This window comes from Tenacibaculum sp. UWU-22 (assembly GCF_041021355.1).
In the GTDB taxonomy this organism is placed as follows: domain Bacteria; phylum Bacteroidota; class Bacteroidia; order Flavobacteriales; family Flavobacteriaceae; genus Polaribacter.
The window spans coordinates 173,015-230,685 of the sequence record NZ_JBFNGP010000001.1 but is presented as its reverse complement, the minus strand read 5'-3'; the positions used below and the strand labels follow the sequence as shown (position 1 = coordinate 230,685).

General features: G+C 31.0%; 50 protein-coding genes, 1 other RNA gene and 1 pseudogene (2 of these 52 running past the window's edge). 27 read left to right on the top strand and 25 right to left on the bottom strand.

Features of this window, described 5'->3' with window-relative positions; genetic code table 11:
- The 3 genes in view from AB2B44_RS01035 to AB2B44_RS01025 are tightly spaced (at most 15 nt apart) and all read right to left on the bottom strand, a layout consistent with a single transcriptional unit that may run on beyond the window.
- On the bottom strand, window positions 1-873 hold the 5' portion of the coding sequence (locus AB2B44_RS01035) for an oligopeptide:H+ symporter (protein WP_369047701.1). It extends 1,347 nt beyond the left edge of the window; only the first 873 of its 2,220 coding nucleotides appear in the window; its start codon is at window positions 871-873; its stop codon lies beyond the left edge, outside the window.
- A 15-nt stretch (window positions 874-888) separates the two neighbouring features.
- Window positions 889-2,457: a peptide MFS transporter gene (locus tag AB2B44_RS01030; RefSeq protein ID WP_369047700.1), complete on the bottom strand. Its 1,569-nt coding sequence runs from the start codon at window positions 2,455-2,457 to the stop codon at window positions 889-891.
- A 10-nt stretch (window positions 2,458-2,467) separates the two neighbouring features.
- Window positions 2,468-4,672, bottom strand: coding sequence for a S9 family peptidase (locus tag AB2B44_RS01025; protein ID WP_369047699.1), 2,205 nt, complete (start codon window positions 4,670-4,672; stop codon window positions 2,468-2,470).
- Window positions 4,673-4,970: 298 nt separating this feature from the next.
- Between AB2B44_RS01025 and AB2B44_RS01020 the strand changes: the two are divergent.
- The 3 genes and pseudogenes from AB2B44_RS01020 to AB2B44_RS01010 all read left to right on the top strand — a co-directional run.
- Window positions 4,971-6,239: pseudogene (locus tag AB2B44_RS01020) on the top strand (hydroxymethylglutaryl-CoA reductase, degradative); the annotation flags it as partial.
- Between the two features lie 557 nt (window positions 6,240-6,796).
- A complete protein-coding gene (locus AB2B44_RS01015; RefSeq protein ID WP_369047698.1) occupies window positions 6,797-7,759 on the top strand; it encodes a GYDIA family GHMP kinase in 963 nt (320 codons plus the stop codon).
- Window positions 7,759-8,967, top strand: a complete 1,209-nt coding sequence (locus AB2B44_RS01010) for an NAD(P)/FAD-dependent oxidoreductase (protein WP_369047697.1) — start codon at window positions 7,759-7,761, stop codon at window positions 8,965-8,967. The genes AB2B44_RS01015 and AB2B44_RS01010 overlap by 1 nt, the downstream gene beginning before the upstream one ends.
- A 14-nt stretch (window positions 8,968-8,981) precedes the next feature.
- On the opposite strand, the gene AB2B44_RS01005 is transcribed toward AB2B44_RS01010, so the two are convergent.
- Window positions 8,982-10,019 (bottom strand): NADP(H)-dependent aldo-keto reductase, encoded by a 1,038-nt coding sequence (locus AB2B44_RS01005; RefSeq protein WP_369047696.1) that lies wholly within the window; start codon window positions 10,017-10,019, stop codon window positions 8,982-8,984.
- 19 nt (window positions 10,020-10,038) lie between these two features.
- Window positions 10,039-11,226 (bottom strand): phosphoglycerate kinase, encoded by a 1,188-nt coding sequence (pgk, locus tag AB2B44_RS01000; RefSeq protein ID WP_369047695.1) that lies wholly within the window; start codon window positions 11,224-11,226, stop codon window positions 10,039-10,041.
- A gap of 240 nt (window positions 11,227-11,466) precedes the next feature.
- Between pgk and AB2B44_RS00995 the strand changes: the two genes are divergently transcribed.
- From AB2B44_RS00995 to AB2B44_RS00970, 6 genes are all read left to right on the top strand, one after another.
- Window positions 11,467-12,615, top strand: coding sequence for an ATP-binding protein (locus tag AB2B44_RS00995; protein ID WP_369047694.1), 1,149 nt, complete (start codon window positions 11,467-11,469; stop codon window positions 12,613-12,615).
- A 142-nt stretch (window positions 12,616-12,757) separates the two neighbouring features.
- On the top strand, window positions 12,758-14,167 hold the full coding sequence (locus AB2B44_RS00990) for an ATP-binding protein (RefSeq protein ID WP_369048509.1): 1,410 nt from the start codon (window positions 12,758-12,760) through the stop codon (window positions 14,165-14,167).
- Window positions 14,168-14,205: 38 nt separating this feature from the next.
- Window positions 14,206-14,988: an enoyl-CoA hydratase/isomerase family protein gene (locus tag AB2B44_RS00985; protein ID WP_369047693.1), complete on the top strand. Its 783-nt coding sequence runs from the start codon at window positions 14,206-14,208 to the stop codon at window positions 14,986-14,988.
- A 38-nt stretch (window positions 14,989-15,026) separates the two neighbouring features.
- Entirely contained in the window at window positions 15,027-15,443 is a 417-nt protein-coding gene (locus tag AB2B44_RS00980; RefSeq protein ID WP_369047692.1) for a hypothetical protein, read from the top strand.
- A gap of 200 nt (window positions 15,444-15,643) precedes the next feature.
- Window positions 15,644-16,390 (top strand): hypothetical protein, encoded by a 747-nt coding sequence (locus tag AB2B44_RS00975; RefSeq protein WP_369047691.1) that lies wholly within the window; start codon window positions 15,644-15,646, stop codon window positions 16,388-16,390.
- 182 nt (window positions 16,391-16,572) lie between these two features.
- A complete protein-coding gene (locus AB2B44_RS00970; RefSeq protein WP_369047690.1) occupies window positions 16,573-17,271 on the top strand; it encodes an intradiol ring-cleavage dioxygenase in 699 nt (232 codons plus the stop codon).
- A 117-nt stretch (window positions 17,272-17,388) separates the two neighbouring features.
- On the opposite strand, the gene AB2B44_RS00965 is transcribed toward AB2B44_RS00970, so the two are convergent.
- The 5 genes from AB2B44_RS00965 to ruvX all read right to left on the bottom strand — a co-directional run bounded on the left by AB2B44_RS00965 (window position 17,389) and on the right by ruvX (window position 20,469).
- Complete coding sequence (locus tag AB2B44_RS00965; RefSeq protein ID WP_369047689.1) at window positions 17,389-18,120, bottom strand: SDR family NAD(P)-dependent oxidoreductase; 732 nt, start codon at window positions 18,118-18,120, stop codon at window positions 17,389-17,391.
- Between the two features lies 1 nt (window position 18,121).
- The gene (gene mazG, locus AB2B44_RS00960; protein WP_369047688.1) at window positions 18,122-18,901 is read right to left on the bottom strand and encodes a nucleoside triphosphate pyrophosphohydrolase; all 780 of its coding nucleotides are present in this window, start codon (window positions 18,899-18,901) and stop codon (window positions 18,122-18,124) included.
- Window positions 18,902-19,321 (bottom strand): DUF5606 domain-containing protein, encoded by a 420-nt coding sequence (locus AB2B44_RS00955; protein WP_369047687.1) that lies wholly within the window; start codon window positions 19,319-19,321, stop codon window positions 18,902-18,904.
- A gap of 54 nt (window positions 19,322-19,375) precedes the next feature.
- Window positions 19,376-19,963: a peptide deformylase gene (gene def, locus AB2B44_RS00950; protein ID WP_369047686.1), complete on the bottom strand. Its 588-nt coding sequence runs from the start codon at window positions 19,961-19,963 to the stop codon at window positions 19,376-19,378.
- 95 nt (window positions 19,964-20,058) lie between these two features.
- On the bottom strand, window positions 20,059-20,469 hold the full coding sequence (gene ruvX, locus AB2B44_RS00945; protein ID WP_369047685.1) for a Holliday junction resolvase RuvX: 411 nt from the start codon (window positions 20,467-20,469) through the stop codon (window positions 20,059-20,061).
- A gap of 148 nt (window positions 20,470-20,617) precedes the next feature.
- Here ruvX and AB2B44_RS00940 point away from each other — a divergent pair, with 148 nt between their 5' ends.
- The 4 genes from AB2B44_RS00940 (at window position 20,618) to AB2B44_RS00925 (ending at window position 24,496) form a co-directional block, all read left to right on the top strand.
- On the top strand, window positions 20,618-21,433 hold the full coding sequence (locus AB2B44_RS00940; protein ID WP_369047684.1) for a 2,3,4,5-tetrahydropyridine-2,6-dicarboxylate N-succinyltransferase: 816 nt from the start codon (window positions 20,618-20,620) through the stop codon (window positions 21,431-21,433).
- A 154-nt stretch (window positions 21,434-21,587) separates the two neighbouring features.
- Window positions 21,588-22,346 (top strand): glycosyltransferase family 2 protein, encoded by a 759-nt coding sequence (locus AB2B44_RS00935; protein ID WP_369047683.1) that lies wholly within the window; start codon window positions 21,588-21,590, stop codon window positions 22,344-22,346.
- Entirely contained in the window at window positions 22,330-23,445 is a 1,116-nt protein-coding gene (locus AB2B44_RS00930; protein ID WP_369047682.1) for a glycosyltransferase family 4 protein, read from the top strand. The genes AB2B44_RS00935 and AB2B44_RS00930 overlap by 17 nt, the downstream gene beginning before the upstream one ends.
- Window positions 23,429-24,496, top strand: a complete 1,068-nt coding sequence (locus AB2B44_RS00925; RefSeq protein ID WP_369047681.1) for a glycosyltransferase family 4 protein — start codon at window positions 23,429-23,431, stop codon at window positions 24,494-24,496. The genes AB2B44_RS00930 and AB2B44_RS00925 overlap by 17 nt, the downstream gene beginning before the upstream one ends.
- Window position 24,497: 1 nt before the next feature.
- Here AB2B44_RS00925 and AB2B44_RS00920 read toward each other — a convergent pair whose 3' ends face one another.
- The 3 genes from AB2B44_RS00920 to AB2B44_RS00910 are packed head-to-tail and all read right to left on the bottom strand — an operon-like array spanning window position 24,498 to window position 27,775.
- Window positions 24,498-25,739, bottom strand: a complete 1,242-nt coding sequence (locus AB2B44_RS00920; protein WP_369047679.1) for a glycosyltransferase family 4 protein — start codon at window positions 25,737-25,739, stop codon at window positions 24,498-24,500.
- 4 nt (window positions 25,740-25,743) lie between these two features.
- Entirely contained in the window at window positions 25,744-26,886 is a 1,143-nt protein-coding gene (locus AB2B44_RS00915) for a glycosyltransferase (RefSeq protein WP_369047678.1), read from the bottom strand.
- A 1-nt stretch (window position 26,887) separates the two neighbouring features.
- Entirely contained in the window at window positions 26,888-27,775 is an 888-nt protein-coding gene (locus AB2B44_RS00910; RefSeq protein ID WP_369047677.1) for a polysaccharide pyruvyl transferase family protein, read from the bottom strand.
- A gap of 75 nt (window positions 27,776-27,850) precedes the next feature.
- Between AB2B44_RS00910 and AB2B44_RS00905 the strand changes: the two genes are divergently transcribed.
- Complete coding sequence (locus AB2B44_RS00905) at window positions 27,851-28,405, top strand: L-threonylcarbamoyladenylate synthase (RefSeq protein WP_369047676.1); 555 nt, start codon at window positions 27,851-27,853, stop codon at window positions 28,403-28,405.
- Between the two features lie 3 nt (window positions 28,406-28,408).
- Entirely contained in the window at window positions 28,409-29,830 is a 1,422-nt protein-coding gene (locus tag AB2B44_RS00900; protein ID WP_369047675.1) for a CCA tRNA nucleotidyltransferase, read from the top strand.
- 37 nt (window positions 29,831-29,867) lie between these two features.
- On the opposite strand, the gene AB2B44_RS00895 is transcribed toward AB2B44_RS00900, so the two are convergent.
- From AB2B44_RS00895 to AB2B44_RS00880, 4 genes are all read right to left on the bottom strand, one after another.
- A complete protein-coding gene (locus AB2B44_RS00895; protein WP_369047674.1) occupies window positions 29,868-31,694 on the bottom strand; it encodes an ABC transporter ATP-binding protein in 1,827 nt (608 codons plus the stop codon).
- Window positions 31,694-33,409: a phospho-sugar mutase gene (locus tag AB2B44_RS00890; RefSeq protein ID WP_369047673.1), complete on the bottom strand. Its 1,716-nt coding sequence runs from the start codon at window positions 33,407-33,409 to the stop codon at window positions 31,694-31,696. Before AB2B44_RS00890 ends, AB2B44_RS00895 begins: the two co-directional genes overlap by 1 nt.
- Window positions 33,410-33,440: 31 nt before the next feature.
- Window positions 33,441-34,397 (bottom strand): glycosyltransferase family 2 protein, encoded by a 957-nt coding sequence (locus AB2B44_RS00885; RefSeq protein ID WP_369047672.1) that lies wholly within the window; start codon window positions 34,395-34,397, stop codon window positions 33,441-33,443.
- Between the two features lie 82 nt (window positions 34,398-34,479).
- Complete coding sequence (locus tag AB2B44_RS00880; protein ID WP_369047671.1) at window positions 34,480-34,995, bottom strand: DUF4199 domain-containing protein; 516 nt, start codon at window positions 34,993-34,995, stop codon at window positions 34,480-34,482.
- Between the two features lie 185 nt (window positions 34,996-35,180).
- Here AB2B44_RS00880 and ffs point away from each other — a divergent pair.
- Window positions 35,181-35,279, top strand: an RNA gene (gene ffs, locus AB2B44_RS00875) — signal recognition particle sRNA small type.
- A 14-nt stretch (window positions 35,280-35,293) separates the two neighbouring features.
- On the opposite strand, the gene AB2B44_RS00870 is transcribed toward ffs, so the two are convergent.
- On the bottom strand, window positions 35,294-36,208 hold the full coding sequence (locus tag AB2B44_RS00870) for a tyrosine recombinase (RefSeq protein WP_369047670.1): 915 nt from the start codon (window positions 36,206-36,208) through the stop codon (window positions 35,294-35,296).
- A gap of 279 nt (window positions 36,209-36,487) precedes the next feature.
- Between AB2B44_RS00870 and AB2B44_RS00865 the strand changes: the two genes are divergently transcribed.
- Together AB2B44_RS00865 and aroQ are read left to right on the top strand one after the other, a co-directional pair.
- On the top strand, window positions 36,488-36,991 hold the full coding sequence (locus AB2B44_RS00865) for a hypothetical protein (RefSeq protein ID WP_369047669.1): 504 nt from the start codon (window positions 36,488-36,490) through the stop codon (window positions 36,989-36,991).
- A gap of 44 nt (window positions 36,992-37,035) precedes the next feature.
- Window positions 37,036-37,452, top strand: a complete 417-nt coding sequence (gene aroQ / locus AB2B44_RS00860) for a type II 3-dehydroquinate dehydratase (protein ID WP_369047668.1) — start codon at window positions 37,036-37,038, stop codon at window positions 37,450-37,452.
- Here aroQ and AB2B44_RS00855 read toward each other — a convergent pair.
- Window positions 37,426-38,994: a hypothetical protein gene (locus AB2B44_RS00855; protein WP_369047667.1), complete on the bottom strand. Its 1,569-nt coding sequence runs from the start codon at window positions 38,992-38,994 to the stop codon at window positions 37,426-37,428. The genes aroQ and AB2B44_RS00855 overlap by 27 nt on opposite strands.
- A 128-nt stretch (window positions 38,995-39,122) precedes the next feature.
- Between AB2B44_RS00855 and AB2B44_RS00850 the strand changes: the two genes are divergently transcribed.
- Genes AB2B44_RS00850 through leuB form a run of 4 tightly spaced genes read left to right on the top strand, consistent with a single transcriptional unit; the run spans window position 39,123 to window position 43,442 of the window.
- The gene (locus AB2B44_RS00850) at window positions 39,123-40,298 is read left to right on the top strand and encodes a 2-isopropylmalate synthase (RefSeq protein ID WP_369047666.1); all 1,176 of its coding nucleotides are present in this window, start codon (window positions 39,123-39,125) and stop codon (window positions 40,296-40,298) included.
- The gene (gene leuC, locus AB2B44_RS00845) at window positions 40,298-41,677 is read left to right on the top strand and encodes a 3-isopropylmalate dehydratase large subunit (protein WP_369047665.1); all 1,380 of its coding nucleotides are present in this window, start codon (window positions 40,298-40,300) and stop codon (window positions 41,675-41,677) included. Before AB2B44_RS00850 ends, leuC begins: the two co-directional genes overlap by 1 nt.
- A 2-nt stretch (window positions 41,678-41,679) precedes the next feature.
- Entirely contained in the window at window positions 41,680-42,261 is a 582-nt protein-coding gene (gene leuD / locus AB2B44_RS00840) for a 3-isopropylmalate dehydratase small subunit (RefSeq protein ID WP_369047664.1), read from the top strand.
- A gap of 59 nt (window positions 42,262-42,320) precedes the next feature.
- Window positions 42,321-43,442, top strand: a complete 1,122-nt coding sequence (leuB, locus tag AB2B44_RS00835) for a 3-isopropylmalate dehydrogenase (RefSeq protein ID WP_369047663.1) — start codon at window positions 42,321-42,323, stop codon at window positions 43,440-43,442.
- A gap of 205 nt (window positions 43,443-43,647) precedes the next feature.
- Here leuB and AB2B44_RS00830 read toward each other — a convergent pair whose 3' ends face one another.
- The 4 genes from AB2B44_RS00830 to AB2B44_RS00815 form a co-directional block, all read right to left on the bottom strand.
- Window positions 43,648-44,187, bottom strand: a complete 540-nt coding sequence (locus AB2B44_RS00830; protein WP_369047662.1) for a DUF2202 domain-containing protein — start codon at window positions 44,185-44,187, stop codon at window positions 43,648-43,650.
- A gap of 81 nt (window positions 44,188-44,268) precedes the next feature.
- Complete coding sequence (trxA, locus tag AB2B44_RS00825) at window positions 44,269-44,565, bottom strand: thioredoxin (protein ID WP_369047661.1); 297 nt, start codon at window positions 44,563-44,565, stop codon at window positions 44,269-44,271.
- A 4-nt stretch (window positions 44,566-44,569) separates the two neighbouring features.
- Window positions 44,570-45,553, bottom strand: a complete 984-nt coding sequence (locus AB2B44_RS00820; RefSeq protein WP_369047660.1) for a DUF3365 domain-containing protein — start codon at window positions 45,551-45,553, stop codon at window positions 44,570-44,572.
- Between the two features lie 65 nt (window positions 45,554-45,618).
- Window positions 45,619-46,251, bottom strand: a complete 633-nt coding sequence (locus tag AB2B44_RS00815; RefSeq protein ID WP_369047659.1) for a Crp/Fnr family transcriptional regulator — start codon at window positions 46,249-46,251, stop codon at window positions 45,619-45,621.
- Between the two features lie 144 nt (window positions 46,252-46,395).
- On the opposite strand from AB2B44_RS00815, the gene AB2B44_RS00810 reads away from it, so the two are divergent.
- From AB2B44_RS00810 to AB2B44_RS00790, 5 genes are all read left to right on the top strand, one after another.
- Complete coding sequence (locus AB2B44_RS00810; protein ID WP_369047658.1) at window positions 46,396-46,815, top strand: CBS domain-containing protein; 420 nt, start codon at window positions 46,396-46,398, stop codon at window positions 46,813-46,815.
- 706 nt (window positions 46,816-47,521) lie between these two features.
- Window positions 47,522-52,033, top strand: a complete 4,512-nt coding sequence (gene gltB, locus AB2B44_RS00805) for a glutamate synthase large subunit (RefSeq protein WP_369047657.1) — start codon at window positions 47,522-47,524, stop codon at window positions 52,031-52,033.
- 9 nt (window positions 52,034-52,042) lie between these two features.
- A complete protein-coding gene (locus tag AB2B44_RS00800) occupies window positions 52,043-53,500 on the top strand; it encodes a glutamate synthase subunit beta (protein WP_369047656.1) in 1,458 nt (485 codons plus the stop codon).
- A gap of 579 nt (window positions 53,501-54,079) precedes the next feature.
- On the top strand, window positions 54,080-54,436 hold the full coding sequence (locus AB2B44_RS00795; RefSeq protein WP_369048508.1) for a polymorphic toxin type 23 domain-containing protein: 357 nt from the start codon (window positions 54,080-54,082) through the stop codon (window positions 54,434-54,436).
- 53 nt (window positions 54,437-54,489) lie between these two features.
- Window positions 54,490-54,972: a hypothetical protein gene (locus AB2B44_RS00790; protein WP_369047655.1), complete on the top strand. Its 483-nt coding sequence runs from the start codon at window positions 54,490-54,492 to the stop codon at window positions 54,970-54,972.
- Between the two features lie 644 nt (window positions 54,973-55,616).
- Here AB2B44_RS00790 and murB read toward each other — a convergent pair.
- Together murB and AB2B44_RS00780 are read right to left on the bottom strand one after the other, a co-directional pair.
- Window positions 55,617-56,624 carry a UDP-N-acetylmuramate dehydrogenase gene (gene murB, locus AB2B44_RS00785; protein ID WP_369047654.1) on the bottom strand — a complete coding sequence of 336 codons (1,008 nt, stop codon included), beginning with the start codon at window positions 56,622-56,624 and terminating at the stop codon, window positions 55,617-55,619.
- Window positions 56,625-56,635: 11 nt separating this feature from the next.
- On the bottom strand, window positions 56,636-57,671 hold the 3' portion of the coding sequence (locus tag AB2B44_RS00780) for a pyridoxal phosphate-dependent aminotransferase (RefSeq protein WP_369047653.1). Its footprint extends 161 nt past the window's final position; the window shows 1,036 of its 1,197 coding nt (coding positions 162-1,197); its start codon lies beyond the right edge, outside the window; the stop codon is at window positions 56,636-56,638.

The window sequence follows — 57,671 nt, the reverse complement described above, 5'->3', positions numbered from 1 at the left end:
TACTAAAGCAGTTAGTATAACAATCGTGTTTCCGTCCCAACTACCAATATTAAAACTAAATAGACTTTTTTCGCCTTCGGTAATTTTAGAAATAGGATCGTTAAACACCCATAGTAACCCAAGAATTGAAGAAATAATTACAAGTACTTTTTGTATAGGTGTATACGGATTGTAACCTTCTATGGTTTCTTTGTTTTTAGGTTCTTTACCTAATTCAACTAAGTCGATATTTTTCTTTTGTGGTTTTAAGCCTACATCGCCAAAAATATTTTGTGCGAACCAAAATTGTAGCAAGCCAAATAACATAAAAATACCAGCTAAACCGAAGCCCCAAGACCAACCTACCTTTTCGCCAAGATATCCGCAAAGCATAATTCCGAAAAAGGCACCTGCATTTACCCCCATATAAAAAATGGTATATGCACCGTCTTTTTTTTCAGGCACATCATTATACATTTCAGAGATTATAGAGGTCATGTTAGGTTTAAAAAATCCGCTACCAAATACAAGTAAAGTTAATCCTAAGTAAATGAAAAATGGACTTTCTAAAGCCATTGAACCATGCCCTAAGGTCATTAATAAAGCACCGACTACTACAGCCCATCGATATCCAATAACGTTGTCGGCAAAATAACCGCCAATCATTGTAGATAAATAAACAAGAGCTGTATATGTGCCAAAAATAGCCAAGGCGTGTTCTTTTGGCCATCCCCAACCCATGTCTAAAACTGAAGCTGAGAAAAATGCTACTAATAATATACGCATACCGTAGTACGAAAAGCGTTCCCACATTTCGGTAAAAAACAAGACAAATAATCCTGCGGGATGCCCCATGACTTTAGTGTCGAAAAAATTTTGTTGTGATGTATTCATGTGTTTTGTGGTTTTTTAGTCTGCTAATTCAAAACCTTCAGCTTCTTGATCGCCTAGGTCTTTTTCGTTGTCTTCTGCACCGTGAGTTAATCTTTTAAGGGGTTTAAGTAGTGCGATTACTAAAAGTCCAAAGATAACAGTAAAAATGGTTATTCCGCTAAAAATAGTGAACTCGCCATATTTTGATGCATTTTCTCCAATTAATCCTGCTACTTTATTACCTAATCCTGTAGAGGCAAAATATAATCCCATCATTAACGAAGCATATCGTACAGGGGCTAATTTAGTTACAAACGATAACGAAACAGGAGAAGAACAAAGCTCTCCAATAGTGTGAAAAAAGTAAGCTAATACGAGCCAATACATAGAAGAAGAGCCGTTAGCTGTATAGTCTTTTGCTGCAAAAACCATAAAAACAAAACCTAGCCCCATAATAATTGTTCCAGTAGCCATTTTAAATAACGAAGAGGCTTCTTTGTTTTTAAGTTTTCTTTTTGCCCAAAAATTAGCCACCGTTACAGCAAATAATATTATAAACCCAGCATTTAAGCTTTGAAACCAAATAGTGGGTATTTCCCAACCAAATAATACTCTGTTGGTTTTGTTTTCAGCGTATAGGTTCATTAATCCGCCAGCTTGTTCAAAAGCTCCCCAAAATACAATAACAAGAAAAAATGATAGTAAAACCACTAAAAAACGATCTTTTTCTATTTGATTTCTTAAACTTTTATAAATCATCATTAACATACCAATAACTAATGATAAAAATACAAATAGTACGGCATAAGCCCAGTGGTCGATGTCGCTCATTTGAAATCCAGCGTAGTAAATAGATACAATAATGAGTGTAACCACAATAATTAATTGTTTGGGAGAGTGCATTAAATTGCTAAAAAGATGGGTTAAAGAAACTTGGTCTTTTTTTTCGTTTTCGGTAGTTTTGTTTCCTACATGAGTTAAGTATTTTTGACCGTATAGGTACACAATTAATCCTAAAAGCATTCCTATACCTGCTAGTCCAAAACCAGCATGCCAACCCCATTCTAAAACAACCAAGCCCACCAAAGTAGTTGCTAGTAATGAGCCTGTGTTAATTCCGATATAAAATATACTAAACCCTTTATCTCTTCTAATATCGTTTTTGCTATACAAGCCACCTACCATTGTAGAGATATTTGGTTTTAACATTCCAACGCCTAAGATAACTAATATTAAACCAGCGTAAAAAGCCGATACGGATTTGATGGCTAATATTCCATGCCCTAAAACCAATATGATAGCACCGATAAGTACCGATTTTTTTTGACCAAGAATTTTATCAGCAATCATTCCGCCAGGGATAGACATAACATACACCAACATGGTGTACCATCCGTATAGTTTAATAGCTTCAGAGTCGGTCCATCCTAATCCAGGACCTCGAGTATCTGTTAATTTAGCCGCCATATATAAAGACAAAAGTCCTCGCATGCCATAATACGAAAAACGTTCCCACATTTCTGTAAAAAAAAGTATATATAACCCTATTGGGTGGCCAAATAATTCTTTTTGGTTTGGTTGTTTGATGTTAGTAGATTTAGTCATAAATTTAAGTTTATTCTTTTGTTTTTTTGTGATTTTTACCTAAGTGTTTTTCAATAAATGCTGTTATTTTAGTATACAAGTTTAAACGGGTGTTTTTACCTTCGTAAATACCGTGTGTTCGATCGGGGTAAATGAAAAAGTCAAATTGTTTGTTGGCTCTGATTAAGGCATTTGCCATTTGCATAGCATTTTGTACATGTACATTATCGTCTCCAGATCCATGTATTAATAAATAATCACCCTTTAGTTTGTAGGCGTAGTTAATAGGAGAATTATCGTCATATCCACTAGGGTTTTCTTGAGGTGTTTCCATATATCGTTCGGTATAAACCGAATCGTAAAAACGCCATGAGGTAACTGGTGCCACAGCTATTGCCATACTAAAAACATCGTTTCCTTTTAAGATACAGTTCGTGCTCATAAATCCGCCAAACGACCATCCCCAAATACCAATATTATTTGCGTCAATATAAGGGCGTTTCCCTAATTGTTTGGCAACTTCAATTTGATCTTCAACTTCGTATTTTCCTAATTCTTTTTGGGTTATTTTTTTAAAATCACGCCCTTTAAATCCAGTTCCTCTACCATCTACACAGGCAACGATATACCCTTTTTGTGCTAACATGCTATACCAGTAATCGTCATTGTTAAGCCAAGTGTTTTTTACAGATTGAGAACCTGGTCCTGAGTATTGATATAATAATAATGGATATTTTTTATTTTTATCGAAATTTATAGGTTTTATCATCCACATATTTAAATCGTTTCCATTTATGTGAATGGTAGAAAACTCTTTCTGAGATATTTTATATGTAGAAACTTTTTGTTTAAGTTTAGCGTTGTCTTTAATAATTTTTACACGAGTACCATTGGCTTTGTATAAAGCATATATAGGTGGGGTTTTAACGTCTGAAAATTCATTGATAAAATAGCGCATGTTTTTACTAAATGAAGCGGTATTAGTACCATAGTCGCGACTAATTGTTTTTTTACCTGTTCCGTCTAACTTAATACGATACACATTTCTATTAATAGAGCCTCCTTCTGTAGACTGGTAATAAATGGTGTTTAACGCTTTATTAAACCCGTAATAATTGGTTACTTCCCAAGAACCTTTAGTAACTTGGTTTATTAGTTTTCCATCTGCGTTATAATGATAAATGTGGTTAAAGCCATCTTGTTCGCTAGTCCAAATAAAACTGTTGTCTTCTAAAAAAGTTAAATTGTCTTGTACATTTACATAAGCTTTGTCTTTTTCATTTAAAATAACTTTAGCTTTTCCATTAGTAGCATTAACAAAATATAATTTTAAATCGTTTTGATGGCGATTTAAAGTTGTTACTGATAAAGTGTTAGGCATATTTGTCCATTGTATTCTCGGAATATATTCGTACGAATCAACGGCTAGTTTTTTTGTAGTATTGCTAGTTAAATTATATAAGTGTAATGATACAATTGAATTTTTTTCTCCTGCCTTAGGATATTTAAATACTTGTTGGCTTGGATATAACTGGTTACCGTATATATCCATTGAAAAGGTAGGTACATCAGTTTCATTAAAACGTAAAAAAGCAATGTAATTGCTATTGTTACTCCATTCAAAGGCTTTTACAAAGCTAAACTCTTCTTCGTACACCCAATCGGTGGTTCCGTTAATAATGGCGTTTATTTTTCCGTCAAAAGTTACTTGTGTAATTTTTTTAGTTTCTAAGTTTTTTACAAACAGATTATTATTTTTAGCATACGCTATTTTTTTATTGTCAGGTGAAAAAGAGGGTTGCTGAATGTCTTTATCGATTAACGTGAGTTTTTTTGAAGCAATATCATAACAGTAGTAAGTGCCTTTAAATGAATGGCGATAAATTTTTTTAAAGTTGGTGCCTAAGATTAACTTTGTTTCGTTATTGTTAAAAGAGTAAGAAGAGAAGTAGTGTAAACTGTCAAGATTTTGACCATCTACAATAGTAGCCACTTTTTCTAAGGTTTCGTAGCTGTATTTATCTACGCTAGTCGATTTAGTAATTTCATTATAATTTAATAATGAATAAAAATCACCATTCATAGGGTTTAAGGCAGTCATGCCTTCTGGGTAAAAGCTACCGTTCCAAATTTTTTCTAAAGTAATTTCTTTGGTTCCTGAGGAGGTTGGAGGGGTGTTTTTTTCTTTAAATGAAAGTAAAAAAGTAAAAAATGCTAAAAAAAACAGTTTTTTCACATAAATAAATTTGAGTTAAACATCTAAATTATAGCGCGTTGAAATCTTAATTAAAATAGCCAAGCCAACTATAATTTTATTTATTTTTTAATGAGTCAATCAAGTAGATTTACTACACTTAGTTGTAGAAATTCATTAAAAAAGCTAACTTTATTAAAAACAGTATTGTTTTTTTTAAAGTTTGCCAAGTTTACGGAAAAAAACATTAAATACATCCTATTTTAACACAAATCTATAATAATTAACAACAATTTGTAGTAATAAATTATCTTTGTTGAGTATAAAAAATGATTGACTAATGTCGAAAATTATTTCAGGGTTTTCTAAACTTACTAAAGAAGAAAAGATAAATTGGCTTTCGCGTTATTATTTTAATAATGAACCACAAATTATAAAAACCTTAAAGCAATATTGGAACGTTGATGAGAAATTACAACAATTACATGATGATTTTATAGAAAACACCATTTCTAATTTTTACATGCCCTATGGTATTGCGCCAAATTTTGTAATCAATGGTCGCGATTATGTAATACCTATGGTGGTTGAAGAAAGTTCGGTAGTAGCAGCAGCGGCTTTGGTAGCCAAGTTTTGGAGTACACGGGGTGGGTTTAAAACAGAGGTGCTGGGTACAACAAAAGTTGGTCAAGTGCATTTTATGTACCACGGAGATAAAACAGCATTACAAAATTATTTTAACACTAATAAAACTGAATTGTTTGCCGCAACAGCTTCTATTACTAAAAATATGGAAAAACGTGGTGGTGGAATTTTAGATATTAAATTGGTTGATAAGACAGATAAACTTGAAAATTATTATCAGTTACATGTAACTTTTGAAACTAAAGATAGCATGGGAGCTAATTTTATTAACTCGTGTTTAGAAGCCATAGCCAATCAATTTAAAAATGATACCATACAAATTGTGATGAGTATTTTATCTAACTACGTTCCTGATTGTTTGGTAAGGGCAGAGGTAAGTTGTGCGGTTAAAGAATTAGGAGGAAAAAATCCTGAACAATTTGCAGAAAAATTTAAACAAGCAGTAAAAATTGCTGAAGTAGAACCTTACCGAGCGGTAACTCATAATAAAGGAATTATGAATGGTATAGATGCTGTGGTATTAGCAACAGGTAATGATTTTAGAGCTATAGAAGCAGCTATACATGCTTATGCCGCTAAAGATGGTCAATATAAGAGTGTAACCCACTGCGAAATTAAAGATGGTATTTTTAAATTTTGGATAGAAATTCCGTTAGCTGTTGGTACTGTAGGTGGTTTAACCGCATTACATCCAATGGCAAAGTTGTCACTAGATATGTTAGGGCACCCAACAGCTAGAACACTAATGCAAATTATGGCTGCTGCTGGGTTAGCTCAAAATTTTGCAGCCTTAAGAGCTTTAACAACCAAAGGAATTCAGCATGGTCATATGAAAATGCATTTAATGAATATTTTAAACCAACACAAAGCTACCGATAAAGAAAAAGAAGAAGTAATAGCTTATTTTAAAGACAGAACACTCTCGCATAGTGCTGTTGTAGAAAAATTAAACACACTACGAAAGCCAGCAATTAATTGGGTTAATTTTTTAGATGAAAAAGAAGTTCGTACTAAATTAGTAGCTTTAACAAAAAAAACAAAACCATTGTTTGGTAAAATGAATGCGCAACAAATGATTGAGCATTTGAGTAAAGTTACTCAAATAGCTAACGGAAATTGGCAAGTAGATGTGTTTGTTTCAGAAGAAAAAGAAGCCCGTAGAAAACCATTTTTAAATAGTGAAAATGAATTGCAAATTGGGTTTAAAGCCCCGTTTTTATCAGAACAGCCAGAGCCTTTACTTTTTAATTCGTTAAGTGAAGCAATAGATGACTTAATACAGCAGGTAAATTTATTTAAAAATATATTTGAAAAAAATCCGAATAGAACGGTGGTTCATCCATTTTTTGGAGAATTAGATTATACTTACTGGAAAAAATTTCAAGTAAAACATTTTACGCATCATTTTAAACAGTTTGGAATTTTATAGTAGTGGTTTAATCTTGAGCGGTAGATGAGAACGATTACTTTTTAATAAATAGTTTCAAATAAATTTACTTGTGAGTAACTTACATATTACAAATGGTGGAAAAATATTATAGTAACGGAAAATTATTACTTACAGCAGAATATGTTGTTCTTGACGGAGCAAAATCATTAGCTATACCTACTAAATTTGGGCAAGATTTAATAGTTGAGCCAATTAAAGAGCCTCAACTAGTTTGGAATAGTTATACAAATACAGGTGAATGTTGGTTTCAGGCAATATTTGATTTACCTAAGCTACGTTTAATTTCTACAACGTATAATTCAGACAAAGAAGGAAGTGCCGAATTTATTGCAGAAACGTTATACAATATTTTACAAGAGGCTCAAAAATTAAATCCATCATTTTTAAGTGCAAAGCATGGTTTTGTGGTAAAAACGAATTTAACTTTTCCTCAAAAATGGGGGTTGGGAAGTTCGTCAACCTTAATCAATAATATAGCTATGTGGGCAGAGGTAAATCCGTTTACATTGCTTTGGCATACCTTTTCAGGAAGTGGTTACGATATTGCCTGTGCACAACACAATACACCAATTACTTATCAAATAGTAGATAAATATAGTCAAAGTAAACCTTTAGTTGTAGAAGAGGTTAAGTGGTCTCAAAATTTTGAAGATGAGTTGTTTTTTATATACTTAAATCAAAAGCAAAATAGTAGAGAAGGTATTAAAAGATATAAAGAATATAAAGAAAAAATACCTCTTAGCGAGGTGCAAACAAAGATTAATCAGATTTCTACGTTATCCGAACAGTTTATCAAAACCAATACCATTAATGATTTAGATAAAATTATTGTTGAACACGAACAAATTATCAGTTCTATTATTAAAATAAACCCTATAAAAAGCCTATTGTTTAAAGATTATTTCGGACAAGTAAAAAGTTTAGGGGCTTGGGGAGGCGATTTTGTTTTAGCTACAGGAAATGAAGATACGCCAGCATATTTTAAACAAAAAGGATTTGACACGATACTACCCTATAAAAAAATGATTTTATAATGAAAAAAGTGGTGGTTATTGGTGGTGGTGCCGCAGGTTTTTTTACAGCAATTAACGCAAAAGAACTGAATCGAGATTTAGATATTACGATTCTTGAAAAGGGAAGCGAGGTATTGCAAAAAGTGAAAATTTCTGGAGGTGGACGTTGTAATGTTACTCATGCTTGTTTTGATCCAAAAGAGCTTACAACATTTTATCCAAGAGGTCAAAAAGAATTATTGGGGCCATTTCATCAATTTATGACAGGTGATACTTTTGAATGGTTTGAAAATCATGGTGTTTTACTAAAAATTGAAGATGATAACCGAGTTTTTCCAGCCGAAAACACTTCGAAAGCCATTGTAGATTGTTTTTTAAAGGCTGTTGATAATCTTAATATTTCGGTGTTAAAAAACCACGGTGTAAATTCTATTTATCAACACGATAATAAATGGATTGTAAACACAAAAAATAAACAGTTTGAAGCTGATTTTGTGGTGTTAGCGGTAGGAAGTAGCAAGCAAGTATGGAAATTGAGTGAAGCCCTTGGTCATACGGTTGTTAAACCTGTGCCTTCATTATTTACGTTTAATATAAATGATAAGCGGATTGTTGATTTAGGTGGAATATCTGTGCCAAAAGCAATACTAAAAATTGAAGGAACAAATCTTGAACATACAGGTGCGTTATTAATTACCCATTGGGGATTAAGTGGTCCTGCGGTTTTAAAATTATCAGCTTTTGGAGCAAGAATTTTAGCTGATAAAAACTATCAATATACTGTTCGAGTAAATTGGTTAAATCAAGATGCTAAAGAGGTTTTTGAAATATTACAAGAATTAAAAAAGCAGAATGCAAAAAAACAGCTGTATTTAAAATCGCCTTTTAACGATGTTCCTCGTAGGTTATGGGAGCGTTTGGTAATAGCAGCTGAAATAAAAAGCAATCAAAATTGGGCAGATGTTAGTAATAAGCAATTGCAAAATTTAACGAACCAATTAACCCAGAGTTTATTTAATGCTAATGGGCGTACTACTTTTAAAGAAGAGTTTGTAACTGCTGGCGGTATTGATTTAAAAGAAATTAACTTTAAACGTTTTGAAAGTAAACTACATAAAAACCTGTTTTTTGTGGGAGAGGTGTTAAATATTGATGCTGTTACGGGAGGCTTCAACTTTCAAAACGCATGGACAGGCGGTTTTATTTGCGCCAAAGCAATAGCTTTATAAAAGCGTTATAATTTTTAAGGTGCTGGATTAGGAATTATTTTATGCACTTCTTCAATTTCGTTAAGTATTTCATTGGTTAATTCAATGTTTATCGAATTTATATTTTCTTTAAGTTGCTCCATATTAGTGGCGCCAATAATATTACTTGTAACAAAGGGTAATTGATTAACATAGGCTAAAGCCATTTGAGGAAGTGAAATGCCATGTTTTTTAGCTATTTTTTGATAGGCAATAACGGCTTTTTCAGATTCTTTGCTAGAATACCTGTTTAACCTTGGAAATTTAATAATACGTGAATTTTCGGGTTTTTTACCTCCGATGTATTTACCTGATAAAACGCCAAAAGCTAAAGGCGAGTATGCTAATAAACCTATATTTTCTCTTAAAGATACTTCTGACATTCCATATTCGTAAGAACGGTGAATAATAGAGTATGAGTTTTGTATTGTTACAGGTTTAGGTAAATTGTAAATTTCAGCGGTTTTAATGTACAGCATTGTACCCCATGGGGTTTCGTTAGATAGCCCTATATGTTTTATTTTTCCTTGTTTTATAAAATCGTTAAGGCTTTCTAAAATTTCTAGATGGTTTTCAGCTTCTTTATGAGTTGTTTTGTAGGGGTAATCACGAACACCAAAGCAATTTACACCACGTAAAGGCCAATGCAATTGATACAAATCAATATAATCAGTTTGTAATCGCTGTAGGCTATTTTCTATTGCTTCTATAATCGCCCGCTTGCTAAATCCGTCATTTCTAATGTGTGCAGTATAAGCACCACCACCCGCTATTTTACTAGCAAGTACTACTTTATTTCTGTTTCCAGTTTTTTTTAACCAATTTCCGATAATTCGTTCTGTTTCGCCATAAGTTTCTGCTGATGCAGGAACTGGATACATTTCTGCGGTGTCAAAAAAATTGACACCTTGCTCAAGAGCATAATCCATTTGTTCATGAGCTTCGGTCTCCGTATTTTGTTTTCCCCAGGTCATTGTACCTAAGCAAATTTTAGAGACTTTTATATCGGTGTTTGGTAAAGTAGTGTACTTCATGAGGTATTTAAAAAATTGCTTAATTATTAATGGCTTCGATACCGGGTAAGGTTTTTCCTTCTAACATTTCTAACATAGCTCCTCCTCCAGTAGAAACATAGCTCACTTTATCAGCAAATCCAAACTGTTTTACTGCGGCAACAGAATCGCCACCACCTACTAAAGAAAAAGCACCATTTTTGGTTGCTTCAGCAATTGCATTTCCTAAATTAATTGTGCCTGTAGCAAAATTTTCCATTTCAAAAACACCTAAAGGGCCATTCCATAAAATAGTATTAGAATTGGCAATAACATCAGCAAAATTTTCTGAAGTTTTAGGTCCACAATCTAAGCCCATCCATCCATCAGGTATTTCATTAACGGGTACTATTTGTGTTTTAGCATCGTTTGAAAAAGAATCGGCAATAAGAGTATCAACAGGTAAATGAATGGTTGTGTTTTTTTCTTTGGCTTGTTGTAATATATGTAAAGCTAAATCTAATTTGTCATTTTCTACCAATGAATCACCAATACTACCCCCTAAGGCTTTTATAAAGGTAAAAGTCATTCCTCCTCCTATAATAATGTGATCTACTTTTTCAATTATATTTTCAAGAACACCAATTTTAGACGATACTTTTGCGCCACCTAAAACAGCTGTTAAGGGTTTTTTAGGGTTGTTTAAAACCTTGTCAATACTTTCTATTTCTTTAGCGAGTAAATTTCCAAAGCATTTTTTATCTTTAAAAAATTGAGCAATCACCGCTGTAGAAGCGTGTGCTCTATGGGCACTACCAAAGGCATCGTTTACGTAGATATCACCCCATTGAGCAAGTTCTTTAGCAAAAGCCACATCTCCCTTTTTTTCTTCGGGATGAAATCGTAAATTTTCTAGTAATAAAATTTCACCATTTTGTAAATTATTAACTGCATCGGCAACCTTAGCGCCTACACAATCGTCAACAAAATTTACATTACAACCAATAACTTTTGTTACTTCATCTACAATATGACGTAAAGAGTATTTGTCTTCTACACCATTTGGACGCCCTAAATGTGACATAAGTACACAACTACCTTCATCTTCTAAAACTTTAATAATAGTAGATTTTGCAGCTTCAATTCTAGTGTTATCAGTAACTTGAAAATCGCTATTTAAAGGAACGTTAAAATCTACTCGGATAAGTGCTTTTTTGTCTTTGAAGTTAAAATCGTTGATTGTTTTCATTTGAATAAATTTAAATTAAATAGCTTATTTTAATAGGTTAATATATTTTGTATTGTCAAAATCGCTTATGTCAGTTTAATTTTTTTTGAACCATTAAAGGTTGCTTTTAGTTATCTAATTTAAGTGAAATTAGACTTTTAATCTGTTGCGAAACACAAATGTAAGCAATTACGTATTTTTAAGGGTAACTAAATTTTAAAACTTGAGATAACGTTTTCGTAATTTGGGTTATATTTGTGTATGCTTTTTAATCAAATAATAGGTCAAGAACACCTTAAAAATCATTTAAAAGTTTCTGTTGAAAAAGGTAGAATACCTCATGCACAGCTATTTGTTGCAGAACAAGGTAGGGGTGCTTTACCTATGGCTATTGCATATGCTCAGTTTTTGTTGTGTAATTTTTCTGAAAATGTTGAAAGATGTAATTTGCAATGCAATAAATTACAACATCCCGATTTACATTTTGCCTTTCCAGTTACAACAAATGAGTCGGTTAAAAAACATGCGGTAAGTAATTTGTTTTTAGAAGATTGGCGAAAGTTTATAAGCGAAAAACCTTATGGAGGTTTGTTTGATTGGTTACAGTATATAGGGGTAGAAAACAAACAAGCATTAATAGGGGTTGACGAGGCTGAAGATATTGTAAATAAATTAAAATTAAAATCGTATGAAGGAGGATTTAAAGTAATGATTATTTGGATGGCAGAAAAAATGAATACAACTGCTGCAAATAAGCTGTTAAAACTAATTGAAGAACCTCCTGCTAAAACCGTTTTTTTATTGGTAGTAGAAGATGAATCGCAATTAATTAACACCATTAAATCGCGATGTCAAGCATTGCATTTTCCGCCTTTAAGTGAGCAAGATATTACCACAGCATTAATAAAAAACGAACATTGTACTGAAAGTGATGCTATAAAGTGTGCGCATCAAGCAGCAGGTAACTATAATAAAGCATTGCATTTATTACATAATAGTACCAACGATTTGCAGTTTGAACAATGGTTTATAACATGGATACGTTCAGCTTTTCGTGCAAAAGGCAATGCAACAGTTGTTGAAGACTTAATCATGTGGTCTAACGAAATTTCGGCTTCTGGACGTGAAACTCAAAAACAATTTTTACTGTACTGCTTACATTTTTTTAGACAAGCTTTACTGCTTAATTATCAGGCAGACGAATTAGTGTTTTTAGAAACTCAAACACCAAAATTCGATATAAAAAACTTTGCGCCTTTTGTGCATGGCAATAATATTTTATCGATAGAAAAAGAATTAAATAATGCCTTGTATCACATAGAAAGAAATGGAAATGCTAAAATTATTTTGTTAGATTTATCAATGAAATTAACTCGATTTTTACACGTTAAAGAAAGTTTACTTGATTAATTTTATATAAAAAAGTAAATTTAGATTATCGGTTAACAATAAATAAAAAAAAGTATATGTTTAATACCCAAAATAAGGATAGTAAAAAAACAAGGTGATAAAATTTAAAAACATATCGTTACGAATACGAATATTTATTGCCATGATATTATTGGTATTACTAGCATCGGTACTTATTGCAATAGTAACCATATATCAATACGATGAGCAAACAAAAGATTACAATATAAAACGTTTTGGACGTAAAGAAGAAGCCACGAAACAAGACATAGAAATTGAATTAAAACGTAAAACTACCTATCCAGTAAATACTGAAAACCTATCAAAAATTTTTCAAGATAGAATCTATGAAATTTCAGCAGTACATAAGTTAACCATTACAATGTACGATATGAATGGAAATTTATTAAAGTCGTCTAAGCCGATAGCTTTTGAAAAAGTTGACAAAACACCGCTTTCGGAACAAACCGTTAATGAATTAGCGAACAGCTCAAATCATGAGATTTTAAAGGCAAACATTGTGGGTAATATTACCTACCAATCTTCGTACAGTTATATAAACGATCCTAAATTTAAACGTATTGGAATTTTAGAGTTACAGATTGCTCAAGACAATAGAGAGCAGAAAACTGAGTTTCGAGAGTTTATGTTGCGTCTTATATTAGTTTATTTGTTAATGCTTGTTTTAGCTATTGTGTTGGCTTATTTTTTATCGAGTTATATAACACGTTCAATACAAACGATATCAGAAAAAATTAAAGAAACCAGTTTAAATAAACGCAACGAAAAAATTACGTTAGAGTCTGCAAGTACTGAAATTAACAATTTGGTAGCTGCCTATAATAATATGATTGATCAATTAGAAGATAGTGCAGTAAAATTAGCTCAAAGCGAACGGGAACAGGCGTGGAAAGAAATGGCAAAACAGGTTGCTCATGAAATAAAAAACCCGTTAACCCCTATGCGTTTATCGGTACAAAGTTTTATGCGTAAATTCGATGCTCAAGACCCTGATATTAAGGAAAAAGTGGCAGAATATAGTCAAACACTAATTCAGCAGATAGATGTAATGAGTTCTATAGCGTCTGCTTTTTCAGATTTTGCTAAAATGCCTACTCAACGTCGTGAAAATTTAGATGTGGTTGATGTGGTTAAACATGCTCTAGATATTTTTAATAAAGAATATGTGCATTTTTTTCCTCAAGAAAAAAGTATCGCTGCTAATTTAGACAAAACACAATTGGTTAGAATTGTAACGAACTTAGTAAAAAATGCTTCTCAAGCAGTAGAAGAAGAAAAACACCCTAGAATAGAAGTGAAAGTTTCTTCTGAAGATCGTAACGTAAAAATTACTGTTTCTGATAATGGTAAAGGAATTTCAGAAGCAAACAAAAAACTTATTTTTGAACCTAAATTTACAACAAAATCAAGTGGTATGGGGCTTGGTTTATCGATTATTAAAAATATAATTAAAGCCTATAAAGGTGATATTTCGTTTATTTCTAAAGAAAGTATTGGCACTGTTTTTACCGTAATTTTACCAAAAGAATAAGCATTTACATTTTAGAGGTGGATTAAAAAATAATAAAAATGAATTTCGAAAATATTTTAGTAGAAAAAAATAAAGGCGTAGCAATAATAACCATTAATCGACCTAAAAAACTCAATGCGTTAAATCGTGATACCATACAAGAGTTACACAATGCATTTAACGATTTAAATAATGATGATTTAGTAAAAATAATTTTGGTAATAGGTAACGGTGATAAAGCTTTTGTTGCAGGAGCTGATATTACTGAATTTGCGAACTTTTCTGCTGAAAAAGGTGAAATGTTGGCTCGTAAAGGGCAAGAAATATTATTTAATTTTATAGAAAACTTAACTACTCCAGTAATTGCTTTAATAAATGGTTTTGCTTTAGGAGGTGGGCTAGAGTTAGCCATGGCATGCCATTTTAGAATAGCTTCTGATAATGCAAAAATGGGATTGCCCGAAGTATCTCTAGGGCTTATTCCTGGTTATGGAGGCACACAACGCTTAGCGCAGTTAGTAGGTAAAGGAAAAGCAATGGAATTGATTATGACTGCAGGAATGATTACTGCTCAAGAAGCAAAAGAAAATCAACTAGTAAACCATGTAGTGCCTCAAGAAGAATTACGGTCTTTTGCTGAAAAAATTACTGAAAAAATTATGCGAAATTCTCCTATTGCTATAGGTAAAGCTATTAAAGCTGTAAATGCTAATTTTAAAGAAGGAGTTAATGGGTATGAGGTTGAAATTACCGAATTTGGTAACTGCTTTAATACTTACGACTTTCAAGAAGGCACAAAAGCTTTTTTAGAAAAACGGAAAGCAAACTTTAAAGGTAAATAGATTGTTGTGTGTGGTTTATCAAAAACGAACTAAAATTAATGAATGAAATAGATTTGCCATATCATTTAATAATTTCGAGTCTGATTTCAATTCTGATTTTAGGAATAATAATTCTGAAAAGAGAAAAAATATTTGTACGGGGAAAATGGAAATGGTTTTGGATAAGCACAACAATATTTTTTGGAATTTATTTTCTCATTGTTGGAGGGGCAACTTACTCTGATATTTCATCGGAATTAGCTCTACAAAAATTTGACCTGAATAGAGATGGTTTTTTTAGTGGAGATGAAATTACACCAGAGCAAAATAAAGCGATGAGAAAAGTAATTTCCGATACAGGACGAAATTTTTCAATTATTACAGGGGTAATTTTTTCTGTAACTATAGCATTGATTGTTTTTATTATGGGTAAAATAAGTGAATGCATAGACAAACGATACACAACAAAGAGCTAAACCAAATTAAAATAGAAACATAGAGTGTTTTTTTTGTGTTTTTTAGGTTTTAACAAAAAAAGACTGTAATAAGACTATAGCTCCTGCGGTTCATTCCTTATTGAAATTCAATGCTTATTTAGTATATTTACTTTTTAAAGGCAGAACTACGTTTAGCGTTTTGGTTTGCTGAAGCAAGTAATATAAAAATATTGCAGTAATTGATTTTACATAAAATTATTATGGCAGAACAAGATGTAATCAATCGCATAAAAAATATTTTGAAACACTCAAGAAATAATAAAAATAGCTTTTGGAAAAAAGTTAGAGAAATTATTTTAGAAATTCTAATTATTGTTTTTGCGGTGTCTATTTCAATTTGGTTTCAAAATTTGAATATCAAAAAAGTAAACAAACGTACTGAAAAAGAATTTTTTAAAGATTTAATAGTTGATTTAAAAAAAGATGTTGTTGAATGGAAAAAAGAGAAAGATTTTTATATCAATCAAATTGCCATACTTGACTATCAGATATGTCTTGGAGAACAAAAGAATAATTGTAATGCTGTTAAAAAAGAGTTTGATAGTTATAGTTTAATCATTCCAAAATATACCCCAGTTCATAATAGTTACTTCGATGCAGCAAAATCATCAGGAATATTTTCGATAATATCTAACAAAGAACTATTAATAGAAATTGTAAACTATTATCAAGAAGCCATTCCGTTTATTAAATCACAAAAAGCTGTTTTTAACGAAGAAAACAACCGACTTTTAATTGCTTTTAAAGAAAATGCAACATTTTTGCCTGATGGAACTTACGACTTTAAGATTATGATGAAAAAACCAGCAATTCTTTTTCAAGTAAAAATGATGAAGAACTCGATTTATATTGTAGAACATTACAATGACATCATTGCTAAAACAGAAAAACTGATAGCAAAAATTGAGAATGAAAAACATATATAATTAATAATCAAATAGTTGGTTTATGCTTGTATGAGGTTTAAAAATTACCGCTTTTCTTTTTAGTTTTTTTAACTAAATTAATCGCTTTCAAGCCGCAACAAATTGTAGTCAAATACGTTTTTAAATAATAACAACACACTGAAGTTAGCGAGAGAGTATTAACAATTTAATTTTACAATTTTATGGACAGAAAAAATTTTTTAAAAAAAGGAATTATTGGTTTTGGCTCTATAGTGGCTTTGCCTACTGTAATTACGTCTTGTTCAAACGATGAAGACAGTAGCTCAACTACAGAAACAACAGTGGGAGATTGTGATTTATCTCCAAGTGAAACTGCTGGGCCTTTTCCAATTAAAACCCCTGCTCAATTAGTGCAAGAAAATATTGTTGGAGACAGAACGGGAGTTGCATTATTAATTACGCTTACAATTCAAGACCAAAGTGATGATTGTAATCCGCTTTCAGGCGTATTGGTTGATTTATGGCATTGTGATGCTGAAGGAAATTATTCGCAATATGGCGGAACCCAAATGCAACAAACCGATTATACGGATAAAGATTTTTTACGAGGGCGACAAACCACAGATTCAAACGGTCAGGTATCTTTTATAAGTATTTTTCCGGGCTGGTATGGCGGGAGAGCACCGCATATTCACATTGAGGTATTAGATTCAAATGAGAACTCAATACGTGTAACACAAATTGCTTTTCCAAAAGATGTTTGTGATACAGTTTATGCAACATCAGGATATAATGGTGAAGCAGATACCTTAAATAGTAACGATAATGTTTTTTCAGATAGTGTTGAGGGTAATATGCTCGATTCTTTAAAGGGAAATACAACAGACGGATATACTTTGTTAAAAACAATAGTGGTATAAAATAAGGTGTATAACACAACTATGAGTAGTTCTTGTTTAAATAGCTATCTGTAAAAAATCGCACTAATTTTTTAGTTTCGCGTGTGTTTGTAATTTGCTTTCGAAACTGCTCATAGTTTAATCCGTTATATTGCGAATATCTATAATATCGCCATTGTTTACTAGATTGTTTTTATCAATCTTAAACAGGGTATTAGCAACATGTGTAGGTGTAAATAATTGGTTGTTAAGTTTTAAATTAACAAATCGCGCTTTGTTTTTAAAGTCTTTTTTATTTGTTTGTCTAATTTGTTCTTGCATTTCGGTATCAACAACTCCTGGGTAAATGGCGGCGCATATTACACCATTTTTTAGTTGATTTTGTTCGCTAGCAATTGTTTGTGTTATCATGTTTAAAGCCGCTTTAGAAGCACAATAAACACTCCATCCTTGGTAAGGTTTTATGGCAGCTCCAGAAGAAATATTGATAAGCTTTTTTGTACACTTAAAATGTGAGGTTAGTTTAATAAATAAACTTGATAAAATAAGTGGAATAGTAGTGTTTAGGTTAATGGTTTTAGCAATATCTTCGGGTTGTATATTTTCTAAATTTGATATGGTGCCTAATCTGCCTGCATTGTTTATGAGCGTGATTGAATGAATGTTTTTATTTTCAAAACGCTTAAAAAGCGAAATAAAACTTTTTTCAGCAGCTTCTAAATTACCTAAGTCAACCTTGATTTGTGTGCAGTTTTTTAAATCAGTAGTGCTTCTAGCTAAAGAGAAAACCGTATATTTTTCTGCTATATATTTTTTTGCAATTGCTTTACCAATTCCTTTACTTCCACCAGTAACAATTGCAATATCCATATTAAAAATATTTTTTTGCTTGATTCCAATAAACGTCCATTTCAGCGAGTGTCATGTCGGCTAAAGACTTTCCTGCTTTATGAGCTTCTTTTTCTAAATATTGAAACCTGTTAATAAACTTTTTATTGGTTTTTTCTAAGGCATTTTCTGGGTTTACACCTATAAATCGAGCATAGTTTATCATAGAAAATAAAACGTCTCCAAATTCTTTTTCAATATTTTCAGTATCGTTTTTTTCTATTTCTTGATTTAACTCGGCAAGTTCTTCTTGTACTTTTTCCCAAACTTGATTAGGTTTTTCCCAATCAAATCCAACACCAGCAACTTTATCTTGAATTCGATTTGCTTTTACCAATGCAGGTAAACTTTTAGGCACCCCTTCTAAAACCGATTTTTTACCTTCTTTTAGTTTAAGTTTTTCCCAATTTTGTTTTACCTGTTCTTCACTAGTAACTTTAACATCGCCATATATATGAGGGTGTCGATCTATTAATTTATCACAAATACTGTTGGTAACACTAGCAATATCAAAGTTGTTTTTTTCGCTACCTATTTTTGCGTAAAAAACAATGTGCAATAGTAAATCACCTAATTCTTTTTTTACCTCGTCTAAATTATTTTCTAGAATAGCATCGGCAAGTTCGTAGGTTTCTTCTATGGTTAAATGTCGTAAACTCTCTAAGGTTTGTTTTTTATCCCACGGACACTTAGCTCGAAGTTCATCCATGATGTCTAACAGCCTGTTAAATGCTTCTAATTGTTGTTTTCGAGAGCTTAACATTTATTCTTCTTCTTCAGTTGAAACTTCTAGCGTTAAGGTAGAAAAATCAAAATCAGCATTCACTAAAATATTATACCACTGAATTATTTTTTTTATGTTAGAAGGGTATACGCGTTCTTGGTCGTAATTTGGAAGTACTTCTAAAAAATAATTTGTTACGTTTTTATTACTTTCTTTATGTGAAATGGCTTTTTTGCCTTGCTCTTTATCGGCAATATTTTTAAAAATTGTAGCTAACGGAATTTCTTCATCGTAAGTATAAATAGCGATGTTTTCTAATAAGCTAACGTTATGTGTAGCTGTTATTGGAAATCGTTTGCCTTCAATAAGCGATTTAACAATTACACTGTTTTTTGTTTGTGATAAAATTTCGAACAATCCAGGTTTGCCACTAATGGTAATAATTTTAGTAAAGGTCATATTTAAATTTAGCTTTTTGTTAGGGTTTAAGTATTTATAACATAGTTTATTATGTTATCTTTTTTTTGAATTAGGAAAGCGCATTTTATAGTCTACACTGATATCTCCTTTTGATATTCTATCTAACTTTTTTTTAAGCAATCGTTTTTTTAGAGACGAAATTTTATCGGTAAACAAAATTCCTTCAATATGATCGTATTCGTGTTGAAAAACACGTGCTGCTAATCCGTTTAAGGTTTCTTTGTGAGGAGTAAAATTTTCGTCTAAATATTCTATGGTTATTTTTTCAGGGCGCATAACATCTTCGCGAATATTAGGTATACTAAGGCATCCTTCATTAAAAGCCCATTGGTCACCTTCTTCTTCTATTATTTTAGCATTGATAAATACTTTATTAAAATTTTTTAAAATTGTTTTTTCGGTAGTATTTAATTCATCATCTTCTGCAAACGGAGAGGTGTCTATAACAAATAAGCGAATATCTTTTCCTATTTGTGGGGCAGCCAAACCAACACCAGAGGCATTGTACATAGTTTCTCTCATGTTGGCAATCAACTCTTTTAAATTAGGGTATTCTTTGCTAATTTCTTTTCCTACTTTACGTAAAACAGGATCACCGTATGCAATAATAGGTAAAATCATTTTTTATTTTTTATATGATGTGCAAACTTACATATAGAATTGTGAATTACGAATTTGAATTACCATTTTTTAACAAAAAAATATAAAAATTTATGCTATTTGTTGTATAAGTACGATTGCAAAATAATAGTAGCACTAATTTCATCTACTAGTGCTTTATTTCTCCGCTGCTTTCTTTTTAATCCGCTATCAATCATGGTTTGAAAAGCAATTTTTGAGGTAAATCGTTCATCAACTCTTTCTATAGGGATAGAAGGGATTTCTTTTGTTAGTTTTTTTAAAAAATTAACAATAAGAGGTTCGCTTTGGCTATGGGTATTGTCCATACGTTTAGGTTTGCCTATTATTATTAAAGAAACCTGCTCTTTAACAAGGTATTCTTTTAAAAAAGGAATTAGGCTTTGGGTGTCTACCGTTGTTAAACCAGAAGCTATAATTTGCAGCTCATCGGTAACGGCTATACCTGTTCTTTTTTCTCCAAAATCTAAAGCTATAATTCTACTCAAATTAAAAATTTATTGCAAAAGTAAAGTAAATAAAATTAACGATAAAGAGGTGTTTTTAACAACAAAAATAGATTTGTTTAAAATGTGTATTTTCGCATAAAAATATAGGCTGCACCTTGTATCTTTGCAGCAAAATTAAATTTTACGAATGACAACATTACAAACTAATATAGAAAAAGCGTGGGATAATCGAGAGTTGTTAAAAGACGAAGCTACGATTAAAGCCATAAAAGAAGTAATCAATTTATTAGATTCTGGTAAGTTAAGGGTTGCAGAACCTACAGCTAACGGATGGCAAGTAAATGAATGGGTTAAAAAAGCAGTGGTATTGTATTTTCCTATTCAAAAAATGGAAACATTAGAAGCTGGTATTTTTGAGTATCACGATAAAATTCCGTTAAAAAGAAACTTTAAAGAAAAAGGTATTCGAGTAGTGCCTAATGCCGTTGCTCGTTATGGAGCCTATATTTCTGAAGGTACTATTTTAATGCCTAGTTATGTAAATATAGGTGCTTATGTAGATGAGGGTACTATGGTAGATACTTGGGCTACAGTAGGTTCTTGTGCGCAAATAGGTAAAAATGTACACCTTTCAGGAGGAGTAGGTATAGGCGGGGTTTTAGAACCTTTACAAGCAGCCCCTGTTATTATTGAAGATGGTGCGTTTATTGGTTCTCGTTGTATTGTTGTAGAAGGGGTGCGTGTTGAAAAAGAAGCTGTGCTTGGTGCTAATGTGGTATTAACAATGAGTACTAAAATTATTGATGTTACAGGTGATACGCCTATAGAAATGAAAGGAAGAGTACCAGCACGTTCGGTAGTAATTCCTGGCAGTTATACTAAAAAATTTGCCGCAGGAGAATATCAAGTTCCATGTGCTTTAATTATTGGAAAACGTAAAGAAAGTACCGATAAAAAAACGTCGCTAAACGATGCTTTACGCGAATATGATGTAGCGGTATAGTATTGAGAGATTAAAAAATGATTTTGAAAACAAATACCAAGGTAATCACTTTTTTATTTGTTTTTTCTATTGTTAGGTCAATTATATATCTTTACAAAACTTTATCAAGGCTAAATAATCTTGTTAAATTATAAAGTAATATAAAAAACACTAATTGGCTCAACTAACAGTAATAATAACTACTTTAAATGAAGAATCCAATATTCAAAGAGTGTTGGATTCTGTTTTTTTTGCAGATGAAATTATAGTTGTTGATTCGTTTAGTACCGATAAGACAGTTGATATTATAAAAAAAAATAAAGTACGATTATTACAACGTAAGTTCGATAACTTTTCTGCTCAAAAAAATTATGCTATAAAAAAAGCACTACACGATTGGATACTTGTAGTTGATGCCGATGAGGTGGTTACTGACCAATTAAGGCAATCAATTGTAAAGGCAATCGAAAAACCAGCAAATTTTTTAGCCTTTAAAGTTTATAGAAAGAATTTTGTAAAAGATAAAAAACTTGTTTTTGGAGGTTTTACAGATAAAATAATACGATTATTTAAAAAACAACAATCTATTTATCAAGGTATAGTACACGAAAAAATAGTGGTTGATGGTAAAGTAGGTTTTTTAAAAGGAAATTTAAACCATTATACGTATCAAAGTGCCATTCAGTTTAAAAATAAGTTAAATTATTACGCCAAATTAAGAGCTATAGAATTGTTTAAAAGCAATAAAAAAGTAAACATGTATCATATTTATGTAAAACCAGCGGCTCGGTTTTGTATTCATTTTTTTTTAAAATTTGGTTTTTTAGATGGTAAAAATGGCTTGCTTTTTTCGTATTTTATGGCGTATGGTGTTGCCAAACGATTTGATAGTTTAATTACATTACAACAACTAAAAAATGAGGATAGGATTTGATGCAAAGCGTATTTTTCATAACGCAACAGGTTTGGGTAATTATGGTAGAGATTTAGTACGCGTATTAGCTAAATACTACCCGTTAAACACGTATTACTTATATAACCCTAAACCAAAAAAAATAACACGACTTGAGTTAACCAATTCTATGAAAGAAGAGCTTCCAGAATCATTTTTATGGAAAAAACTATCTTCTATTTGGCGTCAAAGAGCTGTGGTAAAAAATATTAAAAAAGATAAAATTACGTTATTTCATGGTTTGTCAGGAGAAATTCCTAGAGGGTTACAAAAACAAGGAGTTAAGACTGTAGTTACCATACATGACTTAATTTTTATACGCTACCCTAAACTGTATTCGTATTTTGACAGAAAAATTCATTTTTTAAAGTTTCGTTATGCTGCTAAAAAAGCAGATAAAATAATTGCGATTAGTGAACAAACTAAAAAAGATATTATTACTTTTTTACAAGTTTCTGCTTCAAAAATAACAGTTGTTTACCAAGGCTGTAATGAAGTTTTTAAAAAAGAAAGAAGCGAGTTAGAAAAAAATACCTTAAAAAATAAATATCAATTACCCGATAAATTTTTACTAAATGTAGGTACCATTGAAGAAAGAAAAAATGCTTTGGTTATTGTAAAAGCCTTAAAAAACAGTGAAATACCTTTAGTTGTTGTTGGAAAAAAAACAGCGTATTATAAAAAAATAGAGGCCTATATAAAAGAACATAAATTAGAAAATAAAGTTTTCTTTTTAGAAGGTTTAACCTTAGATGAATTGTCTACCATGTATCAATTAGCCGAAATATTTATATACCCTAGTATTTTTGAGGGGTTTGGCATTCCTATAATTGAAGCGTTGTATTCAAAAACACCTGTAATTACTACAAATACAGGGGTGTTTCCTGAGGCAGGAGGCCCGTTTTCTACATACGTAAACCCATATAATGTAGATGAGATGGAAAAAAGTATTGATAAACTATTAAAACTTTCAAAATCAGAAAAAAAAGATATAACAGAAAAAGGGTTTATTTTTGCACAGCGGTTTAATGACGAAGAAATTGCCAAAAATATAATGAAAGTATATGAACAAATTGGATAAAAAAAACATTATAGTTGACATTGAAAGAATGAAATACCCCAATACAGGGTTGTACAATTATTGTAAAAATTTATCTGATTTTTTAATTAAAGATACTACTTTCAACTATTACTTTTTTGCTCATAAAAAAATTAATCTTCCTTCAAGTATTAAGAGAATAAATAGAAAATTAATAGATAAAATTTTATTGAAAACATCTAGTCGATTTTCTTTATGGCACGGAACCTATCAAACAACTAAATTTGTACCTATAAGGCCTATTAAGTTTGTGTTTACAATTCATGATTTAAATTTTTTATACGAGGCTAAAAGTGAAAATAAAAAACAAAAGCTTTTAAATAAAGTACAAAAACGAGTAGATAGGGCAGATTATATAACTACGATATCAAAATTTGTTTTAAACGATGTACAGCAGCATATAAATTTATCAGGAAAAAAAGTAAAGGTGATATACAATGGTGTAAACCTCGTTCGTTATCCTAATTTTAAATCACCGTCATATAAACCTAAAGGGAAGTTTTTATTTACACTGGGTACTGTTTTGCCTAAAAAAAACGTTCATGTTCTTTTAAATTTGCTAAGTAAAGAAAGCGATTGTAAATTGTTAATAGCGGGTATTCAACCTGATGCCAATTATCTTGAAAAAATTAAAAAAGAAGCTAAAAAACTAGACGTTGAGCATAACGTAGTTTTATTAGGGGGTATTTCTGAAGAAGAAAAATATTGGTATTTGAATAATTGTGAAGCATTTTTGTTTCCTTCGATAGCAGAGGGTTTTGGTATTCCTGTAATAGAAGCTATGTTGTTGGGTAAGCCTGTTTTTTTATCAACCCACACTAGCTTACCTGAAATAGGAGGAGAGCATGCTTATTATTTTCAAAATTTTGAACCCAATTCAATGAAAAAGGTGTTTGTTAAGGGTTTAAAAGACTATAAAGAAAACAACAAAACAAATTCAATTATAAATTGGGCAGAACAATTTACTTGGGAAAAAGCTGCTGAAGCATATATTAATGTGTATAAAGAAGTGCTTTTACTTAATAATGAATAAGTTATTGTGCTTTAATAAAGTTGATAGCCTGGTCAAATTTATCTAAAATAGGATTCCATGTATAGTTGTTTTTAACATATAAAAATCCATTTTCAGCTTGTTTTTGATATTCTTTTTCGGTTAAATTAAGTATTTTATTTATTGATTTTTCAAAGCTTTTTTGGTTGTCATATACGTAGCCAGCTTTACTATTTGTTATATGTTTCCTTAGCACTTCACATTTTTTATTAGCAACAACAATTTTTTTGTGCAACATACTTTCTAAAGTAACCAATGATAAACTTTCGTATTTTGAAGGAATAATTAATCCTTTAGAATTTTCTAATAAATAATATTTGGTGTTTTCATCAACAAAACCTGTAAAAATTACATTATCGGTGTTGTTAGTTGTATGAAAATTTTCATTGTTACCTACCAAAACAAGTTTAATTTCTCGATTAAAATTCCCATTAGAAAAATAATGAATTAATTCATCACAACCTTTATTGTGATCTATTCTTCCAATGTAAATAAAGTACTCAAAATCGTATTTATATTTATTGGTTATATCATTTTCTGTCACTTTAAATTCTTCTATTCCTACACCTGCTACATCATTGTAACTTGATACGTTTGAAAAATGGTTGGTAATCAGTTCTTTTTCAGAGCTTGTGTTGTACATAATATATTTTGGTACCGAAAATAAATTTTCAAAGGGCTTAGTGTATAGCAAAGGTTCGTCGTGAGCTGTGGGTATAAATATTGCTTTTTCTTTTACTTTTTTCATACCAAAATAAGTTGGGTAATATAAGTATGTAAAAAAGATAAAGCAGTCATAATTAGAACTATTAGCTTCAATATATTTAATTAAGTCAGGACATTGCGGACCTTGTTCTTTAACAAAAGAAGCGCCATTTTTTTTACTAGGATTAATATAAGGCAGATGTTTTTTTGCGAAAGCGAGAAGATTTATTTTTTTTAAAACTTTATGATGTAATTGATTGAGTAAAATTTTTCTTCTTGCTTTTCTAAAACGTTTGTGATTTTTTTTTAAAGACGAAAACCGCTTTACCTCAATATTGTTTATATGTTCGGTATCTTGAGTGTATTCATTTTTCCAAGCGTCATAATCAAGTGCTTTCGTAGACAAAACAGTAACCTGATGTCTTAAGTTTAATTTTTCAGCAAGTACCCTCGCATGGTATTCAGCACCACCATTAACTTCTATACCATATCGTTGAACTACAATTGCAATTTTAGCCATATAATTAAAATTTAAAAAAAGAGTCTATGTTGTCAAAAACTTTATTTTCATCAAGAGCTTCAGAAAAGAATTCTTCAGCATTTTTTTTGTGAATAGTATAAAAATCTTGATTATTTAGAAGGGTAGTAATATAGTTGGTAAATTTCTGAGCGTCATTGGTAACTAAGCAACCATTGTTTATTTTAGAGAGCAATCCGTCAACTCCACGTTCATTACACACCACAGGGATTCCATAAGATAGCGATTCTACAACTTTTATTTTTAAGCCTGTACCACTTAACATAGGGCAAATGGTAATTTTTGTTTGTTGGTATAATTTATCGAGATTGTCAATAAATGTAATTTTTTGAATATTAGGTAAATCGGGAATAATTGAATTAACTTTACCTACAATGGTAATTCTTATATCAGAGGGCAATAGGGGATAAACTTTTTTTAAAAACCATTCAGCAGAATGTAAGTTGTGGGGATTGTCACTTGCTGTATAAAGAATGTCAATATTTAAATGAGTGTCTTTTTTATTCTTGTTATTTTTTACTCCGTGTGGTATAAGTGCTATTTTTTTATGGGGTAGAAACTGACTAAAAATAAATTGTTCTTCTATTGATATAGCCCATATGGTATCAAACTTATCTAATAATTTTAATTCTGTAGAAAATATTTTTCCCGTATATGAATAATTTATATCACTATATTGACTGGTAAAAAAATCGTGAGTATCAACAATTGTAATGGCACTTTTAAGGAGATTTTTGTTTTCTATCAAAGAAAAAAAATGAACATAAGATATTAGAATATAATCATATTTATTTTTCTCTAGTATTTTCTCAAACTGTTCTTTTTGATTGTAATAAACCCATTGAAACACCCTCGGGTATTTATTTATTTTATTAGGGATAGAAGTTTTAAATAGATAATTTATTCCAGTATTTTTTCTTTTAGGAAGAAGGTAACCATTATTAATTAAGCCTTTGTTTTTTAAAGAGGCAATATCATCTGTAGAAAAGTCAATGTTTTCTATTCCAACAAAATCAATATCACATTTTCTGCTTTTAAAATAATGTAATAACTTATTAGCTCTAGCATTATTTCCTTGGTTAAAAGTTAGAGGATTATTAGGATAAAAAAATAGTATTTTTTTAGACATACTAACAATATTTGTTTAATAAATAATCCTTTTTCTTATTTAGTTCAGAAATAATTTGATTAAATCTATTTTTATCAGATAAATAAAAACTACTTGGGTTCAATTTTTTTAATTCAGTTAAAAATTCATTAGTAACTCTATTTCGATATTTTTTTCGAAATAATTTATGTTTGAGTTTATCTTTTTTGGGTTTTTGCAATGAAATATAATCTACTTGGTGTAAATCTATAGAAGCATACCAATCGTGCCATTTAAATTCAGAAACAACCTCACCTTCTGCTATATGAGCATTAAATCGTAATCTTTTCCAAGGAACCCTTAAAATATCAGCCATAATTGCACCATGCATTGCTTCAGATATTATTAATTTACTACTCGCTATTTCATGTATAAACTTTTCAATTTTATTTCCTAGTGGAGTAATTAAATTAAAATTGTGTTTTAAACAAAATTCTTCCCAGTTAAATACGTTTGTAGATTCATAATAAGGAATTATACTGACATCATATTTTTTAGGTAGTTTTACAGTTTCGTTATACTCGTTAAGAAGGGTATAAAAATAAGCTGAATCAGTAATGTAATTAGTAAAATTGCCTGTTAATTTGAAAGAACTCAAAGGGCCTCTCAAAAAAGAAATATCCCAACTTTCATCTAATTTTATATTTTCCTTTAATGATCTAATACCTGATCCAGCAATGCATTTTTTTTTATATTTGTTAGCCTCATTAAAATAATATGGGTCAGTTAAAGTAAGGATTGAGCCTATGCCTAAAAAAGCAACATCATCATTTTTAGTGAAAATATCTTTGCCTAATAGTTTTGGCCAAAGCCATTGATTTAAATCATCTCCAAAATTTCCTTTATTAGTTTTGTAAGATATTAGTTTCATTAATTTATTTTTGCTCTGCAAAATACATATTTTGTATAGATAAAAGTAAAGAGAAAATATTTAATATTTATATTAATGAATCTATTAAAAGAAGTTATATTCATTTTAAAGAATAAAAAAATCATTTTGTATCCAACAGATACTGTTTGGGGTATAGGCTGTGACGCTACTGATGAAATAGCTGTAAAAAAAATATATGCTTTAAAAAATAGAGAAGAAACCAAGAGTTTAATAATTTTAGTGGATTCAATAGTTATGCTAAAGCAGTATGTAGAAAAAGTTCCTGAAAAAGCTCTAGAAATTATACAAAATGCTACAAAACCGACTACGATTATTTATAAAAACCCTAAAAATTTAGCTAAAAATACCATTGCGCAAGATAATACCATTGCTATTAGAATTGCCCAAGACGATTTTTGTAAACAACTAATAAAAGCATTTAAAAAACCCATCGTTTCTACTTCGGCAAATGTAAGTGGAGAACCAACCCCGAGGTGTTTTTCAGAAATAAGTAAAGCAATTTTAAATAATGTAGATTATGTGGTAGATTTGCATCGAGAAAAAATAACCCAACAATCTTCAATAATCTTAAAAATTGAAGATGGTAAAGTAAGTACCATTCGAGAATAGTTGATGCAAAAAACCTATTATACAGAAGCACTTTCTGCTGAAATTTTTAAAATTATTTCTGATGCAGCACAACAATTAAACTTAGATAGTTATGTAATTGGCGGCTATGTGCGTGACTTTATGTTACAGCGAAAAACCTTAAAAGATATTGATATTGTTGCTGTTGGTAGTGGTGTAGAATTAGCTCAAAAAGTAGCTGAGTTATTGCCTAATAAGCCTAAGGTTCAGGTTTTTAAAACCTATGGAACAGCAATGTTACGGTATAAAGAAACAGAAATTGAATTTGTAGGAGCTCGTAAAGAATCGTATGTAAAAGAAAGTAGAAACCCCACGGTTTCGAAAGGAAGTTTGCAAGACGACCAAAATCGACGTGATTTTACCATTAATGCGTTGGCATTAAGTTTAAATAAAAGCAACTTTGGTTTATTGTTAGATCCGTTTAATGGCATGGCTGATTTAGAAGCAAATAGTATTAGAACGCCTTTAAACCCAGATATTACCTATTCTGATGATCCGTTGCGAATGATGCGAGCTATTCGATTTGCCACCCAATTAAACTTTAAAATAGAAGAAAAATCGTTGCAGGCAATTGTTAAAAATGCTTCGAGAATTAATATTATTACGCGTGAGCGCATTGTGGTTGAGTTAAATAAAATTTTAGAATCACCCAAGCCTTCTATCGGGTTTTTGCTATTAGAAAAAACAGGATTGTTAGAGCTGATTATACCTGAATTATTAGCTTTGAAAGGTGTTGAAGAGGTAGAAGGGCAAAAGCACAAAGATAATTTTTACCATACTTTAGAAGTGGTTGATAATATAGCAAAAAACACGGATAATTTGTGGTTGCGTTGGGCGGCTTTATTACACGATATTGGTAAAGCACCCACCAAAAAATTTAACAAAAAAAACGGGTGGACATTTCATGGGCACGAATTTGTAGGCTCAAAAATGGTGTATACATTATTTAAACGGTTAAAAATGCCATTAAATAATAAGATGAAATTTGTTCAAAAAATGGTGTTATTAAGCTCTCGACCTATTGTACTAGCTTCAGAGGTAACTGATTCTGCGGTTCGACGTTTAATTTTTGATGCAGGAGACGATGTAACCTCTTTAATGACCTTGTGTGAGGCAGATATTACAACTAAAAATCCTAAAAAGTTTAAACGATATCATAAAAACTTTGAAATAGTAAGACAAAAGATTAAAGAGGTTGAAGAGCGCGATAGGGTACGCAATTTTCAACCACCTATTACAGGAGAAGAAATTATGAAAGTTTTTAATTTAACCCCCTGTAAAGAAATTGGTCTTATAAAAGAAGCTATAAAAGAAGCTATTTTAGATGGCAAAATACCGAATGAGCATGAAGCTTCGTATCAATTTATGCTAAAAAAAGGAGAGCAGTTGGGTTTAAAAACAAATTAATAGTAAACAGCTTTTTGAGTTTGTAATACATTGGTTTTTATACTAACGACTGCATATCTACAAGCTTTTTATACATTCCTTTTTTAGCAATTAATTCTTTATGTGTGCCTTGTTCTACAATTTTTCCTTTCTGCATTACTACAATTAAATCTGCTTTTTGAATGGTTGATAAACGATGGGCAATAACAATTGACGTTCTGTTTAACATCATTTTTTCTAAAGCATCTTGCACTAGTTTTTCCGATTCGGTGTCAAGTGCTGAGGTGGCTTCGTCTAAAATCATAATTGGCGGATTTTTAAGTACCGCACGTGCAATATTTAAACGTTGTTTTTGTCCGCCAGAAAGTTTATTACCGCTATCTCCAATATTAGTATTGTATCCGTTAGGTAAGTTTTTTATAAATTCATGAGCATTTGCAATTTTAGCCGCTTCAATAATTTCTTCATCACTTTTACCTTTAATGCCTAAAGTAATATTGTTTTTTACCGAGTCGTTAAATAAAATAGAATCTTGTGTTACTAACCCTTCTAATTTTCGTAACGATTGTTTGGTAATGTTTTTAATATTTATTCCATCAATTAAAATAGCGCCTTTATTTACATCGTAAAAACGGGTAAGTAAGTTAGCAATAGTAGATTTTCCACTTCCAGATTGCCCAACTAAAGCAACCATTTTTCCTTTAGGTACTTTTAAAGAAAAGTTTTCTAACACATAAGAGTCTTCGTATTTAAACGAAATATTGTCAATATCAATTTCGTTGTCAAAAGTTTTTTTATCGATAGCATTTGGAGCATCTTTTAACGGGTTTTCGGTTTCTAGAATTTCGAGTATTCGTTCGGCAGCAGCATTTCCTTTTTTAACACCATAGCTTGCTTTTGAAATGGCTTTGGCAGGGGTTAAAATATTATATGCCAATCCCATATAAGCAATAAAATCTGCCGCTTGTAAAGTACGATCAACGAGTACGAGTTGCCCTCCGTACCAAAGTAATACCGCAATAACCCCAATTCCTAAAAATTCACTTACAGGACTTGCTAAATTAGTTCTGTTTAGCAACGTATTGGAAAAGTGATAAAAACGGTTGGTAGAGTTGTTAAATTTATTTTGAAATTCTTTTTCGGCAGTAAACCCCTTTATAACCTTTAATCCGCCTAAGGTTTCTTCGATAAGCGATAAAAAATATCCCTGTTCTTTTTGAACCTTATCCGATTTTCGTTTTAAGCTTTTTCCTATAATTGAAATGATATACCCCGATATAGGTATAAAAATGAACACAAAAATAGTTAGTTTAAAACTAATGGCAATCATTGCAATAATAGTAAAAATAATGGTTAGCGGCTCTCGTACAATCATTTCTAAGATAGATAAAAACGACCCTTGAACCTCTAACACATCGCTACCTATACGCGCCATCATATCACCTTTTCTTTTTTCAGAAAAGAAAGAAATAGGTAGGGTGATGGTTTTTTGGTATAAATCGTTTCTAATATCTCGCAGTACTCCATTTCGCAAAAAGGTAATAAAGTACATTGCCAAATAATTAAAAATATTTTTTAAAAAGAAGGTGATAATTACTAAGCCTACTACCATTAATAATGCTTTTGATTTATCATCTCCAGCAAATTCGTTTATATAATAAGAGACACTGTTTTTAAAAAAATCTATAATTTTTGTAATACCTTCATAGCTTGGTTTTGTGGTAATTTTAGGTGCTTTAGGATTAAAAATAATATCTAGCATCGGCATTAAAACCAAAAAAGAAAGCATCGAAAAAAATGCATATAGTATATTAAATAATATATTTAGATATCCATACTTTTTGTAAGGAATAATATATTTAATAATTTTTTTAAAATAGTTCATTAGAGGTTTAATTCTTTAATAACACGTTGAATTTTTTCATCCAAATTATTTTCAACACGTTTAGCTTCTTCTATAGTATTTAAAGGGCTGTGTACACTAAAGTAAAATTTAATTTTAGGTTCGGTGCCACTTGGTCTAGCAGCAACTTTAGTTCCGTCTAGGGTATGATAAATTACCACATTTGATTTTGGAATTTTGATAGGGGTTTCTTTGCCAGTTAGTAGATTTTTTTTAATTGAAGCTTCGTAGTCGTATAGGTATTCAACTTTTGAACCGTCAATTTCTGTTAACGGGTTATTTCGAAAATCAAGCATCATTTGTTTGATTTGTTCAGCCCCATCCATTCCTTTTTTTACTAAAGAAATTAAATGTTCTTTGTAAAAAGAGTGGTTTGTATATAGGGTTAATAGTTTTTTGTAGAATGAGCTGTTGTTGGCTTTTGCATCTGTCGCAATTTCACAAGCTAAAAGTGCAGATGTAACCGCATCTTTATCACGAACAAAGTCGCCTACCATATAGCCAAAGCTTTCTTCGCCACCACCAATAAATTCAAGATTAGGATTGTCTTTAATTGCCTTAGCAATCCATTTAAAACCAGTTAGTACTACTTTGGTTTCTACGCCATAACTTGCAGCAATTTCATTTATTAAATTTGTAGAAACAATGGTAGAGCCAACAAATTGGTTACCGTTAAGTTTATTTTGTTTTTTCCATTGATTAATTAAAAAATCGGTCATCATACTCATGGTTTGATTTCCGTTTAATAACTTTATATTTCCTTCTAAATCTCTTACGGCGATACCTATTCGGTCAGAATCTGGATCAGTACCTAAAACAATGTCAGCATCTATTTTATTAGCTAAGTCTACCGCCATTTTTAAAGCTTCTGGCTCTTCAGGGTTAGGTGATTTTACTGTAGGAAAATCGCCATTTGGCTCCGCTTGTTGTTCAACAATATGTACTTGGGTATATCCTGCACGTTTTAAAACTTCAGGTATTAACTTTATAGAAGTACCATGTAATGAGGTAAATACTATTTTTAAGTCTTTTCTGCCTTTTACGTCGGTAAAAGAGCCGTTTTTTACAGAAGCATTCCAAAAAGCCTCGTCAACTTCGTTGCCGATATACGAAATTAAAGCTTCATTTGCATTAAAGTTAATATCCGCATAATCTAGCGAATTAACTTCTGCAATAATTTCTTTATCTTGAGGAGGTACTATTTGTCCGCCATCAGACCAATACACCTTGTATCCATTATATTGAGGAGGGTTATGTGATGCGGTTAAAACAATACCAGCTTGACAATTTAAATAATTTACAGCAAAAGATAATTCGGGTGTAGGGCGTAAATCTTCAAATAAAAAAACTTCAATATTGTTTGCTGAAAGTATATTAGCTACAATTTTTGATAGTTCTTTACTGCCGTGTCTACAATCGTAAGCTATGGCAACCTTTAGCGGTTCGTTTACAAACGATTGGTGTAAATAATTACTCAATCCTTGGGTTGCTTTACCTAAGGTATATTTATTTATTCGATTGGTTCCGGCTCCCATAATACCACGCATTCCACCTGTTCCAAATTCTAAATTTTTGTAAAACCGATCTGCTAAATCATCAGATTTAGCAGCAATTAATTGTTCTATTTCATTGCGTGTTTGAGCGTCAAAAGTAGGGGATAACCAACTTTTTGCCCGAGTAATTATGTCTTCTGTCATTTTTAAATTTTTAATAGTATTAAGTTACGGGTTAAAAATTGAGTTTTTCTTTTAGAGTATAGTGTTTTTGTTGTGGATTGGATTTAATAATAAGTTCGCCTAAAAAACCTGCTAAAAATAGTAATGTACCTAATATCATAGTTGTTAAGGCGATATAGAACCATGGGTTGTTCGTTACTAAAATTGTTTTTATGCCGTTTGATAGCTTGTAAAGTTTTATAATGCCTATATATGCTGAAGCCATAAAACCTAAAATAAACATAAGCGTACCCCATAAGCCAAAAAAGTGCATGGGACGTTTGCCAAATTTTGATAAAAATGAGATAGTAATTAAGTCTAAAAAACCATTTATAAAACGGTTCATACCAAATTTGGTTTCGCCATATTTACGGGCTTGATGTTGTACTACTTTTTCACCTATTTTGTAAAAACCTTCGTTTTTTGCCAATACAGGTATGTAGCGATGCATTTCGCCGCTAACTTGTATGGTTTTTACAACATCGTTTTTGTAGGCTTTTAAGCCGCAGTTAAAATCGTGTAGTTTTAAACCAGATGTTTTTCTAGCGGCCCAATTAAATAATTTTGACGGAATATTTTTGGTAAGCACATTGTCGTATCGCTTTTTTTTCCAGCCCGAAATTAAATCAAAATTATCATTAATTATTAGGTTGTAAAGGTCGGGTATTTCTTCTGGATTATCTTGCAAATCAGCATCCATAGTAATAACCACACGACCTTGAGCTATTTTAAACCCAGCGTCTAAAGCTTGTGATTTTCCGTAATTTTTTTGAAATCGAATACTTTTTATTGAGGTATTACTGGCTGCCAATTTTTCAATTACTTCCCACGAATTATCGGTACTGCCATCATCAATAAAAATAACTTCATATAAAAACCGATTGGATTGCATAACTTTAGCAATCCAATCGTATAATTCTTGTAAAGATTCTGCTTCGTTAAGCAGTGGTATTACAACCGATATATCCATATTTAGTTATCACTAATAAATAACAAAGATACTGGTTTTAAAGAAACTCAACAATTTTTAAAACGTAAACTCTTCTTAAATATTAATTTTGTTCTGTTTTTTTTAGTATTGCTCCGGCTATGGCTGAAATTATAAATCCAAAAACTGCTGAGCTAACAATGCTCATTGCAGCACTTATAGCTGGTGATTGAAACTTTTTAGCCATTTGCATGCTTGTTTCAATTTGTTCGTCGGTTAAGCCTTTATCTATCATTAACTGCTGTTGTTTTTCCATAACTTGATTCATAAAGTCAGGCTCTATAAAATTCATGAAAATATAGTTGTAAATAGCCAGTATTAAACCAGCAACAACTGCTACGCCAACGCCAACTTTTACGGCTTGTCCCCATGATAAAAATTCACCATTAGCTTGTTTAAATTTTTTAATAGCCGCAACAATAAAACCAACAATTAGTAAGGTTGAAATTACGGAGGTTATCCAGTTTTGATTTAAACTATTTCCAGTGGCGTAGATTATAAGACTAAGTATTACCGATGCACCACCTAATAATAATCCGTAGTTAATAATTATACTTTTACTGTTTGCTTGATTTTCCATTGTATTAATCTTTTTAATTAGTTATTTTATATACAAAGATATTTATTTTGCTAATACGCTAGTTGTTTTGAAAAAAAACTTTATTTGTTTTAAAACAATTTATTAGTATTCAGAAGATTAAAAAAGGTTTATAAAAATATGATTAATTTTAATTGTTTAAATAAAAATAGGTTGTAAATTTGCCGTGGCAAGTCCTACACAACTAGCTCCCTTTGAATCCTCCAGGGCGGGAACGCAGCAAAGGTATTAGGTCGTAGCAGTGTGATGTAGATCGCTTGCCATTTTTTGTTTTTACAAGTCAGTCATTCTTGTTTTTTTCGCTTCTAGGATGATGTAAATCAATTACTTCTTTTAAATACGTTTTGTCAAGATGCACATAAATTTCGGTAGTGGTAATACTTTCGTGACCTAAAATTTGTTGAATTGTACGTAAATCAGCACCGTTTTTTAGTAGCGATGTAGCAAATGAATGTCGTAAAGTATGTGGCCCTATTTTGGTTTTTAAATTAACTTTAATGGCTAATTCTTTTAAAATGATAAAAATCATTTGACGCGTAAGGCGTTTGCCTCTTCGGTTTAAGAATAAAATATCCTTATCTTCTTTAGTAGGGGTAATATGGTTTCGAATATGATTTTTATAAAAATTAATATATTTTATAGTTGATTGGTGTATGGGTACAAAGCGATATTTATTGCCTTTACCTAAAATACGAATGTAGCCTTCATTAAAAAACAAGTCAGAAATTTGGAGGTTAATTGCTTCTGAAACGCGTAATCCACAGCTATAAATAGTTTCTAAAATAGTACGATTTCTTTCGCCTTGAGGATGACTTAAATCAATAGCGCCAAACAGGATGTCAATTTCTTGGTTAGATAAAGAATCAGGTAATTTTCGCGTAATTTTTGGCGATTCTATTAAATCGGTAGGGTTGTCAGTACGATAATCTTCAAAAACTAAATAGTCAAAAAAACTACGTAATCCAGAGATTAAACGAGCTTGACTTCGCGCATTTATTTTTTTGGCTACTTGATAAATAAATTGCTGTATTGTGCTGGTGGAGATAGTTATAGGAGAGTAATGTATTTCATTGTCAGTTAAAAAGGTGATTAGTTTATTAATATCTCTGCTATAATTATCTATAGAGTTGGCAGAAAGCCCTCGTTCTATTTTTAGATAATTTTGATAATCGGTATTTGCTTGTTGCCAGTTCATTTTTTTGCTATTTTACAAAAAAAATGTAAAAATAAACACCTAATATTCATTTTTTATAGCATATTAATATAACAAGTTGTTTTTTGTTAATTATTTTTTAATAATTATATGTAAATCAATAATTTGTGTTGATGTGGTTTATAAAAGGTGTTTTTTTACTAACAGAAAAAGAACGATAAATGAAATATAAAGGTAAAGAAATCGTCATTTTTTTTAATCTCTTTATTTAAATCTTAACAAAGATTTCATATATTGCGCTAGAATTTAAAATAAAAAATTATGAAAAAATTTGTTTGTTTTGCTCTGTTTTTAATGACAATGTCATTATCAGCACAAAGTATTTATGATGGCTCTGACCAAATTAGTGTAGGTGTTAATGCAGGTCTTCCTATAGGAGATTTAGCAGGGTCTTATTCAGCAGGATTTGGGATAGATTTTAATTATTTATACTCAATTGGGAGCAAAGTACAAATTGGAGGTGCTACAGGATATTTATTTTTTATGGGTAAAGATGTTAATGGGGTAAAAGCTGCTGGTAAATCGTATATACCTATTGCAGGGGCTATTCGATTTAATAATGAGTACGATCGATATGTTATTGGTACCGATCTTGGATATGCTATAGGAATAACGCCTAGTGGAGATAAAGGTGGTGTTTATTTTAAGCCTTATTTGGGGTATAAAATTTCAAATAATGTAGAGCTTAATTTATCGTATATTGGTGTTAAAAAGAAAGATCCCGCTTATAGTTATGTAGCGCTGGGATTAATGTTTAAAATATAAAAAAAAGCGGAAGTCTTAAGCTTCCGCTTTTTTGTTTTTATAAAATGAAATTATTAATAATTAATGGGCCTAATCTAAATTTATTAGGTAAGCGAGAACCTGATATTTATGGTTCTAGCTCTTTTGAGGCTTATTGGAAAGGACTTCAAAAAAAATACCCAGCTGCTGAAATCGAATATTTTCAATCAAATATAGAAGGCGAAATAATAGATAAATTACATGAAGTTGGTTTTAGTATTGATGGAATTGTTTTAAACGCTGCAGCATACACACATACCTCAATAGGTATTGGCGATGCTGTAAAGGCAATACAAACACCAGTTGTAGAAGTTCATATTTCTAATGTGCATTCACGTGAAAGCTTTAGACATGTTAGTTATATTGCAGCTAATGCAAAAGGTGTGATTAGTGGTTTTGGTTTACAAAGCTATGAATTAGCTATTCAAAGTTTTTTGTTGTGATTTTTCTTTTATAATTTCGGCTACCGATTTATTTTTTATTTTACTTTCTAGCCAAGAAAGAATGTCTAAATATAAAAAAGCTCTTTTTTCGTAAGGATGGTTCTCATATACCTTTAAACGAGTGTATATTTTTTCGAATTCTTTCTTTATGTCTTGAGGATACACATCTCCTAAAGCTCGTATTGATATAATAAACTCTTTTTGTACCTCTTGTAAATTTTTCATTTTAAGTAAAAACTTATAGGTTTCTTTAAATTGTCTTTCTAAATGGTAGTCTAAACCACTTTCGTAATGAGCTATTAAATTTAAAATTCGAGCAAAGCATTGTAAATCTTCGCCAACGTATAAGTTTTTAGCATTTATAATTTTAGATAAATAGGTAATACAAGCTTTGTTTTTACCCATTCCAAAATACAAACAAGCAATTTTATAGTTTAATACCGTAATATGATGTTTATCTAATTGATAACTATAAGCTTTCATTTTACTATTAATTTCATCTACTAAGTATTCACCCTCAGCAAAGCTCCCTTCTAAAAAGTGTTTATGCAGTTGATTGTTGTAGTAGTATAGAAAAATTAATATTTCAGTATTATTATTCTTTGGAATCAAATTGCTGTTAATTTCATTTTCAAATATATCTAACTCTTTCAAAAACTCGGTTTTGTGCTGGGTGAAAAATAGAGATTCTAACAAGTAATTTTTCCCTTTTAAATAAAAAACAGGATGGTCGTCAATTTTTTTTGGATTATCACTAAACAACTGTACCCACTTATTAGCGTATTTGTAACTTTGTATAAAATTTTGAGTTAATAAACTACGCCATAAATGAGCCTTATAAAGCCATAATTTTTCTCTAAAACCTAAATTTTTAAAAGTATATTTTGGTAGTTTATCTTTAAAATAGGTGTTAATTTTTTTTAGTTCTTTGTCGTTTCTAACATACCCCGTTTTTAATAAAATACCATATAGTTGCAGTGATAAATTAGATAGTTTACTAGTAATAACATTTTGCATACTTAACTCTTTTGCTTGTATGGTGAGTTCATCGGCGCGTGTGCTAATACTTCTAGTAATATACTGGCTTTCAATTACTTTTTCGAGTTCAACAATTTCATAAGCAATGTTTTTTTCATCATGTACTAGTGCCATTGTTTTTGCTTTTTCTAGTAATTTTAAACTTTGCTTATATAATCCTTTTTGATATAAAACGGTAGCAAAATCAAGTTGCTCTCTAATTTGAATACGAATGTTTTTATGAGCGGGGTTCATTCGTAAACTTATTAATATTTGCTTATATAAATGAGCTTTTAGGTTTGAGAGTTGTTGCTTGCTAACAATACCACTACTTATAATATCTTTTTCGTTATAGACCTTTTGTTTTTCTAAAAATTTAAATAACGAAAAAAATTTAGCATCCACATTACCCCCTAATCTGCCTACATATAGGTTAAATTGTCGTTTTTCTGATTTTGATAACGATTTTATTAAAACAAATAAAGCATCATTTTGTTGGTTGAGCGCTGTAAAGATTTTTTTCATAAAAATATGATTATGAATATTTTATGTAAATTTAATTAATATTAAATATCGTAATTATTAAGGGGGAGGCTTATAAATAGATAAGCCAAATAGTTACATTTGTAATTGGTACTAAAGTAAAAAATATAATGAAGGATAACAAAGTTCAAATTTTTGATACAACACTTAGAGATGGAGAGCAAGTTCCAGGCTGTAAGTTAGACACCAAACAGAAGCTAATTATTGCTGAAAGATTAGATCAGTTAGGTGTCGATATTATAGAGGCAGGTTTTCCAGTTTCGAGTCCGGGAGACTTTAATGCTGTGAGTGAGGTTGTAAAAGTTGTAAAAAATGCTTCCGTCTGTGGCTTAACTAGAGCTGTGAAAAAAGATATAGAAGTTGCTGCAGAAGCTTTAAAAAACGCTAAAAGACCTAGAATTCACACAGGTATAGGTACAAGTGATTCTCATATAAAATATAAATTCAAAAGTTCTCAAGAAGAGGTTATAAGACGAGCAAAAGAAGCTGTTTCATATGCCAAAAATTTTGTAGATGATGTAGAATTTTATGCTGAAGATGCAGGTAGAACAGATAATGCATTTTTAGCAAAAGTTTGTGAAGAAGTTATAAAATCTGGAGCTACCGTATTAAATATACCAGATACTACGGGATATTGCTTACCTGAAGAATATGGAGCTAAAATAAAATATTTAAAAGAAAATGTAAAAGGAATTGAAAACGCAATTCTTTCTTGTCATTGCCATAACGATTTAGGTTTAGCTACTGCTAATTCTATATCGGGGGTAGTAAATGGAGCTCGCCAAATAGAATGTACTATTAATGGTATTGGCGAACGTGCTGGTAATACTGCTCTAGAAGAGGTGGTTATGATTTTAAAACAACACCCATATTTAAACCTATATACCGACATTAATTCGCAGCTATTGTTTGATACAAGTAGAATGGTAAGCGAAAAAATGGGAATGTTAGTACAACCCAATAAAGCAATTGTAGGGGCTAATGCCTTTGCCCATAGCTCAGGAATTCACCAAGACGGTGTTATTAAAAATCGAGAAACGTATGAAATTATTAACCCAGAAGATGTTGGCGTAAATGAGAGTTCTATTGTGTTAACTGCAAGAAGTGGTAGAGCAGCATTGGCATATAGAGCTAAAAAAATAGGTTATGAGCTTACTAAAGTTCAATTAGATGTGGCTTATAAAACATTTTTAGAGTTTGCCGACAAACAAAAAGAAGTGGTTGATGAAGATATTCATTTAATCATGAAAGAAGTTAATAAGATTTCAAAAATATCAGTTGCCTAATGGGAAAAACACTATTTAATAAAGTTTGGGATGCGCATGTGGTAGATACAGTTAAAAACGGTCCGCAAATTTTATATATTGATAAACATTTAATACACGAAGTTACTAGTCCACAAGCATTTAGAGAGTTAGAAGAGCGAGGTATTCCTATCGCTCGTCCAGATAAAATTGTGGCAACCGCAGATCACAATACACCAACAGTTGATCAGCATTTGCCAGTAAAAGATTTACTGTCAAAAAATCAGTTAGAACAATTAACTAAAAACTGTAAAAAAAATAATATTACCCTATATGGTTTAGGGCATGAAAATAACGGAATTGTACATGTAATTGCCCCTGAGCTAGGTATTACACAACCGGGTATGACCATCGTTTGTGGCGATAGCCATACCTCTACTCATGGTGCTTTTGGCACTATTGCTTTTGGTATTGGAACCAGTCAAGTTGCACAAGTTTTTGCTAGCCAATGTTTGTTATTGCAAAAACCAAAAAGTTTACGTGTAAATGTAAATGGAAAACTTAAAAAAGGAGTGTTGCCTAAAGACGTAATACTTTACATAATTGCGAAGTTAGGCACTAATTCTGGTACAGGATATTTTTGTGAATATGCAGGTAATGTATTTGAAGAAATGTCTATGGAGGGTAGAATGACCGTATGTAATATGAGTATAGAAATGGGTGCGAGAGGTGGAATGATTGCGCCAGATGAAACAACTTTTGAATATGTTAAAGGTCGAGAATTTGCTCCGAAAGGTAAAGAATTTGATAAAAAAGTAGAACAATGGAAAAAATTAAAAACAGATGATGATGCTGTTTTTGATAAAGAATATTCATTTGATGCTGAAGATATAGAGCCCATGCTTACTTATGGTACCAATCCAGGAATGGGAATAAAAGTAACAGATCAAATTCCTTTGTTAAATGATGATTCTTTTGAGAAATCATTAAAATATATGGACTTTAAAAAAGGTGAAAGCCTTATCAATAAAAAAATTAACTATGTCTTTATTGGTAGCTGCACAAACTCTAGAATCGAAGATTTTAGGGTTGCGGCTTCCTATATTAAAGGCAAACAAAAAGCATCAAACGTTAATGCTTGGTTAGTACCAGGGTCGCAACGTGTTGCTAAACAAATTAAAGAAGAAGGTTTACAAGAAATTTTTGAAGAAGCAGGGTTTCAACTTCGCCAACCAGGTTGTTCGGCATGTTTAGCAATGAACGATGATAAAATACCCGAAGGAGAGTATTGCGTTTCAACTTCTAACAGAAATTTTGAAGGGCGTCAAGGTCAAGGAGCTAGAACTATTTTAGCAAGTCCTTTAATGGCGGCAGCAACAGCTGTTGAAGGAAAAATAATTAACTTTACAACACAATTATAATAATGGAGAAGTTTACAAAATTAGTAGATACAGCAATTCCATTATCTATTGAAAATGTAGATACGGATCAAATAATTCCAGCACGATTTTTAAAAGCTACCGACAAAAAAGGTTTTGGAGATAATGTGTTTAGAGATTGGCGATACCATAAAGACGGCACTATAAATACCGAGTTTATTTTAAACGTTAAAACATATAGTGGAAGTATTTTAATCGCAGGCGATAATTTTGGCTGTGGCTCTAGTAGAGAGCACGCTGCTTGGGCTTTGTCTGGTTATGGTTTTCGAGTAATTATTAGTAGCTTTTTTGCTGATATATTTAAAGGAAATGCTTTAAATAATGGGTTGTTGCCTATACAAGTATCACCAGAATTTTTAAATAAAATTTTAACAGAAGTTACAAAAAACCCTCAAACCTTAATTACGGTAGATTTAGAAAATCAATTGCTCGAAACACCAGTAGGTACGGTGTCGTTTGAGATTAATCCATACAAAAAATTATGTATGCTAAATGGATATGATGATATTGATTTTTTAATTAGTAAAAAAGATAAAATACAAGCTTTTGAAAAAAGTATTGCTTAGCAATACCAAAAATTAAGTATATTTAGTTATTATTAATAATTCGATACAATAAAATAAAAATGAAATTTAATATTACAATAATTCCTGGAGATGGTATTGGGCCAGAAGTAACTGCTCAGGCAAAAAAAGCGCTAAATGCAATAGCAGATACTTATGATCATACTTTTGTGTTTAAAGAAGCCTTAATGGGGGCGGTAGCTATTGATAAAACAGGTAATCCGTTACCAGATGAAACTATTGAACTTTGCAAAAAATCAGATGCTATTTTATTTGGTGCTATTGGCGACCCAAAATATGATAATGATCCTACGGCAAAAGTGCGCCCAGAACAAGGATTACTTCGTCTTAGAGAAACTTTAGGGTTGTTTTGTAATATACGACCAGTTAAGGCATATGATAAGTTAATTAAAAATTCGCCATTAAAAGAAAATATTATAAAAGGAACCGATATTGCTATTTATCGTGAGCTTACAGGAGGTATTTACTTTGGCGAAAAAAAATTAAGCGATGATGGTAAGGTGGCTTTTGATGGTTGTACCTATTCGGTAGAAGAAATACAGCGTGTTGCGCATTTAGCCTTTAAAGCGGCGCAAAATAGAAGAAAAAAATTAACTTTAGTAGATAAAGCTAATGTGTTAGAAACCTCTCGATTATGGAGAAAAACCGTAACCGAATTGGCTGATCAATATCCAGATGTAGCGTTAGACTTTTTATTTGTAGATAACGCTGCAATGCAGATGATATTAAATCCAAAACAGTTTGATGTTGTTTTAACCGAAAATTTATTTGGTGATATTATTTCTGATGAGGCTAGTGTTATTGGAGGTTCGATAGGTTTATTAGCTTCTTCTTCTATAGGAAAAGAAAATGCGCTGTTTGAGCCTATTCACGGGTCGTTTCCGCAAGCAAAAGGAAAAGATATTGCTAACCCATTAGCATCTATTTTATCAGCTTCTATGTTGTTAGATCATTTAGGTTTATACGAAGAAGCACGAGCTATTGAAAAAGCTGTTGAAAAATCGTTAGAATTAGGAATTACTACTGAGGATATAAAGAGTGAAGATTCGCATGCTACGTCTACTTCTAAAGTAGGAGATTTTATTGCAGATTATATTGAAAATCAAGAAGATAGTAATATTAATTTTAAGAATATTCATATGGGGCAAAGCACCATTATTTAACTTGTTTTTTTAGTGTCAAAAATTAGAAAAAAGTTGTTTAAGAAAGAAGGTTAAGTGGTTTTTTTGACCCATCCAGTTCATATTTAATAGATTTTAATTAAAAAAAAGGGTGGATTTTTATTAGTATAAAAATCTACCCTTTTTGCTTTACTAAATTTATTATAGTTGTCAATAAAATTTAGTATTAGATAATAAAAAAAGCGAATTAATACTTCAAAATATTTTTATTAAACGCATTTAAATGGTTATAAGAGGCTTGTAATAAATTGTTATAGGTGTTTATGCTATTTTCATTATTGGTGCTTTTAATAGCTAATTCTAGGTCTTTAATATCTTTTTCTTCAATTAACTTACCAACCTGAAGGGCATCTAGTTCAGATTTTTGTCCTTTACTGATTAATTCATTATAAAGATTTTTAAGTTCTAAATTTTTGAAAAAGCCTTGCTCTTCACTTATACTATAAGCAATACTATAACTGTCTAATAAGGCTTTCATTGAGTTTATGTGACTTTGTTCGCTCTGACTAATATTTTGAAAAACAGTTAAACTCCATTTTTCGTTAAGATAATTGTATACGTCAAAGGCAAGTTTTTCTTCTTCTAACATAAAAAGCATTTGGCTTTTTTCGTCTTGTGAAATAGCAATATTAAGGCCAATATTATCGGTAGTATTGTCTTGGCAAGAACTGCTTATCCCCACTGTAAAGAGAAATACTAATACGGTTAAGGTGTTTAAAGTTTTCATGATAACGGCTTTTAAAATTTATACCAATTTAGGTAATGTTTTAGCTGTAGTCAGTAACTTTAGTTACACAAGAGAATGTATTTAAATATGTTGATTAATAATATCTATTAAGTCATTTTTATTTATCATGCCCGATTGTCGCCATAATAGCTTACCTTCTTTAAAAAGCAAAAATGTGGGTACTCCTCTAATTTGGTAAGTAGCTGCTATTTTCGGATTTTTATCGACATCTATTTTTAAAATAATAACCGCTTCACCTAAATCTTGTTTTACTTCTTTTAAAATAGGAGACATAACTTTACAAGGGTTACACCATTCGGCAAAAAAATCAATCAAAACAGGTTTGCCTCCTCTAATTGTTTCAGAAAAATTTCCCATAGTATTATTTTTTAAAAGAAATGCTCCAAATTCCTCGTACTTGATTTATATCATAACCTTTAGCTTGATCGGTAGGATATAAGTTGGCTAATTCTTTTAAGGTTTCTATTTTTATTTGTTTGTTTGGGGTGCCGTGACATTGTAAGCACATGTTATTTGTAATAATTGGGTAATAAAACTTAGTACGACCCTCTATTTGTTTTGTAATAGGTTTTATGGTTTTATTATCGCTTATAATTTTTTTATACTGATTAATAATTTCTAACTCTTCTTTATTGGCAGTATTATTTGGGTTTCGTGGTTTGTCAGAAACTCGTTTAATAGTGGCGTTATATTTTGTAGCCATACTATCGGTAAGTTTATAAGCTTTTTCATTACAGAACTGTAAAGCATATAGGGTGCCTTTTTTTTGAATAGCCCCCATTAAATTTTTGCCTAATGTTTTTTTAGTTTCCATAGCGTATTTTAATCCAATTTCTTCAGCACTTTCATCAACTTGATTAGCGCTTATTTTTTTGCCTGAATTAATATAGTCTTTACCTTGTTTAGATTGCCAATGTTCTTTAAACCAGCTAGGCTCTTCAATTTGGTAATTATAGATATAGTTAGCTATTTTTTTTAAATCAGATTCATTAAATTTTTGATAAGGCATTAAGCCAAATCGTTTAACAGCACCATGCATTTTAGCATTCTCGTTACTAGGCTTTAATACAAAGGTTACAAAATTTTTAGTAAACTCTTCTTCAGACGTGTTTTTGTTAATATAATGTGCTTTTATAGCAATCATGGGTGGGGCAATTCTTTCATTGTGAGGCGTTTTAGCGTTATGGCAAACAAAACAGTTTGTTTCTAATAATTTTTTACCCTCGTAATTAACTGTTTTTTCGGTTACAGCTTTTTCTGTATTTTTTTTAGAGTACTCATTTTTTTTAGTTTGATTACAGCTAAAAAAAGTTACTACTGAAATTATTAGGATTAATTTTTTCATTGTTTTAAATTTACTGTAAAGGTAAAACGATTCTATAATAAAAAATGTAACCTATGTTACAGAAATCAAAGATCTAATACCTTAATTTGGTTTCTGTACAACATTATTTTTTGCTTTTTCTCTAAAGCTTTTAAAAGTCGAGAAACAACTACTCGTGATGTATGTAAGTCGTTTGCTATTTGTTGATGAGTAACATTAATTGTATCATTATTATTAACAAGAGCTTTATCTTTTATATATTTAAGTAAACGCTTATCCATATTTAAAAAAGCAATGGTGTCAATAGCTTCAATAAATTCTTCTAGTCTACTATGATAACTGTGTAAAATAAACTCTTGCCAACTTTTATATTTACTAAGCCATTCACTCATTTTTTGCTTAGGAATCATTAATAGCTTTGCATCGGTTTCTGCAACGGCTTTTATTTTACTCTTGGTTTCGCTCATACAGCACGAAAGTGTCATAGCACAAGTATCACCTTTTTCAATATAATATAAAACCAAATCGTCTCCTTGGCTATCTTCACGTAATATTTTTATAGCTCCATTTAACAGTAATGGAATTGTGGTTATATAGCTTCCTATATTTATAATAACGTCGTTGGTTTTTATTTCTTTTACTGTAGCAACCGCTGCTATTTCTTCTAATAATTTTTCTTCAAATAAATAACCGTAATACTTGTGTAAATTTTCTATCAAGATGAAACGTTTTTGTAAAAATAAGTAAATAATTACACTTTTTATATACGAAAAAAAAACAACAAAAAGGGTGATTTTAATCAATTTTTTAAGGGTTTTTATTTCAGAAATTTGAGGTAGAAATAAATAAAAAACCATACAAATATGAAAAAAAGAACACCAGTTTCAGCAATTATGACCAAAGATGTAGTTACATTAGCTAGTACAGATGATTTAATGACAGCAGAAAAATTATTTAAGAAAAAACAGATAAGACATATTCCTGTTGTAAGTGGAAATGAAATTAAGGGTATGTTAAGTTATACAGATTTATTACGGATAAGTTTTGCTGATGCTATTGATGAAAATGAATCTGATGTTGATACTGTGGTATACAACATGTTTACGATTGATCAAGTTATGGCGAAAAATTTAGTAACTGTAACTTCTAATACAACGATAAAAGAAGTTGCAGAGATATTAGCTAAAAAAGAGTTTCATGCATTACCCGTGCTAGAGGGTGATGACTTGGTGGGTATTGTAACCACCACAGATTTAATTAACTATTTATTAGAGCAATTTTAAATAGGGTAAGCTGTCTTTAAAATTACAATTTACGATTAATTAGAATGTACTTTTTAAGACGGCTTTTTTATTGAATTATTTTTAATAAAAAATGAATTTTGATAGTAAAAAATCAACATAAACCTTAATAATTATATAAAATATACAGCTCAAACATTATTTTTTTTGATTTTTTTTAACAATATGTATTTTTATTAAATGTATAATCTATACTTCGTTTTTTTTGTATTTAGTATTTCTGTTATCTTTTTTTTACTTCGTTTTAGCAAATTAAAAATTTAAGGGTGTTTTTTTTAACACGGGTGTTTTTACGAAAACGTTTTCAGAGGCGCTAAGCCCTTTAGCCATTTGTTTATAAGGTTTATAGGTGTTAATTTTGTAAAAATGTTTTTCAGTAATTATCTGTTTTTAAAAGTAAAAAAAGCTTTACTTTTAGCCATAATTTAATCAAAAAGGTAAAAAAATAACCATAAAAAAAAGCAATAATCAACACAAATTTTGAGAGCTTTAAGATAAATTTTGGCAGGTAATTAATTACAAAATTTAATGTTTGTTTACCAATGAGATTAAGTTTTTGTAATGAAAAAGAAAGGCTAGATAAACAAGGCATACAGAGGCGTATATTTTAATCGAAATAAACAGATGTAAGTTTTTATTTAGTAAGTGATTAAAGAAGTAGTAATAAAGATAATATAAAATTGAAACAATGAAGCAGCAAGGTTTATATTTACCAGAATTTGAAAGAGATAATTGTGGTGCGGGATTTATTTGTAATTTAAATGGCGAAAAATCGAATACGATTATTCATAATGCATTAGAAATTTTAATAAAATTAGAACATCGAGGGGCTGTAAGTTCTGATGGTAGAACAGGTGATGGGGCAGGTATTTTAATTGACATTCCGCACGAATTTTTTAAAAGAGTTTGTTCATTTTCTATTCCTGAACCTAAAGAATATGCCGTAGGAATGCTTTTTTTACCTAAAAGCGCAAATCAAGCTAATTTTTGCACTACTACTTTTGAAGAAGAAATAAAAAAACAAGGGTTACGCGTTATTGGTTGGAGAGAAGTACCTGTTGACTCTTACAGTGTAGGTAAAATAGCTTCTAAAACCGAACCTAAAATTAAGCAAGTTTTTATAGATAAAAACGATCAAAAGCTTACAGATATACAATTTAATGCTAAACTTTTTGCTGCTCGTAAAATTACCGAACACATTCTTGAAGAATCCAAATTATCACAAGCAGATTATTTTTATTTTTCATCACTATCTACTACTACGCTAATTTATAAAGGGCTTTTAATACCTGAAGACATAGGTAGATATTATAAAGACCTTAAAGAAAAAGATGTGGTAACTCGTTTAGCGTTAGTACATCAAAGATTTTCTACCAATACCTTTCCGGCGTGGAGTTTAGCGCAACCTTTCCGTTATATGTGCCATAATGGTGAAATTAACACGTTAAGAGGCAATGTCGGTAGAATGCGAGCTCGAGAAGAGCTTATGAAAACCGATTTGTTTGGAGAAGATATTACAAAACTTTTCCCTATTGTAAATAAAGGGAAATCAGATTCTGCATCGATGGATATGGTTGTAGAACTATTGTTAATGACAGGTAGAACGTTACCTGAAGTAATGATGATGATGGTGCCTGAGGCATGGGAAAAGCACCAAACCATGAGCGAAGATAAGAAAGCATTTTACCAATACAATTCGTGTATTATGGAGCCATGGGATGGGCCTGCATCAATACCTTTTACAGATGGAAATTATATAGGGGCATTATTAGATAGAAATGGTTTAAGACCCTCTAGATATACCGTTACTAAAGACGGATTTGTAATTATGTCATCAGAAATTGGTGTGATAGAAGTGCCAGCTGAAAATGTAGAAAAACACGGAAGACTTGAGCCAGGAAAAATGTTTTTGGTAGACATGAATGCAGGGCGTATTATAGAAGATGAAGAGATAAAAACAAGTATTGTATCGAAACACCCCTATAAAAAATGGGTAGAAGAACATCTTTTGTCGCTATCTGATGTGCCTTACACTAATAATATGTGTGCATTAGAACCTACCGATTATAAAACACGATTACGTGCGTTTGGTTATACTATAGAAGAAATAAAAACAGTTATTAACCCGATGGCTATACAAGGTAAAGAAGCTATAGGTTCAATGGGTACCGATACACCTTTGGCTATTTTATCAGACAAGCCACAACTGTTATATAACTATTTTAAGCAGTTATTTGCACAAGTAACCAATCCACCTTTAGACGGTATTCGAGAAGAAATAATCACCGATATTAGTTTAGCTATTGGTGGTGATAGAAATATTTTTGATATTGTTCCTGAGCAGGCAAAAAAACTAAGAATTCAAAACCCTGTGATTTCTAATGATGATTTAGACAAAATCAAAAATATTACTCATCCTGATTTTAAAACGGTTTCTATACCTATTTTATACCCTATTTCAAGAGGGGTTAACGGTTTAGAAAAAGCCTTAGACGATATTTTAGTAGCTTGTGAAAAAGCTATTTTTAACGGAGCAAATATTATTGTTCTTTCAGATAGAAATGTAGACAAAGAAAATGCGCCTATACCCGCGCTGTTAGCTTGTTCGTATGTACACCATGGGTTAAATGCTATACAAAAAAGATCAAAGTTTGGTATAGTTTTAGAAACGGCAGAACCTCGAGAACCCCATCATTTTGCTGCTTTATTTGGATACGGAGCAAGTGCTATAAATCCATATTTAGTTAATGAAATTATTCGTGAGCAAGTAAAAACAGAAGTAATTAAGGGGCTTACCGAAGATCAAGCAGTAGAAAACTTTAACAAAGCCATTGGAAAAGGATTGTTAAAAGTAATGAATAAAATAGGTATTTCTACTTTACACTCATACAGATCGTCACAAATTTTTGAGGCTCTAGGTCTTAAAGAAGCATTTGTTAAAAAATATTTTCCATATACACCTTCTAGAATTGAAGGAATTGGCTTGGTGGTTATTGACAAGGATATTCAAAAACGATTTGATTTAGCCTTTAAAAAAGAAGCATATAAAAGTGCTTTAGATTTAGAAATTGGAGGCGAATATAGATGGCGAAGAAATGGAGAAAAACACATGTTTAATCCAACTACAGTAGCTAAATTACAACAAGCTGTTCGCACTAAAAGCAAAGAAAGCTATAAGGTTTATGCTGATGCCATAAACCATCAAAATAAAAATTTAATGACTCTTCGTGGGTTGTTTGAGTTTACCAATTTAGATCCAATTTCTATTGATGAAGTAGAACCGTGGACAGAAATTGTTAAACATTTTAAAACGGGTGCTATGTCGTATGGTTCTATTAGTCAAGAAGCACACGAAAACTTAGCGATTGCTATGAACCGAATTGGAGGTAAAAGTAATTCAGGAGAAGGAGGAGAAGATAAAAATAGATTTAAAAAAGAATCTAATGGTGATTGGAAAAATAGTGCCATTAAACAAGTTGCCTCTGGTAGATTTGGCGTTTCAAGTAATTATTTAACCAATGCTCAAGAAATTCAAATAAAAATGGCTCAAGGAGCTAAACCAGGAGAAGGGGGGCAATTACCAGGTGAAAAAGTATTACCATGGATAGCAGAGGTTAGAAATTCTACGCCTTATGTAGGGTTAATTTCACCACCGCCACACCATGATATTTATTCGATAGAAGATTTAGCTCAATTAATTTTTGATTTAAAAAATGCAAATAGAGAAGCTAGAATTAATGTAAAATTAGTTTCTAAAGTGGGGGTTGGTACAATTGCCGCAGGAGTAGCAAAAGCAAAAGCCGATGTAATTTTAATTTCTGGTTTTGATGGCGGTACAGGAGCTTCACCATTAACATCGCTAAAACATGCAGGTTTACCTTGGGAACTTGGTATTGCAGAAGCACAACAAACATTAGTATTAAACAACTTAAGAAGCCGAGTGGTTTTAGAATGTGATGGACAATTAAAAACAGGTAGAGATGTTGCTATTGCTTGCTTGTTAGGAGCCGAAGAATTTGGTTTTGCTACAGCACCTTTGGTAGCTTCGGGTTGTATAATGATGCGTGCTTGTCATTTAAACACTTGCCCAGTGGGTATTGCAACGCAAGACCCTGAATTACGTAAAAACTTTAAAGGTACGCCAGAACATGTAATTAACTACATGTATTTTGTAGCTGAAGAATTACGTCAAATTATGGCGCAATTAGGTTTTAGAACGCTTAAAGAAATGGTAGGTCAGTCGCAAAAAATAGATGCAAATCATGCAATTAATCACTATAAAGCAAAAGGAGTTGATATTTCAGCTATTTTACATCGACCTGCATTAAAATCGGATACTATTTTGTGTAATACCGAAACACAAAATCACCAATTAGAAAAAGTATTAGATTTAAAAATATTAACCGATGCAAAAGCGGCTATTGTAAGTAAAAAAGAAACGACCTTAACTTATTCTATTAATAATACAGATAGAGCTGTTGGAGCTATAATAAGTAACGAAATTTCTAAAAAACATGGTGAAGATGGTTTGCCAGAAAATACTTTAAATTTACTATTTAAAGGTTCTGCAGGGCAAAGTTTTGGTGCTTTTTCAACCAAAGGGTTAACGTTAACAGTAGAAGGTGAAACAAACGATTATTTAGGTAAAGGGCTGTCGGGGGCTAAAGTAATTGTTAAAAAACCTGAAAAAGCCACTTTTAAAGCATCAGAAAATATAATTGTAGGTAATGTATGTTTTTATGGAGGTATTACTGGAGAGGCATATATTAACGGAATTGCAGGTGAACGCTTTGCTGTTAGAAACTCTGGAGTAACCGCAGTTGTTGAAGGTTTAGGAGATCATGGTTGTGAGTATATGACAGGTGGTAAAGTAGTGGTGTTAGGTAAAACAGGACGTAATTTTGCTGCAGGTATGAGTGGCGGAATTGCATATGTGTTTGATGAAAGTAAAGAGTTTAGCACTTATTTGTGTAATAAAGAAATGGTTGATTTAGATCCGCTTTCTAAACAAGATATTGATGAATTAGAACAACATATAAAAAATCATTTCGAACACACGAATAGTCAACTTGCACAAGAATATTTAAATGATTGGGATACTGTAAAGCATCATTTTATAAAAGTGTTTCCAAAAGACTATAAGAAGGCTTTAGAAAGAATTTCTAAAGAAAAAAATACGTTACAAAAAATATCAGCTTAAATTTTAGTTATGGGTAAAATAGGAGGATTTAAAGAGTTTCATAGAAAAGACGAAACCAATATAGTTGTAGAAGAAAGAGTAAAAAATTATAAAGAATATACCGTTCCGCTAAAAGAATCTGATTTAAAAGAACAAGGTGGAAGATGTATGGATTGTGGTATTCCTTTTTGCCATAGCGGTTGTCCGTTAGGAAATCTTATACCTGATTTTAATGATATGGTTTATAAGGAAGAATGGCAACAAGCTTCTAAAATATTACATTCAACTAATAATTTTCCAGAATTTACAGGAAGGTTATGTCCTGCGCCATGTGAAAAATCTTGTGTTTTAGGAATTATTGATGATCCTGTTTCTATTGAAAATATTGAAAAAAATATAGTAGAAAAAGCTTTTGCTAATGGTTGGATTCAGGTTGAAGTGCCTAAGCATAGAACAGGAAAAACAGTTGCTGTAATTGGTTCAGGACCTGCTGGTTTGGCTGCAGCACAACAATTAAATAGAGCAGGGCATAATGTAACTGTTTTTGAAAGAGATGATGAAATTGGAGGATTATTACGTTACGGAATTCCAAACTTTAAACTAGAAAAAGAAATTATTGACAGAAGGGTTGATATTCTTGAAAAAGAAGGCGTTATTTTTAAAACCAACACAAATGTTGGTGGAAACTACGATATAAAAAATTTAGATTATTTTGATGCAATTGTGTTGTGTGGCGGCGCAACAAAACGTAGGTCATTACCTGTAAAAGGTATTGAGTCGAAAGGGGTTTACCAAGCAATGGATTTTTTAACACAACAAACCAAGCAGCTTTTTAATAAGCCCGTTGAAGGCGAAATAATATCGGCAGAAAACAAAAATGTAATTGTTATTGGTGGTGGCGATACAGGTTCTGATTGTGTAGGAACTTCGAATAGGCAAGGTGCTAAATCGGTTACTAATTTTGAAATTATGCCTAAACCACCTTTACATAGAAGTGAAACAACACCTTGGCCATTTTGGCCTTTACAACTTAAAACAAGTTCGTCACACGAAGAGGGTTGTGGTAGAAATTGGCTTATTAATACTAAAGAATTTGTTACCGATGCAAAAGGTAATTTAACGGCTTTAAAAACGGTGGAAGTTGAATGGGAAATAATTCCTGGACAACGTCCTAAATTAATAGAAAAACCCAACACAGAAAAAACATGGCCTTGTGAGTTAGCCTTGTTAGCATTAGGTTTTACAGGTCCAGAGGCTACTTTAAGTGAGCAATTAGGTGTTGAAGTTGATGCTAGAACTAATTATAAAGCTGTAAATTATCAAACGAATGTACCACATGTATTTGTAGCGGGTGATATGCATAGAGGACAATCGTTAATTGTTTGGGCAATTTCTGAAGGTAGAGAAGCTGCAAAATCGGTAGATGAATACTTAATGAGCAAATCGTATTTGCAAACCAAAGGAAAAGGTGATTTACCTTCGGTATAGCCTTTAAAATACTTTATATATAAAAAACCAAGAAACAACATGTTGTTTCTTGGTTTTTTTTTGATACTACCTAAAATTACAGAGGCTGGAGTCTCTATTAATTACGAGCTTACTAATTTTGATACATTTCTGCATTTTTGATAGATAAATGAGATGAAGAAATACCTTTACTACTTCTATAAATTAAAAACACTTCATCGACTATAAAGGTGCTTGTTATTGAATTTGAAATACCCTCAAATAATGTAAGAGATTATTTGGCTCAATTTATAAAAGAATAAAAAGTTAAATTATTTTATGCTCAGGATTTATTGAATTCCTTGTGATTCAGTGTTTTAAAGTCAGTATTTTTTTTTGTAAAACTATTTTCAGGATGTGTTTTTTTGTTTTTAATAAATAATTAACCTATTTTTAATGGGTTGCTAACTCTTTTAATTTAAAAATTCTATGAAAGCAAAATTATTTTATGTAATTTCTTTTTTGATAACCGCATTTTCGTTAAGTTCTCAAAACTTATTAAATACTAATGATTAGACAGTTGGGGTAGGTTCGGTATTTGGTTTTATTTAATACAGGTTAATAAAAACAAATTTTAGAGAGCATGAGGTAGGTTTAAAAGAAGTAAGTGGTCTAGTAGCAGGTCATCCTGATTCAAGCGAAAGAAGAAAATATCTTTTTGGTTTACTTGGTAAGAAAGGTGTCAAAGGAGGTCAGTATAATTCAGGAACAGCAAATGATTCAAATCAACGTATGGGGGTATTGTATTTTGACTATAAAGGTTATCGATTAGGAGGGAACTCAGAAGGAATTCGACATGCTATTCAAAATATTGGAGCTCATACAGGACTATCTTATCAACCTTGGTTTAAAAAATTTAATATAACGTCTACAGGTTATTTTCAATATCAATCACATAATCCTTATACGTTATGGTAAAAAAAGAAATAATATATGAATAATATTGTAATAGAGTATAAAATATTGATGTTGTGTTAAAGGTTAAATATTTATTTATCACTCTCCTAGTCTTGACTTTGAATTCTTGTTCTTCTCAAGAATCTCAAAATTTATTAGGAAATGTTTACAGTTTTAATGGTAATTGTAAAAAATCACAAGAATCATATATAAATGGTTTTCGAATCGAAGAGATTTCTAAAGATTCTTTATATGTGAGATTTTATTTGGATAAAGAAATCTTTTTTGGCATTTCAATGTCATATAATAGACCATTAAAAGAATATTTTTCAAAAAATACAATACCTTTTTATTCTAACAAAGGTAAAAAAGAGAATACTGTAATATTAAATTTCAAGAATGATAATATTATTTTGTTAAAACTTAAAGACTCATCAAATGAGGTTAAAAATAAAATTTTTAAGTTTATGTATAAAGACTCAATTATTAGAGATCATATAAGGGATCCTTATTATGCTGAGGATGGTTTCTTTTGTGTAAAAATTAATTTTAAATGAAAAATTATTTACCATGATAAAAAAAGTGTTTTTAATATTATTTTGAGCTATGTTTCTTTTAGGATATTCACAGGATTATAAAACTTTTCAGAATACCTAAAGAAATAAATATTTTTTTCTTAGAAAGTAAAGTTAAAGTTCCTGTTTTAGAATCAATGCATATTAAAGATGGTAAATTCATTAATGGACAAAAGAAAATTAGTGACAGTATTTGTGAAATTGTCATAAAAAAATATTAAAGCCTAATTTTATTATTAATGAGTATTATAGTGGTGTTAATGAATCTATTGACTCAATTTTAAATTATATTAAATAACATGGTAGATTTTCTTATAACAATTTATGACCTTTATAAAGAAATAATTAATTATTTTAAAAGAGATAAAAAGAAAAAAAAATAATAAAAAAAGTGTTTTTAATATTATTTTGTGTTATGTTTCTTTTAACCTGAGTTCGATTATTAAAACAAGTAAATTTGATTAGAATTCGCAGTTTGAAATTTAATTGAAGGTTTTTTTAGGTAAAAAAGCTGTAGACAATAAGTCCTGAGATTAGATTGGTTAGGAAGTTTGCGGCACTATCCAAAATTTTGTGTAAACTTATATCGAGGGTTTTACGTATTTAAAGTTGAACCTTTTTTTGAGTTAAAATACATTTACCTCAATTTCTAAATCAATACCAAAATTTTGTGTAATGGTTTGTTTAATTTTTTGAGCTAAAGCATAAATTTCATCACCCGTTGCATTACCGTAATTTACCAGTACTAAAGCTTGTTTTTCATGTACGCCACAATTACCAAAACGTTTGCCTTTAAAGCCACTTTGTTCGATTAACCAACCTGCCGGAACTTTTATTTGGCTGTCAGAAATGGGGTAATTAGGTATTGAAGGGTATTGTTTTTGTAGTTTTAAAAAATGGCTTTTTGAAATTACGGGGTTTTTAAAAAAACTACCGCTATTGCCAATTTCTTTTGGGTCGGGTAACTTACTTTTTCGTATAGCAATAACTGCATCCGAAATGTCTTTAATAGTAGGGCTTTTAATGTTTTTTGATGCTAGTTCGGTTTCGATGGCTCCGTATAAGGTACGTAAGTGGTGCTTGTTTTTGGTAAGCTGAAAACTTACTGAGCTTACTATATACTTGCCTTTTGCTTCGTTTTTAAAAATAGAGTTTCTGTAGCCAAATTTACAGTTTGGGTTAGAAAACGAAACTAATTTACCTGTTTCAATTTCAATCGCTTCAACTTGGGTAATAGTATCTTTTACTTCTACCCCATAAGCCCCAATATTTTGAATAGGGCAGGTGCCTACTTTTCCAGGAATTAAAGATAAATTTTCTAATCCACCATAATTTTGAGATACGCACCACAGTACAAACTCATGCCAATTTTCGCCAGCGTTTACCGTTATGTATATATCGTTATGGTTTTCTCTATCTATTGAAATTCCTTTAATATCAATATGTACTACAAGCTTATTAATGTTTTTGGTTAGTAATATATTGCTGCCTCCTGAGAGTAAAAACAACTCTTTTTCGGTTTGTAAAAGTTGTTGTAATTCGTATACAGAGGTAACTGTAACAAACCGATTGGCAGTAACATCAATACCAAAAGTATTGTAGTTTTTTAATGAAATATTTTGTTGAATGGTCAAAATTAGAAATACTATTTTAAGCGATTATAAACTTGTAGAGCTTCTTTTAAAATGGTTACCGAACGTTTTAGGCTTTCTTTATTTAATACATAGGCAATTCGAACTTGATTTTTTCCGTTGTCTTTAGTTGAATAAAATCCGCCCGCTGGTGCAACCATAACGGTTTCATTGTCAAGGCTAAATTCCTCTAAAATCCATTGTGCAAAATCTTCAGAATTATCAACAGGTAATTCGGCAATACAATAAAAAGCACCTTTAGGTTTAGCAACCTTAACTCCATCTATTTTTTGTAACTCCGTAATTAAGGTGTTTCTACGTTCAAGATATTCTTCAATAACCTTGTCAAAATAACTTTGTGGGGTTTCTAATGCGGCCTCACTAGCAATTAAGGCATAGGTTGGTGGGCTTAACCGTGCTTGAGCAAATTTTAAAACCGTTTGTATAACTTGTTTGTTTTTAGATACTACACAACCAATACGTGCGCCACACATACTATATCGTTTTGATACAGAGTCAATCATAATAGCATGTTGGTCTATATCATTTTCTTTCATTATTGAGTTATGCTCTAATCCATCATATACAAATTCGCGATATACCTCATCGGCAATTAAAAATAAATCGTGTTTTAAAACTAAGTCTTTTAATTTTTTTATTTCTTCTTTGCTATATAAATATCCTGTCGGATTTCCAGGATTACAAATTAAAATTGCTTTTGTTTTTGGAGAAATTAGTTTTTCAAAATCTTCGATAGGTGGTAAGGCAAAATTATCTTCAATTTTAGAAATTACAGGGACTACCTTTACTCCAGAAGCTATTGAAAAACCATTGTAGTTAGCATAAAAAGGTTCAGGAATAATAACTTCATCCCCATTATCCATAATACTGCCAAAGGTAAAAAACAGAGCTTCGCTACCACCAGTGGTTACTATAATTTGGTCAGGAGTTAGCTCAATATTGTTTTTTGCATAGTAGTTAACTAATTTGTTTCTGTAAGTTTCAGAACCCTCTGATCGCGCATACGATAACACTTCTACAGTATTGTTT

Coding starts and splice junctions, on each gene's coding strand:
- AB2B44_RS01030 (WP_369047700.1), bottom strand. CDS start 2,457: ATGACTAAATCTACTAACATCAAACAACCAAACCAAAAAGAATTATTT.
- AB2B44_RS01015 (WP_369047698.1), top strand. CDS start 6,797: ATGGTGGAAAAATATTATAGTAACGGAAAATTATTACTTACAGCAGAA.
- AB2B44_RS01010 (WP_369047697.1), top strand. CDS start 7,759: ATGAAAAAAGTGGTGGTTATTGGTGGTGGTGCCGCAGGTTTTTTTACA.
- AB2B44_RS01005 (WP_369047696.1), bottom strand. CDS start 10,019: ATGAAGTACACTACTTTACCAAACACCGATATAAAAGTCTCTAAAATT.
- pgk (WP_369047695.1), bottom strand. CDS start 11,226: ATGAAAACAATCAACGATTTTAACTTCAAAGACAAAAAAGCACTTATC.
- AB2B44_RS00995 (WP_369047694.1), top strand. CDS start 11,467: ATGCTTTTTAATCAAATAATAGGTCAAGAACACCTTAAAAATCATTTA.
- AB2B44_RS00990 (WP_369048509.1), top strand. CDS start 12,758: ATGATATTATTGGTATTACTAGCATCGGTACTTATTGCAATAGTAACC.
- AB2B44_RS00985 (WP_369047693.1), top strand. CDS start 14,206: ATGAATTTCGAAAATATTTTAGTAGAAAAAAATAAAGGCGTAGCAATA.
- AB2B44_RS00980 (WP_369047692.1), top strand. CDS start 15,027: ATGAATGAAATAGATTTGCCATATCATTTAATAATTTCGAGTCTGATT.
- AB2B44_RS00970 (WP_369047690.1), top strand. CDS start 16,573: ATGGACAGAAAAAATTTTTTAAAAAAAGGAATTATTGGTTTTGGCTCT.
- AB2B44_RS00965 (WP_369047689.1), bottom strand. CDS start 18,120: ATGGATATTGCAATTGTTACTGGTGGAAGTAAAGGAATTGGTAAAGCA.
- mazG (WP_369047688.1), bottom strand. CDS start 18,901: ATGTTAAGCTCTCGAAAACAACAATTAGAAGCATTTAACAGGCTGTTA.
- AB2B44_RS00955 (WP_369047687.1), bottom strand. CDS start 19,321: ATGACCTTTACTAAAATTATTACCATTAGTGGCAAACCTGGATTGTTC.
- def (WP_369047686.1), bottom strand. CDS start 19,963: ATGATTTTACCTATTATTGCATACGGTGATCCTGTTTTACGTAAAGTA.
- AB2B44_RS00940 (WP_369047684.1), top strand. CDS start 20,618: ATGACAACATTACAAACTAATATAGAAAAAGCGTGGGATAATCGAGAG.
- AB2B44_RS00930 (WP_369047682.1), top strand. CDS start 22,330: ATGAGGATAGGATTTGATGCAAAGCGTATTTTTCATAACGCAACAGGT.
- AB2B44_RS00925 (WP_369047681.1), top strand. CDS start 23,429: ATGAACAAATTGGATAAAAAAAACATTATAGTTGACATTGAAAGAATG.
- AB2B44_RS00920 (WP_369047679.1), bottom strand. CDS start 25,739: ATGGCTAAAATTGCAATTGTAGTTCAACGATATGGTATAGAAGTTAAT.
- AB2B44_RS00915 (WP_369047678.1), bottom strand. CDS start 26,886: ATGTCTAAAAAAATACTATTTTTTTATCCTAATAATCCTCTAACTTTT.
- AB2B44_RS00910 (WP_369047677.1), bottom strand. CDS start 27,775: ATGAAACTAATATCTTACAAAACTAATAAAGGAAATTTTGGAGATGAT.
- AB2B44_RS00905 (WP_369047676.1), top strand. CDS start 27,851: ATGAATCTATTAAAAGAAGTTATATTCATTTTAAAGAATAAAAAAATC.
- AB2B44_RS00900 (WP_369047675.1), top strand. CDS start 28,409: ATGCAAAAAACCTATTATACAGAAGCACTTTCTGCTGAAATTTTTAAA.
- AB2B44_RS00895 (WP_369047674.1), bottom strand. CDS start 31,694: ATGAACTATTTTAAAAAAATTATTAAATATATTATTCCTTACAAAAAG.
- AB2B44_RS00890 (WP_369047673.1), bottom strand. CDS start 33,409: ATGACAGAAGACATAATTACTCGGGCAAAAAGTTGGTTATCCCCTACT.
- AB2B44_RS00885 (WP_369047672.1), bottom strand. CDS start 34,397: ATGGATATATCGGTTGTAATACCACTGCTTAACGAAGCAGAATCTTTA.
- AB2B44_RS00880 (WP_369047671.1), bottom strand. CDS start 34,995: ATGGAAAATCAAGCAAACAGTAAAAGTATAATTATTAACTACGGATTA.
- AB2B44_RS00870 (WP_369047670.1), bottom strand. CDS start 36,208: ATGAACTGGCAACAAGCAAATACCGATTATCAAAATTATCTAAAAATA.
- AB2B44_RS00865 (WP_369047669.1), top strand. CDS start 36,488: ATGAAAAAATTTGTTTGTTTTGCTCTGTTTTTAATGACAATGTCATTA.
- aroQ (WP_369047668.1), top strand. CDS start 37,036: ATGAAATTATTAATAATTAATGGGCCTAATCTAAATTTATTAGGTAAG.
- AB2B44_RS00855 (WP_369047667.1), bottom strand. CDS start 38,994: ATGAAAAAAATCTTTACAGCGCTCAACCAACAAAATGATGCTTTATTT.
- AB2B44_RS00850 (WP_369047666.1), top strand. CDS start 39,123: ATGAAGGATAACAAAGTTCAAATTTTTGATACAACACTTAGAGATGGA.
- leuC (WP_369047665.1), top strand. CDS start 40,298: ATGGGAAAAACACTATTTAATAAAGTTTGGGATGCGCATGTGGTAGAT.
- leuD (WP_369047664.1), top strand. CDS start 41,680: ATGGAGAAGTTTACAAAATTAGTAGATACAGCAATTCCATTATCTATT.
- leuB (WP_369047663.1), top strand. CDS start 42,321: ATGAAATTTAATATTACAATAATTCCTGGAGATGGTATTGGGCCAGAA.
- AB2B44_RS00830 (WP_369047662.1), bottom strand. CDS start 44,187: ATGAAAACTTTAAACACCTTAACCGTATTAGTATTTCTCTTTACAGTG.
- trxA (WP_369047661.1), bottom strand. CDS start 44,565: ATGGGAAATTTTTCTGAAACAATTAGAGGAGGCAAACCTGTTTTGATT.
- AB2B44_RS00820 (WP_369047660.1), bottom strand. CDS start 45,553: ATGAAAAAATTAATCCTAATAATTTCAGTAGTAACTTTTTTTAGCTGT.
- AB2B44_RS00810 (WP_369047658.1), top strand. CDS start 46,396: ATGAAAAAAAGAACACCAGTTTCAGCAATTATGACCAAAGATGTAGTT.
- gltB (WP_369047657.1), top strand. CDS start 47,522: ATGAAGCAGCAAGGTTTATATTTACCAGAATTTGAAAGAGATAATTGT.
- AB2B44_RS00800 (WP_369047656.1), top strand. CDS start 52,043: ATGGGTAAAATAGGAGGATTTAAAGAGTTTCATAGAAAAGACGAAACC.